This is a genomic window from Cellulosimicrobium sp. CUA-896 (assembly GCF_001942335.1).
Taxonomy (GTDB): Bacteria; Actinomycetota; Actinomycetes; order Actinomycetales; family Cellulomonadaceae; genus Cellulosimicrobium.
In genome coordinates this window covers 1-57,185 of sequence record NZ_MKKH01000055.1, presented here as the reverse complement: position 1 = coordinate 57,185, position 57,185 = coordinate 1, and the positions used below count along the sequence as shown (strand labels likewise).

The following is a 57,185-nucleotide window of genomic DNA, read 5'->3' as shown; positions in this document are numbered from 1 at the left end:
TGCACGTCCTCGTAGCCGACGAGCCGGGCCACCTGGAGAGCGGACAGGCCGGCGCACGCGGCCGTGACGCCGAGGACCAGCGGGCGAGGGGCGCGGCACCGCGCCGATCCCCGTCCGAGAGCGCGCGCGCCGCGCCGTCCAGGGCGGCGACGGCCGGGTGGCCGGCCCACAGCTGCCGCAGGAGGCGCACGTAGCCACGCCCGAGCCGCTGCGACGTGTCCCGCAGGGCGGGCGACGGCGTCCGGGCGGCCCAGGCGCGCCACGTGCGGACGAGCGCGTCGGTCCCGGGCGAGCCGTCCCCGGGAGCATCGATCGGCTCGTGGGCACCCCGCCCCGCGGCGAGGACCGCGTGGCGCGCGACGACCGCCGTCGCGGCCTCGACGCGCGTCACCGTGGCGAGACGCGCGGCCACGTAGTCGGGGACGCGCGCCGGGTCCATGCCGGAGCGCAGCGCCGGCTCGAGCCCCGCGGACTGCGTGTGCCCGCCCGTGGGCAGGCGCGCGTCCGCGAGGAGCGCGAGCATGAGCTCGGCCTTCCCGTCGTCCGCGGCCCCGTGGCGGTCGTCCATCGCCGTGCTCCTAGAACAGCGAGTAGAGCTGCGCGAGCGGCAGCCGGTCGGCGGGAGCGGGCACGACCAGCTCGCCGTCGACCTGGATCGCGAAGGACTCCGGGTCGATGTCGATGCGGGGGAGGTAGTCGTTGTTGCGCATCTGCGCCTTGCCCACCGCACGCGTGTCCGCGACGGCGACGAGCCGGCGGGCGAGCCCGAGCCGCTCGGCGAGCCCGTCCTCGAGCGCCGCGGGCGACACGAAGGACATCGACACCTCCGCGCCGATCGCGTCGGTGAACGCCGGCCGCATGAGCACCGGCTGCGGCGACGGGATGGACGCGTTCGGGTCGCCGAGCGCGCCCCAGACGAGGGCGCCGCCCTTCATGACGACGCTCGGCCGCACGCCGAACAGCTTGGGCTCCCACAGCACGAGGTCGGCCACCTTGCCCGGCTCGACCGAGCCGACGAACGCGTCGATGCCGTGCGCGATAGCGGGGTTGATCGTGTACTTCGCGACGTAGCGCCGTGCACGCAGGTTGTCCGCGGGGAGCGTCGGCCCGGTGGCGCCGCCGGGGTCCGCGCCGCGCTGCGCCTTCATGACGTGCGCGACCTGCCACGTGCGCGTGACGACCTCGCCGATGCGGCCCATCGCCTGCGCGTCGGACGACGTGATGGACACGGCCCCCAGGTCGTGGAGCACGTCCTCGGCGGCGATCGTCGTGCCGCGGATGCGCGACTCCGCGAACGCGAGGTCCTCGGGCACCGCGGGGTTGAGGTGGTGGCAGACCATGAGCATGTCGAGGTGCTCGGCGACGGTGTTCACGGTGTGCGGGAGGGTCGGGTTCGTCGAGCCGGGGATGACGTTCGGGTGGCTCGCGACCGTGAGGATGTCGGGCGCATGGCCGCCGCCGGCGCCCTCGGCGTGGAACGCGTGGATGGACCGTCCGCCGATGGCGCGCAGCGTCGACTCGACGAAGCCCGCCTCGTTGAGCGAGTCGGAGTGCAGCGCGACCTGCAGTCCCCAGTCCTCGGCCGCACGCAGGGCGGCGTCGATCGCGGCGGGCGTCGAGCCCCAGTCCTCGTGCACCTTGTAGCCGCCCGCGCCGGCCATGGCCTGCTCGCGCAGCGCCTCGGCGCTCACGGTGTTGCCCTTGCCGAGCAGCAGGACGTTGACGGGCAGGTGGTCGAGCGCGCGGTGCATCGTGCCGAGGTGCCACGCGCCGGGCGTGACGGTCGTGGCCTTGGACCCCTCGCTCGGCCCGGTGCCTCCGCCCGCGACCGTGGTGATCCCCGTGGCGAGCGCCTCGTGCACCTGCGACGGCGAGATGAGGTGCACGTGGGAGTCGATGCCGCCCGCCGTGAGGATCCTGCCCTCGCCCGAGACGACGTCGGTCGACGGCCCGATGAGCAGGTCGGGGTGGACGCCGTCGGCGACGTCGGGGTTGCCGGCACGCCCGAGCGCGACGATCCGCCCGTCGCGGATGCCGACGTCCGCCTTGACGATCCCCCACCAGTCGAGCACGACGGCGTTCGTGATGACCGTGTCGAGGGCGCCCTCCGCGCGCGTCGCCGTGCCCTGACCCATCGACTCGCGGATCGACTTGCCGCCGCCGAACACGACCTCCTCGCCGCCGACCGTGCGGTCCTCCTCGACCGCGATCCACAGGTCGGTGTCGCCGAGGCGCACCTGGTCGCCCGTCGTCGGCCCGTACAGCGCGACGTACCGCTCGCGCGAGATCTCCACCATCGCTCAGCCCTCCTCGCCGGTCGTGGTGCCGGTCGCCGTGCCCGGAGCGGGCCCGTCACCCGGGTCGAGCCGCCCGTCGTCGGGCTTCCCGGCCTGGATGCCCGGCACGCGCCGCCTGCCGCGCAGCGCGACCGCCTGGACCTCCGCCGACGCACCCGGCTCGAACCGCCGTGACGTGCCGGACGGGACGTCGAGCCGGAAGCCGTGCGCCGCCTCGCGGTCGAGGTCGAGCGCCGCGTTGGCGTCCGGCAGGTGCAGGTGCGAGCCGACCTGGACAGGCCGGTCTCCGGTGTTGGTCACGACGAGCGTGATCCGCTCGTCGTCCGTGCGGTCCCCGTTGAGGACCACGGGGACGTGCTGCGCCCGTGCCGCGAGCCGGATCGCTCCCGGCCCGCTCGTGCTGATTCCCGCCATCGGTCTCTCCGTCTGGTCGCGCGTCCGTGCCGCCGTCAGGCGATCGGGTGGTGGATGGTCACGAGCTTGCGCCCGTCGGGGAAGGTCGCCTCGACCTGCACGTCCGGCAGCATCTCGGCCACGCCGTCCATGACGTCGTCCCGGCCGAGGACGTCGCGGCCGGCGACCATGAGCTCCTCGACCCCCGCGCCCTCACGCGCCCGCTCCACCACCCACGTCGTGAGGAGTGCCACGGTCTCCGGGTAGTTGAGCCGGACGCCGCGCGCGTGCCGGTCGCGCGCGACCATCCCCGCGACCGCGAGGAGCAGCTTCTCGGTGTCAGCCGGAGTCAGGTGCATGGTGGCGATGGTGCCTTCCTCGTGTGTCCGGCATGTTGCGTGGTCGCCCGCGGCGCCCCGCACCGCGGGCGACCCGCGTCACGTCGTGACCGGCGCGACCCCGCCGAGGGCTGCCTCCGCACCGGCGCCGAACCCGGTGTCGTCGTCGTGCAGCGGGCGCAGGACGGCGCCGTCGGCGCGCGGGCGCAGCGCGAGCACGCGGTCGCACACGGCACGCAGGCCGCGACGTCGTGGCCGACGAGGAGCACGCCCGCGCCCGCGGTGGCCTCGTCCGCCACGACGTGGAGGACGTCCGTCGCCGTCCGGGCGTCGAGCATCGACGTCACCTCGTCGAGCACGAGGAACTCGGGCGCCAGGGCGAGCGCACGCGCGACGCACGCGCGCTGCAGCTCGCCGCCGGAGACCTCGTGCGGGCGTCGGTCGAGCAGCGCGGTGCCGAGCCCCAGGCGCTGGGCGAGGGCCGTGACACGCGCCGCGACGTCCGTGCCGGGTGCCGCGAGCCGCGTCGGCAGCTCGATCGTCCGCCGCAGCGTGAGTCGCGGGTCGACGGCGAGGTGCGGGTGCTGGGACACCCATCCCACCCGGCGGCGCTCGGTCGGCGGGAGGTCGAACCCGGCTCGCGGCGCCCCGGCGACGCCGGGGAGCGCGACCTGTCCCCCGTCGGGCGGGTCGAGCCGCGCGAGCAGCGCGGCGAGCGTGGACTTGCCGACGCCGGACGGGCCGGTGAGGCCGACCACCTCGCCCCGGCGCACCGCGAGGTCGGTCGGCGCGAGCACCGGGCGCCCGCCGCGCCGCGCGGTGATCGCGCTCGCGACGAGGGCCGGTGCGTCGGCCGCGACCGTGCGCACGGGCCGCAGTGCCGGAGCGGTGTCGACGAGGACGTCTTCCGGCGCGCCCTGCGCGACGACCCGGCCGCGCGCGACCCGCGTCACGACGTGGGCGATCTGGCGCGCGAACGCGTCGTCGTGGGTGATGACGAGCACGGTGTGCCCGGCCGCCGCGTAGGCCGCGAGCAGCGCGCCGACGGTGCGCGTCGCCTCGGCGTCGAGCCCCGCGGTCGGCTCGTCGGCGAGGAGGACCGGCGGGTGGTCGACCATCGCCGCGACGAGCCCGAGGCGCGAGAGCTGCCCGCCGGAGAGCTCGTGCGGGTGGCGCCGGAGCCAGGCGGGTTCGACACCGGCGGCGTGCGCGAGCTCGACGAGCTGCTGGCGAGGGCTCGTCCCGAGGTGCGGGTGGGCGACGCCGAGCCTCGGACGACCGCGCCCCGCGACGCGCTGCACCTCGCGCAGATGGGCGCCGACGGTCATCGTCGGTGTGAACGCCCCGCCCGCGCCCTGCGGCGCCGTCCCGACGACCCGGCCGGCGAGCCGGCGGCGCCGGACCCGCCGCGGCACGCGCAGCAGGTCGACGGCCGTGCCGTCGGTCTCGAGCACCGCGACGCCCTCGACGCGCGCACCCCGCGGCAGGGTGCCGGTGAGGGCGGCGACGACGGTGGACTTGCCTGCGCCGGACGCACCCAGCACGACGTGCGTCGTGCCCGGGACGAGGTCGAGGTCGAGACCGTCGAGCACGACGGCGTCCCCGTGGGCGACCGTCAGGCCCCGGACGCGGACGGATGCGGACGCGTGCGCGTGCGGGCCGGGGCCGGCGCCCGAGCCGTGGTGACGCAGGCCGGAGAGCGACCCGGTGGCCGTCGTGTCACCCACGGCGATCCCCCGTCCGCCCGGCGAGGCTCCCCGCCAGGCACAGCGTCACGGCGACGAGCAGCCCGGCGGGCGCGGCGAGCGTCCACCACGCGCCCGACAGCAGCGCCTGCTGCCCGAGGTCGAGGAGCGCGCCGAGCGACGGCTGGTGCGGCGGCAGCCCGAGGCCCAGGAACGTCAGCGTGGACTCGTGCCACACCGCGTGCGGCACGAGCAGCCCGAGCGCGACGGCGAGCTGCGCGGCGAGGCGGGGTGCGGCGTGGTGCCGCAGCACCTGGCGCCGCGTGAGCCCGAGCGACACGGCGGCGCGGTAGAAGTCACGGCTGCCGAGCGCGAGCAGCTCGGCGCGCACGAGCCGGGCCGTCTGCGTCCAGTGCGTCGCGGCGACGACGAGCACGATCGTCAGCAACGACCCGCGCAGCGCGGCCGCGACCACGATGCCGAGGAGCAGGTGGGGCACGGCGTTGACCCCGTCGACGAGACGCATCCCCCACCGGTCCGCGCGACCGCCGGCGAGCGCGCACGTCGCGCCGACGAGGCATCCCAGCACGACCGCTCCCGCCGCGCCCGCGAGCGCCGCGACGAGGGAGACCCGCAGCCCGTGGGCGCCGCGGACCAGCAGGTCGCGACCGGCGAGGTCGGTGCCGAACGGGTGCGCGAGCGAGGGCGGCGTGGGACCGGTCACGTAGTCCACGTGGTCGAGGTCGACCGGGACGAGCACGGGCACGAGCACCGCGTAGAGCACGAGCAGGACGAGGCCGCCGACGGCGACGACCCGGCCGAGAGGGAGGGTACGACCGCGCACCACGCCGAGCACGCGAGTCGGCCCCCGGGGTGCCGCGGCGGTCGGCCGGGACGCCGGTCTCGCGGCCGGGAGCAGGTCAGAGGGCATCGGGGTCGGTCCTCGGGTCGATCCGGACGAGGGCGAGGTCGGCGAGCAGACCGCCGAGCACGGCGACCGTCGTGAGGAGCACGGTGGCGCTCGCGAGCAGGGCGAAGTCCTGGGCGAGAGCGGCCTCCACGAGCCCCTGGCCAAGGCCAGGCCACCCGAACACCTGCTCCACGAGCACCGACCCCGCGACGACCTCGGGGAGTCGCGCCCCGGCGATCGCGAGGGTCGGCACGGCGGCTCCGGGCAGGACGTGCCGGGCCAGGACGCGCCCTTCCGGCACGCCGCGCAGTCGCGCGGCCTCCGTCGCCGTGGTGCGCAGCTGCGCCGTGGTCGCGCGGTGCAGGTGCAGCGTGATCCACGGCAGCTGGGACAGCGCGACCGCGACCACGGGCAGCACGAGGTGCCGCCCGACCTGCCCGGCGGTGAGGGAGGCCCCCGGATTGGTCAGGCCGCCGGCGGGCAGCCACCCGAGCCCGAGGGAGAGCACCGCCATGAGCGTCGTCGCGACGAGGAACGACGGCACTGCGGACAGCACCCACAGGCTCCCCGTGAGGACGCGGGCGACGAGTCCGCCGGGGCGCAGCGAGGAGACGAGAGCGAGCACCACGCCGGCGCAGGCTGCGAGCGCGAGACCGAGGACCATGAGCAGCAGCGTCCACGGCAGTCGCGCCGCGACGACGACGCCGACGTCGGTACGCGTCGTCGTCGACCACCCGAGGTCGCCGCCGAGCGCGCCGGACACCCAGTGCCACCACGACGCGAGCCAGTGCCGGTCGCCGAGCAGGTCCTGGACGCCCTGACGGGCCGCGGACCCGGCGAACTCGTCGCGCGCGCGAGGAACGACGCCGCGGCGTCCGTCGGGGAGACGGCGGCGAGCGCGAACACCGCGAGGCTGATGACGACCACGAGCGGGACGGCCCAGGCGAGCCGCCTGCCGGCGAGACGCAGGGCTGCGGACGCGCGCGATCCCGGCGCCCGCGCGAGCGCGTTCAACGCGCCGTCCACTCCTGGACGTTCCACCACGGCCCCCACGCAACACCGTGCTCGTGGGGCTCGACGACCGGGACGATCCCGTCCCAGGCGTCGAGCCCGCGCGCGACGTAGGTGTGCTCGAGCGCGAAGACCGTGACCATCGGCGGGTCAGCGACGAGGCGGTCCTGGAGCTCGCGGTACAGCCTGTCGCGCGCACCGGTGTCCTGCTCGCGCCGCGCGTCGTCCAGGAGTGCGTCGACCTCGCGGTCGGCGTACATCGACGGGTTGGAGTACGCGTCGTCGGGGTCGTACGCGGCGAAGGCCGAGTGCAGCACGCGGTAGACCTGCGCGTCGGGGTCGTAGGGCATGTCACCGCCGCCGAGGACGAACGCCTTGTCCCGCATGCCCGTGACGGCCTGCGGGCGGTCGACGCCCTCGAGGCGCACGTCGACGCCGATCTGCGACATGTCGGACGCGAAGGCCTGCGCGACGTCGCGGCGCAGCGTGTCGTCCGCGAAGTACATGAGGTCGAACGCGAGCGGCACCCCGTCCTTGGCACGCACCCCGTCCGGGCCGGGCCTCCAGCCGGCGTCGTCGAGCAGGGCGGCCGCGGCGTCCGGGTCGTGCTCGAAGGCGGCGTCGGGCGCGAAGGCGTCGCCCTGCGCGGGCGTGAAGGGCGTGGACACCGCGACGCCGTTCCCCTGCAGGACGCCCTCCACCATCGCGTCACGGTCGGTGGCGAGGTTGAGCGCGACGCGCACCCGGGAGTCCGCGAAGAACGGCAGCGTGGTCGGCAGCGAGATCGCCCGGAAGTCGGCGGACGGGTTCGTGACGACCTCGATCCCGCCGGTGCCGTCGAGCGAGCCCGCGGTCAGGGGCGACAGCTGCGCGCCGTCGACCTCGCCGGACCGCACCCGCTGGGCGCGCGCCGTCTCGTCCGGGACGAACACGAGGTGGATCGTCGTGACCTGCGCCGTCCCGCCCCACCAGTCGTCGCGCGCCTCGAGCGTGAGCGAGTCGCCGCGACGCCACTCGGCGACGTCGTAGGGGCCCGTCCCCACCGGCTGCGACACGAGCGACGAGTCGGCGACCGACGTCCCGAGGGCCTCGGCCGCCGGCACGCCGAGCGTGAGGCGGGCGGCCAGGCCCGCGTAGGGGTACGACAGCTCGAAGACGACGGTCGTCGGGTCCTGCGCCGTGACGGACTCGACCATCGCGTAGTCCGCGGCGAGCGGGGAGCCGTAGCCGGGGTCGCGCACCGCCGTGTACGCGGCGACGACGTCCTGCGCGTCGAAGACCGAGCCGTCCGAGAAGGTGACGTCCTCGCGCAGCGTCACCCTCCACGTCGTGAGGTCCGCGTCGGGCGAGGGCATCGCGCTCGCGAGTCCCGGCTCCAGCACCCCGTCCGCACCGACGCGGACCAGACCGTCGTACATCTTTCCGGTGATGCCGAGCGGCTGCTCGAGCGGGTTCAGCGTCGTGTACTCCGCGGACTCGGCGAGCGCGAGCGTCGACGACGCGTCCGAGGCTCTCGCCGGCGTGGCAGGGCCGGCCGTCGAGCACCCGGCGAGCACGACGGCCAGCGCGACAGCGGAGGCCGCCCCGACCGCACGGGTGGTCGACGCGGACGGTCCGGCGTCGGCGACGGCACGGGACGGGGCGGGACGGTGGGGCACGAGCAGCTCCGGCTCTCTCGGGGACCTCGGTCGTGACGAGCGTGGTGCGGCGGCGCCCCGGGGCCGTCACCATCGGCAGCCGTTCGTGATCGGCGTACGGACGCGTCCGGCCCGTCGAGGGTGACCGGTCGACGTCTCGGACATGCTTCGCGCACGTTTCCACGTCGTTACGCGGGCCCTTTACCCCCGGGCGCGTGGTCGCCGGCCGGGGACCGCGTACGACGAGGGCCGCCGGCCGGGAGTCCCGGCCGACGGCCCTGCGTGCTACCCCCGGCGGACCGGGCGGGTCAGGCGTGGATCAGAAGTCCACCTTCATGGTCCTCCTGCCGCTGCACCGGGCGGGACCGAGGCCTCGTACCTCACCCTGGCCCCACCCGGCTCCGCGTCAGAAGTCCATGCCGCCCATGCCCGGGTCGCCACCCGGAGCCGCCGGAGCCTTCTCCGGCTTGTCCGCGACGACGGCCTCGGTCGTGAGGAACAGCGCCGCGATGGAGGCGGCGTTCTGCAGCGCGGAGCGCGTGACCTTGACCGGGTCGTTCACGCCGGCGGCGAGGAGGTCCTCGTACTCACCGGTCGCGGCGTTGAGGCCCTGGCCGGACGGGAGGCCCTTGACCTTCTCCGCCACGACGCCGCCCTCGAGACCGGCGTTGATCGCGATCTGCTTGAGCGGGGCCGAGATCGACGCGTTGACGATCTGCGCACCGGTCGCCTCGTCGCCGTCCAGCTCGAGCTTCTCGAACGCGGCGGCACCGGCCTGGATGAGCGCGACGCCACCACCGGCGACGATGCCCTCCTCGACGGCGGCCTTCGCGTTGCGCACGGCGTCCTCGATGCGGTGCTTGCGCTCCTTGAGCTCGACCTCGGTCGCGGCACCGGCCTTGATGACCGCCACGCCGCCGGCGAGCTTCGCGAGACGCTCCTGGAGCTTCTCGCGGTCGTAGTCGGAGTCCGACTTCTCGATCTCGCCACGGATCTGGTTCACGCGACCCGCGATGAGGTCGGCGTCGCCCGCACCCTCGACGATCGTGGTCTCGTCCTTGGTGACGACGACCTTTCGCGCCTGGCCGAGCAGGTCGAGCGTCGCGTTCTCGAGCTTGAGGCCCACCGTCTCGGTGATGACCTGGCCGCCGGTGAGGATCGCGATGTCCTGGAGCATGGCCTTGCGGCGGTCGCCGAAGCCCGGGGCCTTGACGGCGACGGACTTGAACGTGCCGCGGATCTTGTTGAGCACCAGGGTGGCGAGCGCCTCGCCCTCGACGTCCTCGGCGATGATGAGGAGCGAGCGCCCTGCTTCATGACCTGGTCGAGCACCGGGAGCAGGTCCTTCACGTTCGAGATCTTCGACTCGACGATGAGGACGTACGGGTCCTCGAGCACGGCCTCCTGGCGCTCGGGGTCCGTCTCGAAGTAAGCGCGCGAGGAAGCCCTTGTCGAAGCGCATGCCCTCGGTGAGCTCGAGCTCGAGGCCGAAGGTGTTCGACTCCTCGACCGTGATCACGCCCTCCTTGCCGACCTTGTCCGAGGGCCTCGGCGATGAGCTCGCCGATCGCCGGGTCGCCGGCGGAGATCGCGGCCGTGGCGGCGATCTGCTCCTTGGTCTCGACGTCGACCGCAGCGTTGAGGAGCTGCTCGGTCACGGCGTCGACGGCCTTCTCGATGCCGCGCTTGACGGCGATCGGGTTGGCGCCGGCGGCGACGACGCGCAGGCCCTCGCGCACGAGCGCCTGGGCGAGCACGGTGGCGGTGGTGGTGCCGTCACCCGCGACGTCGTCCGTCTTCTTGGCGACCTCCTTGACGAGCTCCGCACCGATCTTCTCGTACGGGTCCTCGAGCTCGATCTCCTTGGCGATGGAGACGCCGTCGTTCGTGATGGTGGGGGCGCCCCACTTCTTGTCGAGCACGACGTTGCGGCCCTTCGGGCCGAGCGTGACCTTCACGGTGTCGGCGAGCTGGTTGAGCCCGCGCTCCATGCTCCGACGAGCGTCCTCGTCGAACGCGATGATCTTGGCCATGGGGAATGATCCTCCGCTGGTGGCGTGTGGCGGTCGGCCGGCGCCCGCGACGGACGACCCGCGCCGGGCGACGTTCATGTCACGCCGCCGGTGGGGCCTCACCTGTCGACCTGGTTCGTGCGCCGCGGCCGCGATGAGACGGCCGCCTGCGCTGGTCACTTCTGTCACTCTCGCACGGAGAGTGCTAACGCCATTATTGGCACTCGGGCCCGGCGAGTGCAAGGCATCCGGTGGTCCGCGATATCGCCCTGCGCGAACCGCGCCCTCCGCCGGGTCGCACGCGATCCCTTACGATGCGCGGTGTGATCCGCGCAACAACGACGTGGCGCCTCGGGGCCCTGGCCGGGTTCGTGCTCGTCCCCGCCCTCGGCCTGACGGCGGCGACGGCCACCGCCGTCCCGACCGGCGAGCACATCGACCTCTACCAGGACGGTATCGCCGTCACGGAGCACGCGCTCCTGCGGCTGCCTCCCGGTGCCGCCGCCGTCTACCTCGACGGCAGCCGGGTCCTCGACCCCGCGGGCCTCGACCCGGCGGGCCTCGTGGACGGCGTCGACCCGGCCGACGGCGAGGCGCACCGGCTCGCGCAGGTCGCCGGAGCGCCGATCGACGCCGCGCTCCTCCTCGACGACGCGGCCGCGCACGACGCCGCCGCGTCCTCGCGCGCCTGGCTCGCGTCCGGTGTCGTCCCCGGCGCGGGCGGGCGGTTCGAGGAGCTCGGCGAGGCGGCGCTGCTCGACCTGCGCTCCTTGGTGCTCGACAACGGCGCCTCGCTCGCCGCGCCCCGCCCAAGTGGCGCTACGTGTGGCCCGCGACGCGTCGTTCGCCGCGGCGGCGTTCGCGCGCACCGGTCACGTCGACGACGCGCTCGACGTCCTGCGCTTCCTCGCCCGGGTGCAGGAGGACGACGGGTCCTTCCACGCGCGCTACCTGCCCGACGGGTCCGGCGTGCCCGACGACCGCGGCCTCCAGTCGGACGGCGTGGGCTGGGTCCTGTGGGCGGCGGACGTCGTGCTCGCCGAGGCCCCCGCCGACGACCGCGCCGCCGTCGCGGCGGTGCTGCGCCCGCTCGTCGACGCCTGCGCCGACCACGCGCTGTCCCTCCTCGCGGAGGCGTCGCTGCCGCCCGCGTCGAGCGACTACTGGGAGGTCGAGCCGACGTCGCTCACGCTCGGCACGGCCGGTCCGCTGCTCGCCGGGCTCGAGGCCGCCGCCGACTTCTACCGGCTCGCGGGGGCGGACGCCCCGTCCGACCGTCCGGCCGTCGTCCCCGCGCTCGCCGTGGACCCCGGCAGCGCGACCGGCGAGGCGACGCGTGCTGCCGACGCGGCGCTCGCCGCGACCCGCGCGCGGCAGGGCGCGGCGGTCGGCGCGGCGGGCAGGCTGCGGGCCGCCGTCGAGGGCGCGTTCGGGGACCAGGGCTACCCGCGCCACGTGACGGGCGGCGCACGGGACGCCTCCACCGCGTTCGTCCTCCCGCCGTTCCAGCCGGAGCCGCTCGACGGCGCCCACGACGCGTGGCTCGCGTCCGTCCGGGAGATGCTGCGCCCCGCGGGCGGTCTCGCGCCCGGCGCCGGGTGGCGTGAGGACGGCATCTCGTGGACGCCGCAGACGGCGCTCTACGCGCTGGCCGCGGCGTCGTCGTCCGACCCCGACGACCGCGCGGACGCGCGCGAGTGGCTGCGCTGGCTCGACGAGCACCGGACCGCGTCGGGCGCGATCCCGGAGAAGGTGCTCGCGGACGGGTCGCCGGCGGCCGTCGCGCCCCTGTCGTGGAGCTCCGCGCTCGTCGTCCTCGCGCTCGTCGAGCTCGAGGACGCGCCGCGGTAGGACCGTCCCCCGGCCGTGGGACAGGGCTACCCCGGCGCCGGAACGGGTCCGCGGTCGGGGCCGAGGTCGGGGTCGTCGCGGACGTCGAACTCCCGGCGCAGCACCCGCCGCGCGGCGTACCAGCCGCCGAGCCCGTGCACGCCCGGCCCCGGCGGCGTGGAGGCGGAGCACAGGTAGACGCCCTCGAGCCCGACGGCGTACGGGTCCGCCCGCAATGCGGGCCGGGCCACCATCTGCCACATCGTCACCGCGCCGCCCGCGATGTCGCCGCCCACATAGCTCTCGTCGTGCTCGCTCATGCCGGCGGCGGGGATGCAGCGAGACGCCACGACGACGTCACGGAACCCCGGGGCGAACCGCTCGATCTGCGCCACGACGTCCTCCGTCACGTCGCGGCCGGACCCGGCGGGCACGTGCGCGTACGTCCACAGCGGTCGCAGGCCCCCGGCGGCACGGCCCGGGTCGGCGACCGTCGGGTCGCTGACGAGGACGACGGGGCGCTCCGCGTGCCGCCCGGCCGCGACGTCCGACTCCGCCTGCGCCATCTCGGCGCGCGTCCCGCCGACGTGCACCGTGGACGCGCGGCCGACCTCCGGGTCCGCCCACGGCACGGGACCGGACAGCACGAGGTCCACCTTCGCCGCGGCGTCGCCGTGGCGGAACCGGCGCAGGCCGGCCTCCGCACGTGCCGAGAGCCGGTCCGCGAACACGTCCGCGACGACACGCGGCGCCGTGTCGAACATGTAGGCGCGCGCGGGCGGCAGGTCCGCGCGCGAGGCCACACGGTGGCCGGTGACGACGTCGCCGCCGTGGGCGCGCAGGTCGTCGACGAGGGCGCGCACGATCTCGCCCGACCCGCCCCGCGGGATCGGCCACCCGCCGGGTGCGTGGCCGAGCGCGGCGAGGAGCAGCGCCGTGCCCGCACCGCCCAGCGAGGGCAAGGGGGTGATCGCGTGCGCCGCCACGCCGGTGAGCAGCGCCGCGGCCTCCTCCGTCGCGAAGCGGCGGCCCCAGGCGGCGGTGCCTTGCTCCAGGACGGCGGCCCCGAACCGCGCCGCGGTCGCCGCGCCCTCGGGTCGCAGCACCCGTCCCGGGACCGAGCGCTTGTCGCCGAGCGCGACGGCGACCGTGTCCCGCCACCGTTCCGCCAGCGGTCCCAGCAGGCCGCGCCACGCCGCGCCGTCGGGCGCCCCCAGCCGCTCCGCGGTGCGCGCGACGTCCTGGTACGCGACGCCCGCGCGCCCGCCGTCGAGCGGGTGCGCGTACGACACGTCGGGCGCGACGAGCTCCACGCCCCGCGCACGGAGGTCGAAGGCCTCGAAGAAGGGGGACGCCCACGCGAGCGGGTGCACCGCCGAGCAGACGTCCTGGACGATCCCCTCGGCGAGCCCGAGGTCGAGCGTGCGGGAGCCGCCCCCGACGGTCGGCTGCGCCTCGAGCACGCGCACGTCGAGGCCGGCGCGCGCGAGCGTCACCGCGGCGGCGAGGCCGTTCGGCCCCGACCCCACGACGACGGCGTCGAGGTGCTCCGTCACGGGTCAGAGCCCGTCGTGCGACGGGCTCAGAGCGGCCGCACCTGCTCGGCCTGCGGGCCCTTGGTGCCCTGGCCGAGCTCGAACTCGACCTCCTGCCCCTCCTCGAGCGTGCGGTAGCCGTCGGTCTGGATGGCGCTGAAGTGGACGAACAGGTCCTGCCCGCCGCTGACGGGCGTGATGAACCCGTACCCCTTCTCCGCGTTGAACCACTTCACGGTGCCCTGAGCCATCGAGGTCTCCTCGTGCGTCGTCGCCCGCGGGGCTCCCTCGGCCCCGCGGTACGCCGAGCCTAGCGGCGACCGTGCGCCCGGGGAAGGTCGGAGCGACGTCCGGACGGACGGGTGCGAGATGGACGAACGTCCTGGTCAGGGGGTCAGCCCGCGGGAGTGAGCTCCGACTTGATGATGACGACGACGTCGCCCGAGCGCAGCGGCTGCTGGCTGACGTTCTCCTCGGGGATGCCGAGGACGGCCGCGACGGCCGCCGCCGTCTCGGCACGGTTCTCGCCGTACCAGACGGTGGTGACGGCGACGTCGTCCGGGCTGCCCTCGTAGTCCGCCGCCTCGACCTGGGTGAAGCCGCGCGCGTCGAGCGCGTCCTTGCCCGTGCCCGCCATCCCGGTCAGCCCGCTCGCGTTCAGCACGCGGACGTAGGCGCTGGGGTCGGCGGCCGCGAGCAGCGCGTCGACGTCCGGTGCCTCCGGCGTCTCCTCGGCGGGCGGCTCCTCCTCGGCGGGAGGTGCGTCGGTCTCGGCCGGCGGCTCCGTCGTCTCCTCGGCGGGCGGCTCGGCCGACTCCTCCGCGGCGGGCTCCGTGGACTGCGCCTGCGGCGGCGCCTCGTCGGACCCGCCGGACAGCAGCGTGACGCTCCGTAGGCCAGGCCGGCGAAGACCACGGCGACCAGGAGGAACGGCCACGTCTTGCTCCACCCGCTGCGCGGCGTGCGGTGCACGCCGACGGGGGCGCCCTGCGGCGCGGGAGCGTCGAACTCGTCGGGCGCGTAGGGGTAGCGGCTCTTCGTCACGGCGACAGGGTAGCCCGGTGGGCGCCGTTGGCTAAACGCCCTGTTCGCCCGGCTTTCACGGAGCGCGACGGCCGGATCGTGGCCGGACGGGGGTCAGATCCCGCCGAGCCGACGTGCCGTGCGCGCGCGCTGCCGGGTCGAGCGCATGCGCCGCAGCCGCTTGACCAGCATCGGGTCGTGCGCGAGCGCGGCCGGGGAGTCGATGAGGGCGTTGAGCACCTGGTAGTAGCGCGTCGCCGACATGTCGAACAGCTCGCGGACTGCCTGCTCCTTGGCTCCCGCGTACTTCCACCACTGCCGCTCGAACGCGAGGATCTCGCGGTCCCGCTCGCTCAGCCCGGTCGCCGCGTCCGCGCGGTCCGGACCCTGCGTCGCGTCGGGGCCGTCGAGCACGTATGCCGCCTCGCCCATCGGTCGCCTCCTGCACGTCGTCCTCACCGGGCCTGCCGCCGCGGTCGCGGCGGCGACGCTCCGGCGCGTCGGGCACCAGGGTATACGGCGCGAACGACAGCGGTGTGATTCGCCCCGCCGGTGCGGGCTACGCTCGGTGACCGTGGAGAGCGCCGCCGGAACGACCCGACCCCCGCTCGCGGACGTCATGGCCCCGGACTGGGCGCAGGCGCTCGCGCCCGTCGAGCCGCAGATCCACGCGATGGGCGACTTCCTGCGCGCCGAGGTCGCCGCGGGACGGGAGTACCTTCCCGCGCCGTCCGCGATCCTCCACGCGTTCTCGCGGCCTCTCGCACAGGTGCGGGTGCTCGTCGTCGGGCAGGACCCCTACCCCACCCCCGGGCACCCGATGGGCCTGTCGTTCTCGGTGCAGCCCCACGTGCGCCCGGTGCCGCGCTCGCTCCAGAACATCTTCGCCGAGCTCGCCGACGACGTCGGCGCCCCCACGCCCGCGAACGGCGACCTGTCCGCGTGGGCCGACCAGGGCGTGATGCTGCTCAACAGGGTCCTCACCGTCCGGCCGGGCGAGCCGGGCTCGCACCGCGGTCAGGGTTGGGAGGCGGTCACGGAGGCCGCCATCCGCGCGCTCGTCGCGCGCGACGCCCCGCTCGTCGCGATCCTGTGGGGCCGCGACGCAGGCACGCTGCGCCGATGCTGGGCGGCACGCCCGTCGTCGCGAGCGCCCACCCGAGCCCGCTCAGCGCGCGTCGCGGGTTCTTCGGCTCGCGCCCGTTCTCGCGCGTCGACGCGCTGCTCGCGGAGCAGGGCGCACCCCCGGTCGACTGGCGGCTCCCGGCGGCACCTGCCCGCTGAGAGCACCGAGGAGCACAATGGCCCCGTGACGACGCAGAACCCCACGACCTCTCCGCACGCCGGCAACGCCTCGACCACCCCCGAGGGCCCGCCCCCGTGGACGAGCTACGTGGCGATCGGCGACTCGTTCACCGAGGGCCTGTGGGATCCGTACCCGGGCAAGGAGGACCACCAGCGCGGGTGGGCCGACCTCCTCGCCCAGCACCTCGCCGTCCGCCGGGTCGACGCCGGGGCGGAGCCGCTGCGGTACGCCAACCTCGCCATCCGCGGCCGCAAGCTGCCCGCCATCCTCGCCGACCAGGTCCCGGCCGCGATCGAGCTGCGCCCGGACCTCGTGAGCCTCGTCGGCGGCGGGAACGACATCCTGCGACCCAGCGCCGACGTCGACCGCCTCGCCCGCGACCTCGAGCGGCAGGTCGCACGCCTGCGTGCGGCGGGGATCGACGTGCTCCTGGCGACCGGGTTCGACTCGTCGCGCTCCCCCGTCGTGAGCCTGACGCGCCCGCGCGTCGGTGTGTTCAACGCGCACCTGTGGGCGATCGCCCGCCGGCACGGCGCCTACGTCCTCGACCTGTGGGGCATGCGCGCGCTCCAGGACTGGCGCATGTGGTCCGACGACCGCATCCACCTCACGCCCGACGGCCACCGCCGCGTCGCCCAGGCGGCCCTCGTGGGCCTTGGCCAGGAGCCCGACGACGCGGCGTGGGACGACCCGCTCGCTCCCCTGCCCCCGGCACCGGCCCTCGACCGTGCACGGCAGAACGCGCAGTGGGTCCGCACGCACCTGCTGCCGTGGGCGCAGCGACGGCTGCGGGGGACGTCGTCGGGCGACGGGCGGATGCCGAAGGCCCCGGAGCTGCTGCCCGTGCCGCTCGCCGAGGACTGACGCGGTTCGCGCACGACGACGCCGGCCGCCGCACGACGAAGCCCCCCGACCGGACGGGTCGGGGGGCTTCGTGCGGGAGCCGCCTGTCGGAATCGAACCGACGACCGTTCGCTTACAAGGCGAGTGCTCTACCAGCTGAGCTAAGGCGGCGGGCCGGGCTGCCGGACGAGAGAGCAGACTACCCGCTCGCCCGGCGCGCCCGTCCGGTGTCGTCCGGCGTCAGCCCTGCGCGGCCTGGACGGCGGACGTCAGCGCGGTCGGGTCGGACCAGTTGCCGTCCCAGCGCTCGCCGTCGATCGTGATCGTCGGCGTGCCGAGCCGCCGCCCGACTGCGGGTTCGCGAGCGCCTCGTCGTTCGTGGCGAGGCTCGTCGCCGTCGCGGCCCAGTCGCCGAAGGTCTCCGCGGCCGTCCCGTCGGCGATGCCCTCCGCGACGTCCGCCGGGACGCCGGCCTGCTCCGCGAGGTCGGCGATCTGGTCGTCCGTGAGTCCCTCGGTCTGCTCGGCGGGCTGGTTCTCGAACATGATCGTGTTGAACTCGGCCATCGCCTCCGGAGCCTGGTCGGCGACGTAGGCCGCGGCCGCCGCGGCCCGCGTCGAGTACTGCGTGCCCTGGGAGAAGCGGTCGAGGATGGAGACCGGGTGCAGCACGACGGTGGCGTCACCGGACTCGCGCAGCGCGTCGAGCGAGGCGCCGTTCGTCTCCTCGAAGTCGCCGCAGATGGGGCACATGTAGTCGAGGTACACGCCGACCTCGACGGCGTCGGCACCGTTGTCGGTGCCCGCGGCGCCGTCGGCGCCCATCGGGATGCCGCCCTCGTCGTTCGAGTTCGCCGGGCTCTCGACCTGGCTCAGGTCACCCTGCGCGACGGCGTCGAGGGTCTGCTCGCGGTCGTTCATCGCCGGGATCCAGATGGCGAGGAAGACGCCGATCAGGGCGAGGAGGCCGACGACGAGCGCGCCGATGGTGATGAGCCGGTTGCGGCGGTCGCGCTTGGCCTGCGCCTCGCGCACCGCGAGCGCCTCGGCGCGGGCGGCCTCGCGGCGCTGGGCCTTGGTCTGGGGTGCGTTGCTGGTCATGGTGGTCCTTCGGGTACGGGTACGGCGTCGCCGTCGGGGCGACAGGGGCGGGTGCGTCGTCGGCGTCGGGCTCCGGGCGAGCCGTCAGGCCAGGGCGAGCGGCGGCCCGCGCCGCGTGCGCACCACCGCGTCGGCGAGGTGGTGGAGCGGCGACGGCAGCGCGTCGCGACGCGGGAGGCGCAGCACGCGCGGGCCCGCGACGGGACCGTCGTGGCCGCGGAGGCCGCCGAGCACCCGGGCGACGACCGCACGCAGGACGCGCGCGGCGCCGTCGGACACCGCGCGGGCACGGGCGTGGGCTCGACGGGCGCGTGCGGACAGGCCCCACGCGACGAGACCGGCAGCGGCGTGCGCGACCAGCACCGGCAGCGCCAGGGCGCCGAGCACGGTGACCATCGCGGTGGGCTCGCCGCCCAGCGCCGTGCCGGACGGCAGTCGGGTGCGGCGTGGACGAGCGCGAGCCGCATGCCCGCGACGCCCCAGAGCCCCGGCAGGTCCACGCACTGGTGAACCACGGCGATCCCGCGCTCCGCGAGGTGCGTCACGACGGCCGCGGCGAGGGCGAGGACGAGGAGCACCGGCCCGAGCAGCCGGGTGGTCGCGGGCACGACGGACGCGCGGTTCACGCCGCGGGCCGTCCCGCGCTTGACCGTCCGGAGCACGCCGCCAGCGTACACAGGCCGGCTGGGACCCGGCTGACAGCGTCCGGGAGGCCGGCCGCCCGGGCCGCGCGGTGTCAGCCCAGGTCGGGAGGACCGGGGAAGGGCCACCACACGACGTCCGGACCGGACGCGAGCAGCACCACGCACACGACGGTCAGCACGACGCCGACGCCCCCGAGGACGAGCGTGCCCGTGCGGCCCGGTGCGGCCCGGGCCAGCGCGGTCCGGGTCCCGTAGCGCGTCAGGTACGTCAGCGGACCGACCCACGCGAGGACCACGGCCGCGAGCATGGCCAGGCACAGCAGGAGCGTCGTGACGACCGGTGAGTTGCCGCCGTCGGGCCCGGGGGCGACGACGACACGGTCCGCCTCGAGCAGCCACCACCCCGCCACGACGACCAGCACCCCGGCGCAGGCCGCGACGAGGAGCGACGGCAGCGCCCCCGCGAGCGCCCGCACGAGGTACCAGGCGACGCGGCGAGCGAGCGGGCCGTGTCGCTGCGCTGGACCCCGCGGCGCTCGCGCCGGGTGTGCAGCGACTCCGTCGTCACCCCGACGACCCGCGCCACGACGACGAAGACGGCGAGCACGGCGAAGGCGGCGCCCGGCGCCACCGCGGCGAGCAGCACGAGCGGGACGCCGAGCAGGGCGAGCGCCCCGCGACGCCGTGCCGGGACGGGACGCTCGTACAGCGGCTCCCCCGTCCCGAGGGGCACGGGCGCGCCGAGCTCGTCCAGCAGATCCTGGCCGTCCGTCGGCACCGCGACCGTGCGCCCGTCGTTGACCTGCGCCTGGGACGCGGGCAGGGGCGGCGGGACGACCTGCACCGGCGCGCCGTGCCCGGCCTCCCACGCCGCGGCGACCGCGGCCGGGTCCACCACCTGCGTCGCGCCCGTCGGCGGGCCGACCTGCTGGGTCGCCGCGTCGCCCGCGTCCGCGGCGTGCCGCAGCGCGGCGACGACCTCCGTCGGGCCGAGCCGCTCCGCGGGGTCGGCGTGCAGCGCACCCGCGAGCGCCCCGGCGGTGACGGGGCCGAGCCCGGCCAGGTCGGGGCTGCCGCTGCGGGCGCGCGCGAGGACGACGTCGGTCGGGCGGACCCCGAACGGCGCGCGCCCGGTCGCGGCGTACGCGAGCAGCGCGGCCCAGCCCCACCAGTCGGTGTCGGCGCTCGGGCTCGCGCCCTCGAGCAGCTCGGGGGCCAGGTATCCCGGGGTTCCCATGACGAGACCGGTGGACGTCACGCGCGCGTCCTCGAGCGCCTGCGCGATGCCGAAGTCGATGAGCACGGGCCCGCGTGCGGCGATGAGCACGTTGCTCGGCTTGAGGTCGCGGTGGACGACGCCCGCCCCGTGGACGGCCTCGAGCGCGGCGGCGAGCTGGTCCGCGAGCTCGTACAGGTCCCATGCGTCGAGCGGGCCGCGGTCGGCGATCTCGTCCTCGAGCGTCGGGCCGTCGACGAGCTCGGTGACGATGAACGCCTCCGGGCCGTCCAGCTCGACGTCGAGGATCTGCGCGACGGCGGGGTGGCGCAGCCGCCGCAGCGCGAGGGCCTCGCGGCGCAGCCGCTCCCTGCCCTGGGCCGCGGCGTCGCGGTCCACGTGCGCGTGCAGGAGCTTGATGGCGACGACGTTGCCGCCCCCGTCGTGCGCGCTGTGCACGGTGCCCATCGCGCCGGAGCCGAGCCGCGGCCCGATGAGGTAGCCCCCGACGTCGTCACCGGGGGCCGGTCCGCGGCTCCCGGGCGCCGCGACGCGCTGCGTGGACTCCTCCATGATGACAAGGTATCCGCAAGACGCGCGGCACGGCGGCCCGGGACGGTCGCCCCACCCCGGGCGCAGCCCCGGACGACCGACGAGCCGACTACCCTGGGACGACCCAGGCGTGATCCATCGAAGCTCAAGGAGAAGTCGATTGTCAGGCAAAGAAGGGTTCGATCTGGTCGTCGTGGCCAACCGCCTCCCGGTGGACTTCACGGTCGGGCCCGGGGGTGACGTCCAGTGGAACAGGTCCCCCGGCGGCCTGGTCACCGCGCTCGCGCCGGTCATGCAGGCGTCCGACGGCGCGTGGGTCGGCTGGTCCGGGGCGCCCGACCTCGCGAGCGACCCCTTCGACGCCGACGACATGCGCCTCGTCCCGGTCACGCTGAGCCAGGACGAGATCCAGCGGTACTACGAGGGCTTCTCGAACGACACGCTGTGGCCGCTGTACCACGACGTCATCTCCCCGCCGACGTACCACCGCGCCTGGTGGGACGCGTACCGGCGGGTGAACCAGCGCTTCGCCGACGCGGCCGTGGCGCAGGCGGCCGAGGGCGCCGTCGTGTGGGTGCACGACTACCAGCTCCAGCTCGTGCCGCAGATGATCCGCGAGCAGCGCCCCGACGTGCGGATCGGGTTCTTCAACCACATCCCCTTCCCGCCCCTGGAGCTGTTCCAGCAGCTCCCGTGGCGGCGGCAGGTGCTCGACGGACTCCTCGGCGCGGACCTCGTCGGCTTCCAGCGCGCGGGCGACGCGGCGAACTTCATCCGCGCCGTGCGCCGGCTGCGCGCCTACACCACGCGCGGCCCGATGATCACCGTCCCGGGGCCGGACGGCCACGACCGGCACGTGCGCGCCGCCGCGTTCCCCATCTCGATCGACTCCCGGCACTTCGACGAGCTCGCGCGCAGGCCCGAGGTGCAGCGCCGCGCGGAGGAGATCCGCGCCGATCTCGGCGACCCGGACGCATGATGCTCGGCGTCGACCGGCTCGACTACACCAAGGGCATCCGGCACCGCATCAAGGCCTACGGCGAGATCCTCCAGGACGGCCGGCTCGACGTCGAGCACGCGACGCTGGTCCAGGTGGCGAGCCCGAGCCGCGAGAACGTCGACGCCTACCAGGAGCTGCGCGAGCACGTCGAGGGGCTCGTCGGGCGCATCAACGGCGAGTACGCGGAGATCGGGCACGCGGCGATCCACTACCTGCACCACTCGTACCCGGCGGAGGAGATGGCCGCGCTGTACCTCGCGGCCGACGTCATGCTCGTCACGTCGCTGCGCGACGGCATGAACCTCGTCGCGAAGGAGTACGTCGCCGCCCGGTCGGACGACCGCGGGGTGCTCGTGCTCTCGGAGTTCACCGGGGCCGCCGACGAGCTCGCCTCGGGGGCGCTGCTCGTCAACCCGCACGACATCGACGGGATGAAGGACATCATCGTCGCGGCCTCGCACATGGACCACCGCGAGCAGCGCAAGCGCATGCGCCGGCTGCGGCGTCGCGTGCTCAACGACGACGTCGCCAAGTGGTCGGAGTCCTTCCTCGGGGTGCTCACGGCGATGCCGTCGCGCGTCCCGCGCCCGTACCGCCAGCTCGTCGAGGCACCGGTGGCCGGGCCGGCCCGCGACGCCGGGAGGGACGACGCGTGAGCACGGTGCCGACCCCGCCGCAGCACGACCTGGCCGACGAGCTCGCCGCCGCCGTCCGCGCGTTCGCCGCGCGCCCGGTGCGGCGCTCGTCGCGCTCGACTTCGACGGGACGCTGGCCCCGCTCGTCGACGACCCGACGGCCGCGCGGATGGCGTCGTCCGCCCGCGCCGCGGTCGACCGGCTCGCGGGGGCGCTCGAGGGCACGACGACGCGGCTCGCCCTGGTCTCCGGGCGCAACCTCGAGGACCTCGCGCGCTGCAGCGAGCCGCCGGCCGCGACGTACCTCGTCGGCAGCCACGGGGCGGAGACCGGGCACGTCGAGCCCCACGGGGTCGACGCGGTGCCGGTCGAGCTCACCGGCGACCAGGAGCGCCGGCTCGCCGAGCTGCGCGCGGGGTTCGCCGCCGCCGTCGCCGGCCGCGAGGGCGCGTGGGTGCAGGACAAGCCCAGCGCCGCCGTGCTCCACACGCGTCTCGCCTCGGCCGACGACACGGTCGCCGCGCAGGCGGCGGCGGACACGGTCGCGGAGCACCTGGGGCTGCACGCCATGCACGGCAAGGACGTGGTCGAGGTCGCGGTGCTCGAGACGTCCAAGGGCGAGGCGGTGGACCGGCTGCGCGACGTCGTCGGGCAGGACGCGGGGACCGGCGGCCGCGCGCGCGTGCTGTACGCGGGCGACGACACGACGGACGAGACCGCGTTCGCCGTCCTGGGCGACGGCGACCTGGGGGTCAAGGTCGGGCCCGGCGAGACGCGGGCGACGTACCGCGTCGCCGACGCGGACGGGCTGGCCGCGGCGCTGCACGCGCTCGCCGGAGCCTCGAGGAGGCCGGACGCCGATCGTGACCGGGGTGTGACCCAGCACTCACCCACGGGAGGTAGTATCGGCTCCACGATGACGTCGGGCCCCTCGGGGCCCGGCTTCTTCTGTGTCGTCGAAGACACGCTCGACCGCCATCGAGGCCTGAGCACCGTCGACAGGACACTCAACTGCACGTCACTGCACAACGGATCGTCCGGCACGTACCTGCCGGTGGAGGGATGTACCAGTCATGGCTACGGTCACCTACGACCACGCGAGCCGGATCTACCCCGGGACCGAGCGCCCCGCGGTCGACCAGCTCAACCTGCACATCGAGGACGGCGAGTTCCTCGTGCTCGTCGGCCCCTCGGGCTGCGGCAAGTCGACGTCCCTGCGCATGCTCGCGGGTCTCGAGGACGTCAACCAGGGCCACATCTACATCGGCGACCGCGACGTCACGGACGTCCAGCCGAAGGACCGCGACATCGCGATGGTCTTCCAGAACTACGCGCTGTACCCGCACATGTCCGTCGCGGACAACATGGGCTTCGCGCTGAAGATCGCCGGCACGCCGAAGGCGGAGATCCGCCAGCGCGTCGAGGAGGCCGCGAAGATCCTCGACCTCACCGAGTACCTCGACCGCAAGCCGAAGGCCCTCTCGGGTGGCCAGCGCCAGCGCGTCGCCATGGGCCGCGCGATCGTGCGCCAGCCGCAGGTGTTCCTCATGGACGAGCCGCTGTCGAACCTCGACGCGAAGCTCCGCGTGCAGACCCGAACGCAGATCGCGTCGCTCCAGCGTCGTCTCGGCGTCACCACGGTCTACGTCACGCACGACCAGACCGAGGCCCTCACGATGGGCGACCGCATCGCGGTCCTCAAGGACGGCCTGCTCCAGCAGGTCGGCACGCCGCGCGAGATGTACGACACCCCCGCCAACGTGTTCGTCGCCGGCTTCATCGGCTCCCCGGCCATGAACCTCGCCCAGTTCGAGGTCGAGGGCGGGTACGCGAAGATCGGTGACGCGCGCGTCCCGCTCGAGCGCGACGTCGCGGGCCAGCTCACCGAGGCCGACAAGAACCACGTCACGCTGGGCTTCCGTCCCGAGTCGCTCGACGTCGTCTCGCAGGCCTCGGAGTCGTCGTTCCCGGTCGAGGTCAACATCGTCGAGGAGCTCGGCTCCGACGCGTTCGTCTACGGCACGCTCGTCGGCCCCCGTGCCCTCGAGGCGCACGTCACCTCCGGTGCCGGCGAGAACCAGGTCATCGTCCGCGTCGACCCGCGCAACGTCCCGGCCAAGGGCGAGCGCATCTACGTGACGATCCGTCCGGGTCAGTCGCACGTCTTCTCCTACGCGTCCGGCAAGCGTCTCGGCTGACGTCGGCCGCTGACACCTGCACCGCCGACAAGGGCGGGTCCGACCTCCGGGTCGGGCCCGCCCTTCGTCGTCCCGGGCCGACGCCCTTCGGGCGCGCCGTCACCGGGGGTCGCCTCTCGCTCTTCCGCCGACCCCCGAGACACGCCCCGCTCGTCCCGTCGAACCCCGGCCTACGCCCCGCTCCGACCTCCGATCGGTGGGCGACCCGGGGTTCGCCGAGCACGGGGACGTGGCCGGACGAACAGATGCCGGAGCGAGGGTGGGGCGGGTCGTGGCGGGTCTGGCGGGAGCCGCGAGGCACGAGCGGCGGATGGTCGACCCGCCCCGCCCTCGCGCAGGCGTCGGCGGAGGGCGACCACGACAGGCCGACGAGCCGACGAGCCGACGACGGCGAGCGAGGCGCACCGACCATGGACAATGGAGTCGTGACCGTGCACTCCCTGCAGATCACCGCGTCTGCACCCGACCCGGCCCTGCTCGACCTCCCGTGGGCGTCCCGCTGGAGCACTGGCCCGCCGAGACGCTCGCCGCGCTGCCACGAGGCATCTCCCGCCACATCGTGCGGTTCGTGCGTCTCTCGGGCCGCGTGATCGCGATCAAGGAGATCGGCGAGTCCGTCGCGTACCGCGAGTACGAGCTGCTGCGGCAGCTGCGGCGCCTGGAGGTGCCGAGCGTCGTGCCGGTCGGCGTCATCACGGGCCGCAAGGCGCCCGACGGCGAGCCCCTCGAGGCCGTGCTCATCACGGAGCACCTGCAGTTCTCGCTGCCGTACCGGGCGCTCTTCAGCCAGGCGCTGCGCCCGGACACGGCGACGCGGCTCATCGACGCGCTGGCGGTGCTGCTCGTGCGGCTCCACCTCGCCGGCTTCTACTGGGGCGACGTCTCGTTGTCGAACACCCTGTTCCGCCGCGACGCGGAGACGTTCGCCGCCTATCTCGTCGACGCGGAGACGGGCGACCTGCACCGCGAGCTCTCCCCCGGCCAGCGCTCGTACGACGTCGACCTCGCCCGCACCAACATCATCGGCGAGCTCATGGACCTCGCGGCGGGCGAGCTGCTCGACGAGGACGTCGACGAGGTGGCGATCGGCGACGCGCTCGTGGAGCGCTACACCGAGCTGTGGGACGCGCTGACGACGTCCGAGTCGTTCGACACCGCCGACCGGTGGCGCGTCGCCGCGCGCATCGAGCGGCTCAACGACCTCGGGTTCGACGTCGGCGAGCTGGCGATCACGACGGACATCGACGGCACGTCGGTGCAGATCCAGCCCAAGGTGGTCGACGCGGGGCACCACTCGCGACGGCTCCTGCGCCTCACCGGCCTCGACGTCCAGGAGAACCAGGCGCGCCGGCTCCTCAACGACCTCGACTCGTTCCGGGCGGCGACGGACCGGCAGAACGACGACGAGGAGTTCGTCGCGCACGACTGGCTGAGCGGCGTGTTCGAGCCGACGATCCAGGCGGTCCCGCGGCACCTGCGGCGCAAGCTCGAGCCGGCGCAGCTGTTCCACGAGATCCTCGACCACCGGTGGTACGTCTCGGAGCGCGCCCGCCGCGACGTGCCGATGTCCGAGGCGACCCGGTCGTACGTCGAGGACGTGCTGCAGCACCGCCCGGACGAGAAGTCGGTGCTCGGCCTCGCGCCGGGCGAGAAGGACCCCGAGTACTACGGCTGAGGCGCCGCCTGCGCGCCGTCAGGCCTCCGCGGCACGCAGGCGGGCGACCTCGTACAGCGAGATGGCGGTCGCGACGGCGGCGTTGAGGGACTCGGTGTCGGAGTCGATGGGGATGGAGGCGACGACGTCGCACGCCTCGCGCACGAGGCGCGAGAGCCCCTTGCCCTCGGACCCGGCGACGACGACGAGCGGCTCGGTCGCGAGCGCAAGGTCCCCGATCGCCGTCGTGCCGCCGGCGTCGAGCCCGACGACGAAGCAGCCGGCCTTCTTCAGCTCGCCGAGCGCACGCACGAGGTTCGTCGCCCGCGCGACGGGGACGCGTGCGGCGGCACCCGCGGACACCTTCCACGCCGACGCCGTGACGCCCGCGGCGCGGCGCTCGGGCACGAGGACGCCGTGCGCGCCGAACGCGCCCGCGGAGCGCAGCACGGCGCCGAGGTTGCGGGGGTCGGTGACGCCGTCGAGGGCGACGACGAGCGGCGGACGGCCCGTCGCCGCGGCGGCGTCGAGCAGGTCGTCGACGTCGGCGTAGTCGTAGGGCGGCACGCGCAGCGCGACCCCCTGGTGCACGGCGCCGTCGGTCAGCCGATCGAGCTCGGGCTTGCCGACCTCGAGCAGCTCGTAGCCGCGGCCGGAGACGATGTCGAGGATCTCGCGCGTGCGGTCGTCGGCGTCGAGGCGCGAGAACAGGTAGACGGCCTCGACCGGGATCCCGGCCCGCAGCGCCTCGAGCACGGAGTTGCGTCCGGCGACCACCTCCTCGGCCGCGCCGCGCCCCTTCGGCCCCGGTCCCCCGCGCCGCCGCGCGCCGCACCGGGACGCTGCCCGGCGGCCTTCTTCTCCGCCGCGACCTTGCGCTTGTGGGCCGCGTGGTAGACGCGGTCCTCGGCCTTCGGCGTGGGCCCGCGGCCCTCGAGCGCCTTGCGCCGCTGCCCGCCGGAGCCGACGGTCGCGCCCTTCTTGCTGCCGGGCTTGCGCGTCGCGCCGCGTCGTTGTGAGTTGCCAGCCATGGGTCTACCCGTCGTGTCGTCGGTCGGTCAGGTCGGTGGTGGTGCGGGAGCCGCGCTCAGGCGAGGCTCCACCGCGCGCCGTCGGCGGAGTCCTCGACGACCACCCCCGCCGCGGCGAGCCGGTCGCGGATGGCGTCCGCGGTGGCGAAGTCGCGGCCGGCGCGCGCCTCGGCGCGGGCGGCGAGCTCGGCGCCGACCACGGCGTCGAGCGCGGCCGCGTACCGGGAGTCGCCGGCGTCCGCCCACCGCGGGTCGCCGGGGTCGAGCCCGAGCACGTCGAGCATCGCGCGCAGGGCGACGAGGTGGTGCCGCGCGACCGCGTCGGCGGCCGCCGTGCGGTCGGCGAGCGCGGAGTTCCCCGCGCGCAGGTGCTCGTGCACGACCGCGAGCGCGGCGGGCACGTTGAGGTCGTCGTCCATCGCGGCCGTGAACGCGGCGGGCAGCTCGGCGTCGCGCACGTCGCCCACGTCGCCCACGCGCTCGGTCGCGCGCTGCACGAAGCCGGCGAGCCGCTCCCACGTGGCCTCCGCCTCGGCGACCGTCGCGGGCGTCCACTCGAGCATCGAGCGGTACTGCACCGACGCGAGGGCGTACCGCACGACGACCGGGCTCGTGCTCTCCAGGACCTCGCGCACGAGGAGGCCGTTGCCGAGCGACTTGCTCATCTTCGCGCCGCCCTGCGTGACCCAGGCGCTGTGCAGCCAGTGCCGCGCGAACGCGTCACCGGCGGCGCGGGACTGCGCGAGCTCGTTCTCGTGGTGCGGGAAGCGCAGGTCGAGGCCCCCGCCGTGGATGTCGAACGTGTCGCCGAGGTACCGCCGGGCCATGGCCGAGCACTCGAGGTGCCAGCCGGGCCGGCCGCGGCCGAACGGCGTGTCCCACGACGCGGTCGCGGGCTCGCCCTCCTTCGGCGCCTTCCACAGGGCGAAGTCGCGCGGGTCGTGCTTGGCGGCCGCCTCCTCGGCGTCGGCAGGGACGTCGCCGGGGACCGGCTGGAGGTCCTCGAGGCGCTGGTTCGTCAGCGCGCCGTACTCGGGCCACGACCGCACGTCGAACCAGACGTCGCCGGGCGCGGTGACGTACGCGTGCCCGCGGTCCACGAGCCGCCGGACGAGCTCCACCATGTCGGGCACGTGGCCGGTGGCACGCGGCTCGTAGGTCGGCGGGAGGACGCCGAGGGCGTCGTACGCGGCGGTGAACGCGCGCTCGTAGGTCGCGGCCCAGGCCCACCAGGGCTCGCCGGCCGCGGCGGACTTGGCGAGGATCTTGTCGTCGATGTCGGTGACGTTGCGGATCAGCGTCACGCGGGACCCGGTGCGCCGCAGCCAGCGCACGAGCACGTCGAACGCGACGGCCGAGCGCATGTGGCCGACGTGGGGCGCCGCCTGCACCGTCGCGCCGCACAGGTAGATGCCGACCTCGCCGGGTGTCCGGGGCACGAAGTCGCGCACGTCCCGCGTGGCGGTGTCGAACAGGCGAAGGGTCACGAGCGCAAGGCTACCGGGGACGGCCGTCGGGGGCGGAACCGCGACCCCCCGCCCCGCCCGGGCGGCCGGGTACCGGCCGGTACCGGCCCTGTCAGCCGAAGGACCGGCCCTCGCCCCGGTACGTCGGGACGACGTCGACGACCTCGTCGCCCCGGACGAGGTGCACGACGTCGAAGCGCTCCATGACCTCGCCCGCCTTGGCGTGGCGGAACCACACCCGGTCCCCCACGTCGAGCGCGTCCCCCCGTCGCCCGGTGCGGTGCAGGGGCGTCTGCACCTCGCCGGCGCCCTCGCGGGGGGACAGCCCCCACCCGGGCGTCGCGACCCGCGGCAGCCGGGTGCGCGACGCGGGTCCGGACGCGACGTAGCCGCCGCCGAACGCCGTCGCCCACCCGCCGGCCGGCACGCGGACCACGTCGAGGCCGACGAAGGCCGCCGGGCGCGGCCGGAACGCGCGGTAGCCGTCGAACAGGCCCGGCACGTAGAGGCCCGAGCCGGCCGTCACCTCCGTGACCACCGGGTCGGCCGACGACGTCTCGAGGGACCCGGTGCCTCCCGAGTTGACGAGCTCCACGTCGTGCCCGACGACGTCCCGCACCGCCGCGAGGACCGCGCCGCGCCGGGTGGCGAGGTCGGCCACGGAGGCACGCTTGACGAGGCGCACCACCGGGTCCGTGTCCGGGAGGCCCGCCACCTGCGCCTCGTAGAACATCAGCCCGCGCAGGCTCGTCCCGGGCTCGGCGGCCACGCGCACGGCGAGCGCGGCGGCCGCCTCCGGGGTGCGCACGGGCGAGCGTCGCGTCCCGAGGTGGAGCGCGAACGGCCCCAGCCGAACCCGCAGCGACGCGTCGACGTCGAGGCACAGCCGCACGGGCGGCGCGTCGTCGCCGAGGTCGGCCGCGACCAGCGCGCGACGGACGAGGGCGAGGTGGGCGGGCTCGTCCACCATGAGCGTGATCTCGCGCCGCGCCACCTCGTCGTGCGCCAGATCGGCGAGCGCGCCGCGGTCGGCGCTGGGGTAGCCGACGAGCACGTCGCGCGTGCCGTGGCGCACGAGCCACAGCGCCTCGCGCAGGGAGTAGGCCATGACGCCCGTGAACCCGCGCTGTCCGGCTCGCTCGACGAGGGTGCGCACGCGGACCGACTTGGACGCGACGCGGACCGGCGTCCCGACCGCCCGGGCGAGGAGGTCGGCGGCGTTGGCGTCGAACCGGTCGAGGTCCACCACGGCCAGCGGCCCGTCCAGGCCCGCGGTGGCGCGCCGCAGCCGCGAGAGCAGCGTCGTCAGGTTCTCCGGCACGTCGACCGCACCGTGCCCGTCCTGGTCCCCGGCCCCCGCCGCGCGGCCCCCCGGCACGCGGGCGCTCCTGGCGTCGCCCATGCGAGAAAGGTACGCCAACCGCCTCTGACAGCGGTGCCACGGCGCGGCGCCGTGAGAACCTTCGTGCTGTGACGCCTGCACCGACGCCGGCGGCGCCCGCCGACGGGCCCCGCACCACGGACGACGCCGTCCGCCCCTGGACCAACTGGGCCGGGACGGCGCGCGCCCAGCCGCAGCGCCGGGCGTCCCCGCAGGACGAGGCCGAGCTCGCCGCGCACGTGGCGCGCGCCGCCGCCGACGGCCTGCACGTGCGCGCCGTCGCGCCGGGCACTCCTTCACGCCCGCGGCGGTCACCGACGGGCTGCTGCTCGACCTGGACCGGCTCGACGTCGTGGAGCGCGTCGCGCGCGTCGGGGACGCGATGCACGTCACGGTGGGCGCGGGCATGCGGTTGCACCGGCTCAACGCCGCGCTCGCCGCCGCGGGCCTCGCGATGCCCAACCTCGGCGACATCGACCGGCAGTCGGTCGCGGGCGCGATCTCGACCGGCACGCACGGCACGGGTGCGCGCCTCGGCGGGCTCGCGACGCGCGTGCGCGGCGTGCGCGTCGTCGGCGCGGACGGCGAGGTGCGCGAGGCGACGCCCGCGCAGGACCCGGGGCTCTTCGAGGCGAGCCGGCTCGGGCTCGGGGCGACCGGCGTCCTCTCTGCGGTCACGCTCGACGTCGTGCCGGCGTTCCTGCTCCGCGCCCAGGAGGAGCCGTGGCCCCTCGACCGCGTGCTCGACGGTCTCGCGGCCGCGGACGACGACCCGGACGGCCTCGTCGGCGGCAACGACCACTTCGAGTTCTACTGGTTCCCGCACACGCGGCGTGCGCTCACCAAGCGCAACAACCGCCTGGCGCCCGACGACGAGGCCGCGGAGCTCGAGCGCCTGCGCTCGTCGGGGCCCGGAGCCGTCGCGCGCGCCCGCACGTGGCTCGACGAGGAGCTGTTGTCGAACGGCGCGTTCGAGCTCGTCAACCGGCTCGCGGCCGCCGTGCCGCGCGCGACCCCTCGCCTCAACGCGGTGTCCGCGCGGGCGCTCGCCCCGCGCACCTACGTCGCACCGTCGCACCAGGTGTTCGTCACCGCGCGGCGGGTCCGGTTCCGCGAGATGGAGTACGCCGTGCCGCGCGCGCACCTCGTCGACGTCCTCACGGAGGTCGACCGCTGGCTCGACCGCTCGGGCGAGCGCGTGCCGTTCCCGGTGGAGGTGCGGTTCGCCGCACCCGACGACGTCTGGCTGTCGACCGCGCACGGGCGCGCCACCGCCTACGTCGCCGTGCACCAGTACGCCGGCCTGCCGCACGAGCGCTACTTCGACGCCGTGGAGCGCGTCGTGGCCGAGGTGGGCGGCCGCCCGCACTGGGGCAAGCTGCACGGCCTCGACGCCGCGCGCTGCGCGCCCTGTACCCCCGGTTCGAGGACTTCGTGGCCGTGCGCGACGCCGCGGACCCGGACGGCGTGTTCGTGAACGTCTACACCGACAGGGTGCTCGGCCCCGTCCGCGGGTGAGCGTTCACGACGCGTCCGCGCCCGCCCCGGCCGGCGGAACGACCTGAGTGAGCACGTAGTCCGCGAGCGCGTGGAAGCTCGCGATCGCCGCGTCGTCGTCCTGCTCGACGAGCCACGCGATCTCGATGCCGTCGATGTATCCCGCCACGAGGCGCGCCAGGAAGCGGATCTCGAGCTTGTACGTCACGCCCGCGCGGCGCGCGACCTCCTGGAGCACTCCCTCGGTCATGTTCCAGGTCTGCTCGAGGTGCGCGTGCGCGACGGACCGCAGCGCCCGGCTGCGCACGCCCGCCGTCGCGAACTCGAAGGTCAGCAGCCGCATGTGGCGCCGGGGCGTGAGCCCCTCCCAGAGCGCGTCGGCGGCGGCGTGCGCGAGCACCTCGATGTCGGTGCTCGCCTCGAGCGACGCACGGACGGGCTCGGAGGCGACGAGGGCGAGACTGTTCCCCATCGCCTGGAGCAGCTCGTCCTTGTCCTCGAAGCAGTAGTGGACGACGCCCAGCGAGACGCCCGCCTCAGCGGCGACGCCGCGGATCGTGACCGCTTCCACCCCCTCGCGGACCGCGATGGTCATCGCGGCGTCCACGAGCTGGGCCCGGCGTTCTTCGACGGACATTCGGTTCATGTGCAAATCGTTCCATATGTCGTGCTTCTCAGGGTCCAGCACCTCTATGCACTGGCGTCGAGCTAGTATTTCTGCGGGCACCTGGCACTTTCGGCGTGTCGCGATCGAAAGGTCGTCGGCTCCAAGGTCCCGGCGCGCGCGAGAATGGCGACGCGTCCCGGTGAGCGACACGCCGGGCGACCCGAGCCGACCGAACGGAGCCCCGTGCGCCGCGCCACCACCCACCGCCTCCTGACCGTCCCGGCGACGGCGGCCGTCCTGGCCGTGACGGCGGCCTGCGGACCCGCCGACGCCCCCGCGCCCGAGGGCCCGGTGACGTACGACGTCCCCGGCGTCCCGGCCACGCTCACCGCGCCCGCCGGCTGGGAGCGGTCCACGCAGGACGGGGCGTTCCTCGTCCGGTCGGACGAGGCCGGCGGCTCGCCCGCGGCCCGGGCGAACGTCGTCGTCACCGCCGAGACCGCGACGCAGTCGCTCGAGGAGGCCGGGGACGACACGGTCGGGTACGTCGAGGACCTCGCCGGGTGGCAGCAGGACGCCGACGGGCAGGGGCCCACGACGCTCGGCGAGGCACCCGCGTACCGCGTGTCGGGCACCTTCGAGGACGAGGGGGCTCTCGTCGCCCAGGAGATCCTGCTCGTCGAGGCACCCGCCGACGGCGCGACGTGGGTCGTGCAGATCACGGCGTCGTACGCGCGGGACGACGCCGAGGGTGCCGCGCAGGCGCGCGAGGCCGTCGAGAGCGTCCGGGTGGGCCCGGCGGGCTGACGTCGGCTCACGACTCGCCGCCGACGGCGACCACGAGCGCCGTCGCCACCGCGGCCACGCCCTCGCCGCGCCCGGTGAGCCCCAGGCCGTCGGTGGTCGTCGCGGTGAGCGTCACGGGCGCTCCCGCCGCGGCGCTCAGCGCCGCCTCGGCCTCCGCCCGTCGCGGCCCGACCCGCGGGCGGTTCCCGATGACCTGGACGGCGACGTTCCCGATCTCGAACCCGCCGGCGCGCACGCGTCGCGCCGCCTCGGCGAGCAGGCTCACCCCGCTCGCCCCGGCCCACTCCGGCGCGCTCGTCCCGAAGTTCGAGCCGAGGTCCCCGAGACCCGACGCGGAGAACAGCGCGTCCGCAGCGGCGTGGGCCGCGACGTCCGCGTCCGAGTGACCGGACAGGCCGCGCTCGCCGGGCCAGCGCAGACCGCCGAGCATGAGCGGCCGGTCCTGGCCGTCGGGCGCGAACGCGTGGACGTCGACGCCGACGCCGGTGCGGGGCAGTCCGGGGACCGTCATCGTGCCTCCTGGAGCGTGAGCGCGGCGACCCGCAGGTCGTGCGCGGTGGTGATCTTGGCCGCCACGCCCTCCCCGGGCACCACGTGCACGGCGACGCCGAGGTCCTCCACGAGCCCGGCGTCGTCGGTCGCGGACAGCGACTCGTCGCCGTCGCGGTGCGCGGCCGCCGCGTGGGCGCGCTCGAGCAGTGCGCGGTCGAAGCCCTGCGGGGTCTGCACGGCGCGCAGCACTGTCCGGTCGACGGTCTGCACCACGCGCTCCACGCCCCCGGCGTCCGGCAGGACCCGCTTGATCGTGTCGGTCACGGGCACGCCGGGGACGACGGCGCCGTGGCCCGCGCGCACGGCGGCGACCACGCGGCGCACGAGCTCCGGCGACGCGAGGGGGCGCGCGGCGTCGTGCACGAGGACGACGTCGACGGCCGCGCCCTCCACGGCGTCGTCCAGACCCGCGCGCAGCCCGGCGGCGACGGACGCCTGCCGGGTGCCGGCGCCCTCGACGGCGCGGACGGGCCGGTCCACCCCCGGGTCGTCGGCCAGCATCGCGGCGACGTGCTCGGCGAGGCCCGCCGGCGTCGTCACGACGAGGGAGTCCACCGCGCCCGAGGCGCACAGCCGGCGCGCCGCGTGGAGGACCAGCGGCAGGCCCTCGAGCTCGACGAGAGCCTTGGGCAGGTCCATCCCGAGGCGGGACCCGGAGCCCGCGGCGGTCAGGACGGCGAGAGTCGGCACGGCCACACGCTATCCCGGACGCTCGCCGACGACGGCCACCCGGCCGCACGACGACGGGAGGGCGACCGTCCGTGCGGACGGTCGCCCTCCCGTGGGGTCGATCCGGGCGGGGCCCGGTGCGTCAGGACGCGAGCACCTCGTCGAGGATGGCCTCGGCCTTCTCCTCCTCGGTGTGCTCGGCGAGCGCGAGCTCCGAGACGAGGATCTGGCGCGCCTTCGAGAGCATCCGCTTCTCGCCGGCGGACAGGCCCCGGTCGGCGTCCCGGCGCGAGAGGTCGCGGACGACCTCCGCCACCTTGATCACGTCGCCCGACGCGAGCTTCTCGAGGTTGGCCTTGTACCGCCGCGACCAGTTGGTCGGCTCCTCCGTGTAAGGTGCACGCAGCACCTCGAAGACGCGGTCGAGACCCTCCTGGCCGACGACGTCACGCACGCCGACGAGGTCGACGTTCTCGGCTGGGACTTCGATGGTCAGGTCGCCCTGGGCGACCTTGAGCTTGAGGTAGATCTTGTCCTCTCCGCGGATCGTGCGCGTCTTGATCTCCTCGATCAGTGCGGCACCGTGGTGCGGGTAGACAACGGTCTCGCCTACTGTGAACGTCATCTTCAGATGTCCCCTTTCGCGGAGGCCCACCTTACCACGCGGAACTGTGGACATCCGAGCCCGCCCGCGGGTGGGAGTGCCCCCGCGAGGCCCGTCCCCGCAGGTCAGCCAGCGTGTCCTCCCCCGTCGCGAACCGACCCCGCGCGCCCGCCCGACGAGCTCCCGACGGCCTCCCGACGGCCTCGCGACGGCCTGCCCAGGTCCTCGCGGCACCACCCGTTCGGCGCACGGCGTGACGCCGCTCACGGCACCGGCCCGCGCGCGGCGGCGAGCCGCCCACGAGCCCCCGACGCACTAGGCTGGGGCCGACAAGATCGCCCCTCGCGCCCCTGGAGAGCACGTGACCCGCACCACGACCACCCGAGCAGCCCGGACCCTGCGGTTCTGGGCGGTCCCCGTCGTCGTCGCGGGAGTGGCCGTCACGGCCGCGTGCGCCCCGATCGAGACCACGCGGCCGTACTCGCCCTCCGACGGCCTGCGCGTCGACCTCACGGACGACCTGCGTGCGGTCAACCTGCTCATGATCACCGCCGCCGAGGGCAAGCCGGGCACGCTCGTGGGCGCGTTCGCGAACGACTCGCGCGAGGACGTGGAGTTCGAGATCGCTCCGGAGGGCGGGGCCGCGCTCTCGATCCCGGTCGACGCCGGCGACGCCGTGTACCTCGGCGCGGACGACGGCTTCGACGCCCAGCTCGGCAGCGTGCCGGAGCCTCCCGGCGGCGTCCTGCCGATGACCGTCCGGGTCAGCACCGGGGAGGAGAAGACGGTGCCCGTCCCCGTCGTCGACGGCACGCTCGAGGAGTACGCCCCCTACGTCCCCTGACGTCCCCGCCACGCACGACGGCGCCGCACCCCGTCGGGGGGCGCGCGTCGTCGTCCGTGCGGCCCGTGCGAGGCCGGCCGCCGGCGGTCAGCCGAAGCGACCGGAGATGTAGTCCTCGGTCGCCTGCTCCGACGGCGAGGAGAACATCGTCGCGGTGTCGTCCATCTCGATCAGGCGGCCGGGCTTGCCCGTGCCCGCGATGTTGAAGAACGCCGTGCGGTCGCTCACGCGCGCCGCCTGCTGCATGTTGTGGGTGACGATGACGATCGTGTACTGGTCCTTGAGGTCCGCGATGAGGTCCTCGATGGCCAGGGTGGAGATCGGGTCGAGGGCGGAGCAGGGCTCGTCCATGAGGAGGACCTGCGGCTTCACCGCGATCGCGCGCGCGATGCACAGACGCTGCTGCTGACCGCCCGAGAGGCCCGAGCCGGGCCGGTCGAGGCGGTCCTTGACCTCGTTCCACAGGTTCGCGCCGTGCAGCGAGGACTCGACGAGCTCGTCGGCGTCCTTGCGCGACATGCGCTTGTTGTTGAGCTTCACGCCCGCCAGCACGTTCTCCCGGATCGACATGGTGGGGAACGGGTTGGGCCGCTGGAAGACCATGCCCACCTGACGGCGCACGGCGACCGGGTCGACGTCGTTGCCGTACAGGTCGACGCCCTCCATGGCCACGGTGCCCTCGACCCGCGCGCCGGGGATGACCTCGTGCATGCGGTTCAGCGTCCGCAGGAACGTCGACTTGCCGCAGCCCGACGGGCCGATGAAGGCCGTCACCGACTTCGCCTCGATCGTCATGCTGACGTCCTGCACGGCGAGGAAGTCGCCGTAGTAGATGTTGAGGTCCTTGACGTCGATGCGGTTGCTCATGGCGTGGGGTCCTTCCGGGGTCCCGGCGGCCGGTCCGGCCGACCGTCGAGGGGTCGAGGGGTCGCCGCCGGTGCGGGCGGCTGCCGACGTGCTCATCGGGTCTTCCTGGGCGAGAACCAGCGGCTGACCAGGCGTGCCGCCAGGTTGAGGAGCATGACGATGATGATGAGGGTGAGCGCGGCCGCCCAGGCGCGGTCGACGCCCGTGCCGCCCTGCGCCCACTGGCGGTAGGCGAACACGGGCAGCGTGGCCATGCGGCCGTCGAACAGGTCCCAGTTGACCGAGTTGACGAGGCCGATGGTCAGCAGCAGCGGTGCGGTCTCGCCGATGACCCGCGCGACGGCGAGCATGACGCCGGTGACGATGCCGGCCATGGACGTGGGCAGGACGACCTTGACGATGGTCAGCCACTTCGGCACGCCCAGCGGCGAGGGACGCCTCGCGCAGCTCGTTCGGCACCAGGCGCAGCATCTCCTCGACGGAGCGGATGACGACCGGCGTCATGAGCACGGCGAGCGCGACGGCGCCCATGATCCCCGCGCGGTACGCCGGGCCGAAGATCAGCGTGAACAGCGCGAAGGCGAACAGGCCGGCGACGATCGAGGGGATGCCCGTCATGACGTCGACGAGGAACGTGATGCCGCGGGCGAGGTGGCCGCGCCCGTACTCGACGAGGTAGATCGCCGTGAGGATGCCCAGCGGGACGGCGATGACCGCGCACGCCAGGGTGACGAGCAGCGTCCCGATGATCGCGTGGTAGACCCCGCCGCTCGTCATCGAGCCGTAGACGCCCATCATGTCCGTGCTGAGGAAGTCCCAGCCGAACCGGGTCGCCCCGTAGGACACCACGGTCCACACGAGCGAGACGAGCGGGATCATGGCGAGGAGGAACGCGAAGGTGACGAGCGTGGTGGCGAGGCGGTCGGCGGCGTAGCGCCCGCCCTCGACCACGCGCGACGTGATCGTCAGGCCGACCGCGTAGACCGCGGCGCCGAGCCCCAGGACGCCGGCGATCGTCGGCCCGCCGAGGACGAGCAGGACGAGGTAGGCGACGACGAGCGAGCCGCCGACGAACGCGTACGGCACCCAGCGCGGCAGCCGCGTGCCGCCCGCGGTGAGCCGCAGGGGTGTCTCCTGCACGGGGGTGGTGGCGGTCATCAGTTGGCTCCCGAGAAGTCCTTGCGGCGCGCGACGATCGCGCGGGCGGCGAAGTTGACGGCGAAGGTGATGACGAACAGGGCCAGGCCGGTGGCGATGAGGACGCTCACCGACATGCCCGACGCCTCGGGGAACTGCGCCGCGATGTTGGCCGCGATGGTCTGGTGCTGGCCCGGCTTCAGGAGGAAGAACGAGTAGAGCAGCCCGGGCGAGATGACCATGAGGACGGCCATCGTCTCGCCGAGCGCGCGCCCCAGGCCGAGCATCGCGGCGCTGATGACGCCGGAGCGGCCGAACGGGATGACGGCCTGGCGGATCATCTCCCACCGCGTCGCGCCGAGGGCGAGCGAGGCCTCCTCGTGCAGCGTCGGCGTCTGGAGGAACACCTCGCGCGAGACCGCCGTGACGATCGGCAGGAGCATGACCGCGAGCACGACGCCCGCCGTCATGATGTTGCGCGCGGGCGCTGGTACCCCTCGAACAGCGGGATGAAGCCCAGCGTCGTCGTCAGCCACTCGAAGAACGGGTCGAGGACCGGCGCCAGCCAGAGCGCGCCCCACAGGCCGAACACGACGGACGGCACGGCGGCGAGCAGGTCGACGAGGTAGCCGAGGCCCTGCGCGAGCCGGCGCGGCGCGTAGTGCGAGATGAACAGCGCGATGCCGACCGAGACGGGGACCGCGAGCAGGAGCGCGAGGATCGACGCCAGGACCGTCCCGAAGACCAGCGGGCCGATGTAGGCGAGCAGGGACCCGCCGGAGAACCACGAGATCTCCGCGAGCTCCTCGGGGCTGGCCGTTAGCGCGGGCCACGCCTCGACGACGAGGAACGCCGCGACGGCGGCGAGCGTGACGAGGATGAGGATGCCCGCGCCGTGCGCGAGCCCGGAGAAGATCTTTCCGCCGAGGCCGGACGTGCGCGTGCCGATGCGTCGCGCGGGGGCGGGCTCCGTGCGCTGCCGGGGTGGGCTGGTGACGCTCACTGGTGCTCCGTCGGGTGTGGGGATGGGTGTGCGGGGGAACCGCCACGAGCGGGCAGAGGACCTCGACGGCCCCCTGCCCGCTCGTGCGCGTGTCAGCCCTGGACGGTGATGCTGTCCAGCGCGGCCTCGACCTCGGCGCGCAGCTCCTCCGAGATCGGGGCGGAGCCGGCGACGTCGGGCTCGGAGCGCGCGCCTGGCCCTCCTCGCTGGCCACGTACCCGAGGTACGCCTTGACGTTGTCCACGTCGGCCTGCTCCTCGTACGTGCCGCACGCGATGGAGTAGGAGATGAGGACGATCGGGTAGCGCCCGACTCGGTCGTCGTGCGGTCGAGCTCGACGACGAGCTGGGTGTCGGTCGCGCTCTCGGCACGGGGCGAGGCGTCGACGACGGCCGCGGCGGCCTCGGGCGAGTACGGCACGTACTCCTCGCCGACCTTGACCGCGACGGTCCCGAGGTCACCGGCGCGCGAGGCGTCGGCGTAGCCGATCGCGCCCTCGGCACCCGTCACCGTGTCGATGAGGCCCTGCGTCTGGGCGCCGGACTGGCCGCCCTCGACCGGCCAGTCGCCGCTCGCCTCGTGCGGCCAGGCGCCGTTCGACGCGGCCGCGAGGTACTCGGTGAAGTTCTCCGTCGTGCCGGACTCGTCGGAGCGGTGCACCGGGATGATGTCGATCGAGGGCAGCTCGACGCCCTCGTTCTCCGCGGCGATCGCCGGGTCGTCCCACGTCGTGATGTCGCCGTTGAAGACCTGGGCGAGCGTCTCGGCGGACATGTTGATGTTCTCGCGTCGACGTCCGGGAGGTTGTAGACGACCGCGATGGGGCTGATGTAGAGCGGGAGCTCGAGGACGTCGCCGCCGTAGCAGCGCTCCTGCGCGTCGGCCAGCTCCTCCTCGTCGAGCGCCGCGTCGGAGCCGGCGAACTGCGTCGCGCCGGCGATGAACTGCTCGCGGCCACCGCCGGAGCCGACGGCGTCGTACGTCACCGTCACGCCGGGGGCCATGTCGTTGAAGCCGGCGATCCAGCCGGCGACGGCGTTCTCCTGCGAGCTGGCGCCCGCACCGGCGAGCTCGCCGCTGAGGTTCTCGAGGTCGGACCCCGACGAGCTCTCGGTGCCACCGGGCTCGGTGTCGGAGCCGTCGGCGCCGTCGGAGCTGCAGGCGGCCAGCGTGAGGGCGAGGGCGCCCGCCACGACCGCGGTACCGGCGCGGGAGATTCGGCTGAGCTTCACGAGTCGATCCATCCTGTTCGAAGCTGTGCGAGGCACCGGCGAGTGCCGGCGACAGCCAGGACGCTAGGAGCGCCGGGTGACGCGCGCGCCGAGTCAGGATGAACGCAGGATGAACAGTGCACAGACGTTGTCCGCGCGCCGCCGAGGGCCCGGCGGGACGCCCCGCGGGGGCTAGGCGGAGCTGTCGCCGTCCGCGATCTTGTAGCCGAGGCCGCGCACGGTGAGCAGGAAGCGCGGGGTCGCGGGCTCGGGCTCGATCTTGGAGCGGATGCGCTTGACGTGCACGTCGAGCGTCTTCGTGTCGCCGACGTAGTCCGTGCCCCACACCCGGTCGATGAGCTGCCCGCGGGTGAGCACGCGCCCCGCGTTGCGCAGCAGCAGCTCGAGCAGCTCGAACTCCTTGAGCGGGAACGCGACGGCGGCCCCGTCCACCGTGACCGTGTGGCGTTCGACGTCCATGCGGACGGGCCCGACCTCGAGCGTGCCGTCCTCCTCCGCCTCCCCCCGTGGCCTCCCCGCCCTTGCGCCGCAGGACGGCGCGCACGCGGGCGAGGAGCTCGCGGAACGAGTACGGCTTCGTCACGTAGTCGTCGGCGCCGAGCTCGAGGCCCACGACCTTGTCGATCTCCGAGTCCTTCGCGGTGAGCATGATGACCGGGACGTCCCCGCGCTGGCGCAGCTCGCGGCACACCTCGGTGCCGCTGAGCCCGGGCAGCATGAGGTCGAGCAGGACCAGGTCCGCCCCCATGGCGTCGAAGTGCTCGAGCGCCTCGGTCCCCGTGGCCGCCTCCACCACGTCGAACCCCTCGCGCCGCAGCTGGTACGTCAGCGGGTCCCGGTACGACTCCTCGTCCTCCACCACCAGGATGCGCGTCACGCGTCCACCTCCTTGCTCCGTGCCTCGTCCGTGCTCTGGTCCCGCTGGTCCTGGTCCTGGTCGCGCTCCGGGCCGTCCCGGCCCGTCGCGACCGGTGCGCCGTCGGCCGGCGGGCGGCCCTGCCCGCCCCCGGGCTCGGGGCGGCGCTCCGCGGCGGGGACGCGGATGGTGAAGGTCGACCCTCGTCCGGGCTCCGACCACATCGTCACCTCGCCGCCGTGGTCGGCCGCGACGTGCTTGACGATGCTCAGCCCGAGCCCCGTGCCCCCGGTGTCGCGCGACCGCGCCGGGTCGACGCGGTAGAAGCGCTCGAAGACGCGCGCCTGCTCGTCGGCCGCGATCCCGATGCCCTGGTCGACGACGGCGATCTCGACGAGCTCCCCGGCGCGGCTCACGCCGACGCCGACGCGCGTGTTCTCCCCGGAGTAGGCGACCGCGTTGTCGAGGAGGTTGCGCACCGCCGTGACGAGCAGGGCGTGGTCGCCGTACACCGCGGCGTCGAGGTCGCCACCCGTGGTGAGCGTGATGCCCTTGCCCTGCGCCGTCGTGCGGGCGCGGTCGACGGCCTCGTCGACCACGCCCCGCACGGGCACGACGGTGACCTCCTGGAGCGCGCCCGCGACCTGCAGGCGCGAGAGCTCGATGATCTCGTGCACGAGCGCCGACAGCCGGGTCGCCTCGGCGTGCATGCGCGAGGCGAACCTGCGCACGGCGACCGGGTCGTCGGCGGCGTCCTGCACGGTCTCGGCGAGCAGCGCGAGCGCACCGACCGGCGTCTTGAGCTCGTGGGAGACGTTGACGACGAAGTCGCGCCGGATCGCCTCGACGCGGCGGGCCTCGGTGCGGTCCTCGGCGAGGACCAGCACGTGCTCGGGCCCCACCTGGGCGACGCGGACCTGGAGCATCACCGTGCCGCGCCCCACGGGCCCGCGCGGGAGCTCGAGCTCCTCGTCGCGGATCACGCCGTCGCGGCGCACGTCGTCGATCATGTCGCGGATCGCGGCGTGCGCGACCATGTCGCCGCGGACGACGCCCAGCGCGTACGCGGGCGGGCTCGCGCGCACGACGTCGCCCTCGTCGTCCAGCACGACGGCCGCCGAGCGGAGCACCGCGAGGACGCGCACGAGACCCTCGTCGAGCTCGCGCGCGGCTCGGCGGGGGCGCGCTTCTGCTCGCGCTCGCTCAGGCGGAACGCGACCGCCGCGACGACACCCACGACCACGCCCACGATGCCCGCGAGCAGCACGGTCGCGCCTCCGATGAGGCTCTCGGCTTCCACGTGCCCAGCCTACGGTCGGCGCGGGCGCGTCCCGGCCGGACGGACCGCCGCCCCGGGACGCGGCGCCAAGAGTTCACCTCGCGGCGCACTGCCGTTCACCGCGCGGACCACCACGTTTGCGAGGCTGGCGCGAGCCGACGACGCACCCGCCCGCCCGGGCGGCCAGGTGCGCGACGGGCGGGCCCGCCGGGTGCCGCCCGGTCATGACGAGAGGGATGCGATGCGGGAGATCTTCGAGGCCGAGCTGAAGCAGGTCGGGGACGACCTGACCGAGATGAGCCGGCTGGTGGAGTCCGCGATCAGCCGCGCGGGCCAGGCGCTGCTCACGGCGGACCTGCAGCTCGCGCAGCAGGTCATCGCGGCGGACCACGCCATCGACACGCTCGAGCGCGCGCTCGACGAGCGGTGCGTGCTGCTCCTCGCGCAGCAGCAGCCGGTCGCGACCGACCTCCGCGTCGTCGTCAGCGCGCTCCGGATGAGCGCGACCCTCGAGCGCATGGGCGACCTCGCCCGGCACATCGCCCAGGTCGCCCGCGGGCGCTACCCCGCGCGGGCGATCGCGCCGTCCGTGCACCGCACGTTCGAGCAGATGAACGAGGCCGCCGACCGCGTCGCGCGACGCACGACGACGCTGCTCACGACCCGCGACCTCACCGTCGCGGCCAACATCGAGCGCGACGACGACCTGCTGGACCACCTCCACCAGGACACGTTCACGGCGCTCCTCGACAGCTCCTGGTCGGGGACCGCGCAGGAGACGATCGACGTCACGCTCGTGGGCCGCTACTACGAGCGGTTCGGCGACCACGGCGTCTCGATCGCCAAGCGCGTGACGTACCTCGTCACGGGCGACTTCGCCGACGACCGCGGCGCGCCCACGGGTCAGGCGCGCGCCAGCGTCTGACCACCCCGACGACGAAGGAGGCGCGGATGGTCGATCCGCGCCTCCTTCGTGCTGTCACGCCCTGGTGACCAGAGTCAGCGGCCCTGCGCCGCGACCGCGGCGGCGGCCTCCTTCGCGGCCTCGGGGTCGAGGTAGCGACCGCCGCGCGTGACGGGCTTCAGGTCCTCGTCGAGCTCGTAGAGCAGCGGGATGCCCGTGGGGATGTTCAGGCCCGCGATGTCGTCGTCCGAGATGCCGTCGAGGTGCTTGACGAGCGCGCGCAGCGAGTTGCCGTGCGCCGCGACGAGCACGGTCTTGCCGGCCCGCAGGTCGGGGACGATCTCGCCCTCCCAGTACGGCAGCGCGCGCTCGAGGACGTCCTTGAGGCACTCCGTGCGCACGACGGGCGCGTCCGCGTAGCGGGGGTCGGCGTCCTGCGAGAACTCGGAGCCGAGCTCGATCTCGGGCGGCGGCACGTCGTAGGAGCGGCGCCAGAGCATGAACTGCTCCTCGCCGAACTCCTCGAGCGTCTGCTTCTTGTTCTTGCCCTGCAGCGCGCCGTAGTGGCGCTCGTTGAGACGCCACGAGCGCTTGACCGGGATCCAGTGGCGGTCGGCCACGTCGAGCGCGAGGTTCGCGGTCGAGATCGCGCGGCGCAGCAGCGACGTGTGGACGACGTCGGGCGCGATCTGCGACTCGCCGAGGAGCACGCCGCCGCGCTTCGCCTCCTCGACGCCCTTCTCCGACAGCGCCACGTCCACCCAGCCGGTGAACAGGTTCTTCGCGTTCCAGTCGCTCTCGCCGTGGCGGAGCAGCACGAGGGTGTAGGTCATGCCTCCATCCTGCCGCACCCCTCGTGCCCGCGGCACGCGCGTCCCACGTCGTGGTGGCCGTCCCGGGCAGGACGGCGGAGGCCCGGCCCGCGGACGACGGGAATCACCGCGCCCGGCCGGTGGTTCCCCCGGCATGCCGATCCACGGAGAGTACGCACCCAGCACGAGCGACTGGGCCCGCCGGCAGGCCGAGCGGTACGAGGAGTCCGGGGGCACCGAGGCGACGACGCTGCGCGGCATGCCCGTCGTCGTCCTGACGACGCTCGGCCGCCGCACCGGCAAGGTCCGCAAGACGCCCCTGATGCGCGTCGAGCACGACGGCGCCTACGCGGTCGTGGCGTCGCTCGGCGGCGCGCCGCAGCACCCGGTCTGGTACCACAACGTCGTCGCCCACCCGCGCGTCGAGCTCCAGGACGGCCCGGAGCGGCACGAGTACGTCGCCCGCGAGGTCGACGGCGCCGAGCGCGAGACGTGGTGGGAGCGCGCCGTCGCGGCCTACCCGCCGTACGCGGACTACCAGGAGAAGACGTCGCGCCGGATCCCCGTCCTCGTCCTCGAGCGCGCGGGCTGACGCCGCTCAGCGCGCGGCGCGCACCTTCTTCGCCTGCGCGTAGACGTCGAGCATCCGCAGCGCGGCCTCGTCCCAGCCGAGCCGCTGGCTGACGCGCCGCGCGCCGACGCCGAGCGCGTCCCGGCGTGCGTCGTCGGCGAGGAGGTCGCCGAGCTCACGCGCCCACGTCGCCGGGTCGTGGCCGGGCACGAGGACACCGGAGACGCCGTCCTCGACCACCGAGAGCAGCCCGCCGACGGCGGCCGCGACGACGGGCGTCCCGCTCGCCTGGGCCTCGGCGGCCACGAGCCCGAACGACTCGTTGTGCGACGGGACCGCCACCACGTCGGCCGCCCGGTAGTAGCGCACGAGCTCCTCCCGCGGGACCGGCGGACGCGTGACCACGCGGTCCGCGACCCCGGCCTGGTACGCGAGCGCCTCGAGCTCGCGCACGGCCGTCGGGCGGCCGCTGGGGCCGCCGAGCACGACCAGCGTGGGGACGGGCCCGCCGCGCTCGGCGAGCGCACCGAGCGCGCGCACCAGCAGGTCCGGCGCCTTGAGGGGCTGCACGCGACCCGCGAAGAGGACGACCCCGCCGTCGAGCGGCAGGTCGAGCTCCGCGCGCACGGCGCGGCGTCGCGCCGCCCGCGCGGCCGGGTCACCGGACGGCGCGGGGCCCGGCGAGAACAGGTCCAGGTCGACCCCCGGTGGCACCACGTGCACGCGCGCGGGGTCGGCCGCGTAGTCGCGCACGAGGTCCTGGGCCTCGGCGTCGGTGCTCGCGACGAGCGCGTCGGACTCCGCGACCACCTGCTCCTCGCCGATGATCCTGCCCAGCGGCTCGGGCGCGTCGCCGGGCGCGAGCGCCGCGTTCTTCACGCGCGCGAGCGTGTGCATCGTGTGCACGAGGGGCACGTCCCAGCGGTCGGCGGCGAGCCAGCCGACCTGCCCCGACAACCAGTAGTGGGTGTGCACGACGTCGTACCAGCCCACGTGCCGGTGCGCCTCAGCCCGCAGCACGCCGGCGGTGAACGCGCAGAGCTGCCCCGGCAGGTCGTTCTTGTCGAGGCCCTCGAACGGACCCGCGACGACGTGGCGCACCGTCACGCCCTCCGCCACCTCGACGCACGCCTCCTGCGCGGACGACGTGGCGCGGGTGAAGATCTCGACCTGCGCCCCGTGCCGGGCGAGCGCGCGGGAGAGCTCGGTCACGTAGACGTTCATGCCACCCGCGTCCCCCGTGCCCGGCTGGTCGAGCGGCGAGGTGTGGACGGACAGCATGGCCACGCGCAGGTCGGCCGCCGGCGACGGCGTGCGGTCGTCCCTCACGCGCGGGGCACTTCCACGACGCAGGCCGGGGCCGGCAGGGCGAGGACGTCCAGCACCTCGCCCGCGCCGTCGGCGCGTGCGACACGCAGCAGCGCGAGGTTCGACGTCGGTCCGTCGCCGTCGCGGGCGCCCGGGTCGTCGTGCTGGTTCGCGACGACGACGAGGTCGTGGGTGCGTGCCCCGTGGTCTCCACCGGCCACGCCCCCCGCGGCGGCGGCGGCGTCGGCGGCGTCGGCGGCGTCGGTGGCGTCGGTGGGGGTCAGCACCGCGAAGTGCCGCGGCCAGGCGCCGCCGACGGGCGTGTCGGCGAGGTGCTCGAGCGTGGGCGCGCCTCCGTCGGGCGCGGGCACGACGGCGTGGACCGCGAGCACGTCCGACCCGCGCACGGCGGCGAGGACGCGGTCGCCGTCGGGCGTGACCTCGACGTGCGAGGGCTGGTGTCGCACACCCTGCGGCGCGACGGCGCGCGTGACGTCGTAGCGCGCCACGACGTCGTACGAGCCGTCAGGCCCCGGTGCGAGGACGAACAGGGCCGGGTCGAGCTCGCCGACGACGACGAGGTACCCGCCGGGAAGCACGCCCACGTGGCGCGGGCCCGTGCCCGGCGGCAGCGTCGCGGCGACGCGCGCCATACCGCTCGTGGGCGTCCGCGCGTCCCTCCGGGACCGTCGGCCGCGACGTCGTGCCGGCGCAGCTCGTCCGTACCGAGGTCCGACACGAGCACACCGCCGCGGCCGTCGTCGAGGACGAAGTGGGCGTGCGGGCCCTCCTGACGCTCGGGGTCCGGTCCGGTGCCGGAGTGCCCCTGCGGACGGACCGGCCCGGCGAGGGCACCGGAGTCGTCGGTGGGGACGACGCCCAGGACGCCGTCGCCGTAGTTCGCGACGAGCACGTCGTGGGTGCGCGCGAGCACGTGACACGGGAGCGCACCCCCGCTGGGGACGGCGCTGCCGCGAGGTGCGAGCCCGCCGTCCGCGTCGACGTCGAACGCGGTCACGCTCCCGTCCTCCGTCTCGTCGACGGCGTACAGCACGCTGCCCGGCGCGCGCCCCGGTGTCGACGGCGCGAGGGCGAGGAACGAGGGCGAGGACGTCGCGACGGCGAGACGTCCTGCGGTGAACGTCCCGCCCGTGCCGCCGTCGGTGACCTCGAGCTCGACGCGCCACACGCCCTCGCCGCCGTCCGCCGCGGGGTGCGGGTAGGTGCCGATCCACAGGGAGCGCGTCGCGACGGTCATGGCACGAGCCTAAGTCTCGCGCGCCCGCCCGCCGGACGACGCGGGGCGCCCGCGCGACGGTCGTCGGACCGTCGTGCGAGCGCCCCGCGTCGTGGAAGGTGCTCCTGGGAGAGGTCGTGCTCCGGGAAGCCCGGGTCAGTGCGCCGCGTCGTACGCGGTCTGGATCTCCTGCGAGATGCGGCCCCGGTCGTTCACCTGGTAGCCGTTCTCGCGCGCCCACTCACGGATCTCCGTGGCGCGCGCCGCGCCGGCGCTCCGCCCGCGGCGGGTCGGCTTGGAGGACGGCCGCGAGGACACCTTTCGCGCGTTCCCGACCCACGTCGCCATCGCGTCGCGCAGGTCCTGCGCGTTCTTCGTGCTGAGGTCGATCTCGTAGGAGACACCGTCGAGCGCGAAGGTCACGGTCTCGTCGGCCGCTCCCCCGTCGATGTCGTCCACGAGAATTACCTGGACTTTCTGGGCCACTGTGGTTTCCTCACGCTTCACCGGAATGAGATTGCCCTGTCAGGATGCCAGCGGTCAACAACCGCGTCAATTGACACGACGGGTGGCGGTGGAAAATTCGGGAAGCGGCGCCGCAGTTATGCGTCGGCTTTTCGCTCCCGGTCGTCGCGCGGCGCGTCCGCGGGCGATTCCTCGGAACGGTCCGGGCGCCGTTCCTCGGCGTCCAGGCGCGCGAGCGCGGCGCGCTCGTTGCGGTCCGCGCGGACGATGTAGCGCATCGCGACCCAGAACAGCAGGCCGACGCCGACCGACGGGACCAGGGCGGCGAGGACGGGCAGCACGTCGTTCACGCGTCCTCCCCCCGGTCCGTCGCCTGGGCGGGCTTCACCAGCGGGAAGAGGATCGTCTCCCGGATGCCGTGGCCCGTCAGGGCCATGAGCAGCCGGTCCAGGCCCATGCCCATGCCGCCCGACGGCGGCATCGCGTGCTCCATCGCGGTGAGGAAGTCCTCGTCGAGACGCATCGCCTCGTCGTCCCCCGCCGCGGCGAGCAGCGCCTGCGCCTCGAACCGCTGCCGCTGGACCACCGGGTCGACGAGCTCGGAGTACGCCGTCGCGAGCTCGAAGCCGCGCACGTACAGGTCCCACTTCTCCACGACGCCCGGGATGCTGCGGTGGTCGCGCGTGAGCGGCGACGTCTCCACCGGGAAGTCGCGCACGAACGTGGGCGCGACGAGGCCGTCGCCGACCTGGTGCTCCCACAGCTCCTCGACGAGCTTGCCGTGGCTCGCGCGCTTCGGGTCGTACGCGACCTCGAGCCGGTCGGCGAGCGCCACGAGGTCGGCCACGGGCGTCTCCGGCGTGATCTCCTCGCCGAGCGCCTGCGAGAGCGACCCGTACATCGTGATCGAGTCCCACGTGCCGCCGAGCTCGTACTCCGAGCCGTCCGGCAGCGCGACCGTCGTCGTGCCGAGCGCGTCCTGCGCGGCCGTCTGCACGAGGTCCTGCGTGAGGGACGCCATCGTGTCGTAGTCGCCGTACGCCTCGTACGCCTCGAGCATCGCGAACTCCGGCGAGTGCGTGGAGTCGGCGCCTTCGTTGCGGAAGTTCCGGTTGATCTCGAACACGCGCTCGACACCGCCGACGACGGCCTTCTTGAGAAAGATCTCCGGCGCGATGCGCAGGAACAGGTCCAGGTCATACGCGTTCATGTGCGTCGTGAATGGCCGCGCCGCCGCGCCGGAGGCGACGGTCTGCAGCATCGGCGTCTCCACCTCGAGGTATCCACGGCGGTGGAAGTTGTCGCGCAGGGAGCGCACGACCGCGGCGCGAAAACGCACCATGTCGCGCGCCTCGGGACGCACGATGAGGTCCACGTAACGCTGTCGGACGCGCGATTCCTCGGACAGGTCCTTGTGCAGCACGGGAAGAGGACGCAGCGCCTTCGCGGCGACCTTCCAGGAATCCGCGAAGACGCTCAGCTCACCGCGGCGGGAGCTGATGACGCGGCCGTGCGCGAAGAGGTGGTCGCCGAGGTCGACGTCGGCCTTGAAGTCGGCCAGCGACTCCTCGCCGACCACGGCCTGGCTGAGCATCACCTGCAGCCGTGCACCCTCGCCGTCCTGCAGCGTGACGAAGCACAGCCTGCCCGTGTTGCGCAGGAAGACGACGCGCCCCGCCACGCCGACCTCGTCCTGGGTCTCCTCGCCCGCCTCGAGGTGGGCATAGGAGCCGCGGACCTCGGCGATGGTGTGCGTGCGAGGGACGGAGACGGGGTAGGCCTGCTCGCCCCGCGCGAGGATCCGCTCGCGCTTCTCACGGCGCACCCGCATCTGCTCGGGGACGTCGTCCGCGGCGGGCACGTCGACGACGGGACGCCCGGTCTCGGGCACGGCGGGGTCAGGGGCACCGGCGGGGGAGGTCACACGGGCGATTCTACCGACGACGGCTGGAGGTCCAGCGCGAGGTCGAGGATCGGCGCGGAGTGCGTGAGCGCCCCGACCGAGAGGTAGTCCACGCCGGTCGCGGCGACCTCGCGGGCGCGGTCGAGCGTGAGGTTGCCCGTCGCCTCGAGCTCGACCCGCGCCGGGACGCCGTCGACGCCCTCGCGCGCGCGGACGGCGGCGACCGTCTCGGCGAGCACCGGGGTCGGCATGTTGTCGAGCAGCAGGAAGTCGGCCCCGGCGTCGAGCGCCTCGAGCGCCTGCGCGGTCGTGTCGGCCTCGACCTGCACGAGCACGTCGGGGAAGGTCCGGCGGACCGCGGCGATCGCCGCGCTCACCGACCCGGCCGCGACGACGTGGTTGTCCTTCACCATCGCGACGTCGTACAGGCCCAGGCGCTTGTTCGTCCCGCCACCGGCGCGCACGGCGTACTTCTCCAGCGCGCGCAGGCCCGGCGTCGTCTTGCGCGTGTCGAGCACCTGAGCGCCCGTGCCGTCGAGCGCGCGCGCCCAGGCGCGCGTCGCCGTGGCGACGCCCGACGCTCGGCTCGCGAGGTTGAGCAGCGTGCGCTCGGCGACGAGGATCACCTGCACGGGACCGCTGAGCGCCGCGAGCACGCGGCCGGGGGCGACCGCCTCGCCGTCGCGCGCCGTGAACGTCACCGCGACGCCCGGGAGCCCGAGCCGGTCCGCGACCTGGCGCACGACCTCCTCCACCACGACGAGACCGGCGACGACCCCGTCCGCGCGTGCCACGAGGTGCGCCGTCCCGGTGTCGGACGCCGGGACCGTCGCCTGGGTCGTGACGTCGCGACCGGGTGCGGGCCCGAGGTCCTCGTCGAGCGCGCGGGCGACGGTCGCGGCGACCCACGCGGGGTCGAGGCCGGGCTCGACGTGCGACGGTGCGCCGGGCGCCGCGGTGCCGTGCGCGCCGCCGGGCGCGTCCGCGGGCGTGCCGGCCGTCTCGGGAGTGCTCACGGTCGCCCACGGTATCCCCTGCGCGGGGCGAGCGGTCAGCGCACGACGAGGGCGCCGTCGTCGTCGAGCGACACGACCACGCGGCGCTCCCAGGCGAGCTCCGTCGTCGGGTGGTCGGTGCGGAAGTGCCCGCCGCGGCTCTCCGTCCGGAACGTCGCCGCCGCGGTGAGGGCCGTCGCGACCTGGTGGATGTTCGTCGTCTCCCACTCCGCCGCCTGCGGCTGCGCGACGACGTCGCTCGCCTCGTGCGCGTCGGTGCGGACGGCGGCGAGCCGGGCCGCGGCCCGGGCGAGACCCTCGCCGTCGCGGATGACGCCCGGGCCGGCGGACGCGACCGACTGGATGCGCGAGCGCGCGGCCGCGGCGACCAGCGCGGAGGGGCCCGGTCGCGCGGCGGGCTCGCCGAGCTCCAGGTCGCCGGTCGCGACGCGCTCCGTGATCTCGTGGGCCGCCCGGTGCGCGAACACGAGCCCTTCGAGCAGGGAGTTGGACGCGAGCCGGTTCGCCCCGTGCACACCGGTGCACGCGACCTCGCCGACGGCGTAGAGGCCGTCGAGCGAGGAGCGCCCGTGCAGGTCCGTCACGACGCCACCCGAGTGGTAGTGCTGCGCCGGCGCGACGGGCACGGGCTCCTCGGTCCAGTCGATGCCGTGGTCGGCGAGCCGCTCGGTGATCGTCGGGAAACGGGCGCGCAGGAAGTCCGCGCCGAGGTGCCGGGCGTCGAGCAGCACGTGGTCGGACGCGGTCGCGGCCATCTGCCGCACGATCGCGTGCGCGACGACGTCCCGGGGCGCGAGCTCCGCCATGGGGTGCCGGGCGGGCATGAAGCGGTGGCCCTCGGTGTCGAGGAGGACCGCCCCCTCGCCGCGCACCGCCTCCGAGATGAGCGGGAGCTGGCCCTTCGCGCCGACCCCGAGCCACAGCACGGTGGGGTGGAACTGGACGAACTCGAGGTCGCCGAGCGTCGCCCCCGCGCGCAGCGCCGCGGCGATGCCGTCACCCGTGGCCTGCGGCGGGTTCGTCGACGAGCGGAAGATCTGCCCCACTCCCCCGGTCGCGAGCACGACGGCGCGCGCGAGCGCGGCGCCCACGCCGTCGCGCGTGCCCTCGCCCTTGACGTGCAGCGTCACGCCGCACGCCCGCGGCCGCTCCCCGTCCGGACCGGGCGCGGTCGTGAGCACGTCGAGGACGAGGGCGTTCTCGATCACCTCGATCCCCGGGTCTCCGAGGACCGCGTCGAGCTGCGCGACGAGCGCGCGCGAGATCTCCGCGCCCGTGGCGTCGCCGCCCGCGTGCGCGATCCGGTCGGCGTGGTGGCCGCCCTCGCGCGTGAGCGCGATGTCACCGTTCGCCGCGCGGTCGAAGTTCGCGCCGCGTGCGACGAGCTCGCGGACGCGCTCCGGCCCCTCCGTGACGAGCACCTCGACCGCGACCGGGTCGCACAGGCCGACGCCCGCGACGAGCGTGTCGGCCAGGTGCGCCTCGGGCGAGTCCTCCGGGTGCAGCGCCGCGGCGATGCCGCCCTGCGCCCACACCGTCGACCCCGACGACAGCTCGCCCTTCGTGACGAGCAGGACGCGCGGCACGCGGGTGCGCAGCTCGAGCGCGGCGGTGAGGCCGGCGATCCCGGACCCGACGACGATCGCGTCCGCCGTCGTCGTCCAGCCGGGCTCCGGCGCCGCGAGCGAGCGCGCGAGGGTGCTCACCCGCGGGCGGGCGTCGCGTCGTCCCGGAACGGGGCGAACGGCAGGCCGCTCGCCTCGAGCCCGTGGCCCGCGGGCACCAGGCCGGGCTCGTCGGAGAGCTCGACGATGCGGTTGTCCTCGTCGACGAACACGACGTGCGGCAGGTACGTGCGCGCGTCGGCGTCCGACAGCATGCCGTAGGCGATGAGGATGACGACGTCGCCCGGGCCCACCAGGTGGGCCGCGGCGCCGTTGATGCACACCTGGCCGGAGCCGCGCTCGCCCGGGATGACGTACGTCGTCAGGCGTGCGCCGTTGGTGACGTCGACGACGTCGACCTGCTGGCCCGGGTAGAGGTCCGCGGCGTCGAGCAGGTCGGCGTCCACGGTGATCGAGCCGACGTAGTGCAGGTCGGCCTGCGTCACCGTGGCGCGGTGGATCTTGCCGATCATCATGGGGCGCTGCAGCGACGCCGGGCGGCGCTCGGCGGCAGGACGGGGGCTCGGCGCGGTCACGCGGTTCCTCCAGAAGGGCGTCGTGCGGTCAGGGCTCGACGGACGGCGCCCGGGAGGCGCGTCCCGACGAGCCGATCTCGACGACCGTGTTGTCGATGAGGCGGGTGGTGCCCACGCGTGCCGCCACGAGGAGGAGACCCGGACCGACGGCGTCGGGCGCCAGGTCCTCCACGGTAGTCGGATCCACGAGCACCAGGTAATCCACGTCAACACCGGGAGCCCGCCCGAGGATTCCCCGGGCCGCGGCGAGCACCTCGTCGGCGGGCGCGCCCGCGGACGCGGCGTCGGCGCCCGCGCGCAGGGCCCGGCCGAGCGCCAGGGCGTGCTCGTGCTCCTCCGCCGTCAGGTAGGCGTTGCGTGACGAGCGCGCGAGGCCGTCGGCCTCGCGGACCGTGGGGACGCGAGGACCTCGACGTCGACGTCGAGGTCCGCCACCAGGCGTCGCACCGCGAGCAGCTGCTGGGCGTCCTTGGCACCGAACACCGCGACGTCCGGGCGCACGAGGTGCAGGAGCTTGAGCACGACCGTGAGCACGCCGTCGAAGTGCCCGGGCCGGGACGCGCCCTCGAGCACCGTGCCGATGCGCCCCGACGTCACGCGCACGATCGGGCCGCCGCCCGTCCCGGCCGCCGCGAGGTCCGGGTACATCTCGGCGACCGACGGCGCGAACACGAGGTCCACGCGGGCGTCGGGACCTGCCGCGGCGAGGAGCGCGACGTCGGCCGCGACGTCGCGGGGGTAGCGCTCGAAGTCCTCGCCCGGGCCGAACTGGAGCGGGTTGACGAAGTCCGTGACGACGACCTCGCCGCCCGGGCCGACCTCCTCGCGCGCGCGGCGCACGAGCTCGAGGTGCCCCGCGTGCAGCGCGCCCATCGTCATGACGACGGCGCGGCGGCCGCGGTCGACGGGTGCCCCGTCACGGTCGCGCCCGCCGAGCGCGTCGCGCAGGTCGGCGCGCGTGGTGACGACCCGCGGTGTCGTCGGGGCGGGGTGCTCGGCGGGGCTGGCGGTCATGCAGGGTCCTCCGGCGTCGTGTCGTCGCGGGTGGTGTCGTCACCGAGCGCGCCGTGCACGGCGCGCTCGGCGTCGGCGTCGATGCGGCCGCCCGCGCGGGCACGCCGTGCGGCGGCGCGGCTCAGCGCCGCGTACGACGGCAGGACGTCGTCGCGTCGCTCGTCGCCGCGAGCGCCCGCAGCGCCGCGAGGTGCTCGGCGACGGTGCCGACGTCGCCCCGCGAGACGGGACCGGTGAGCGCGGCGATCGCGCCCGGTCCCCCGCCGGAGCCGGCGTCGGCCGCGCGGGTCGCGCCGTCGAGCGCCGCCGACAGCAGGGGCGCGAGCACCCGGCCGGGCTGCTCGATCCCGGCCGCCTCGAGCGCGTGCGCCGCCTGGGCCACGAGCACGACCAGATGGTTCGCGCCGTGCGCGAGCGCCGCGTGGTACAGCCCGCGCGACTCCTCGGCGACGACGACGGGCTCGCCCCCGACCTCGACCACGAGCGCCTGGCCGATCGGCAGCACCGGCGCGGGCGCCGTGACGGCGAAGGTCGTGCCCTCGAGCCGCGAGAGGTCCAGCGACGTGCCCGTGAACGTCATCGCGGGATGGATCGCCAACGGGATCGCGCCCGCGGCACGGGCCGGGTCGAGCACGCCGGCGCCGTAGCGGCCCGAGGTGTGCACGACGATCTGGCCGGGCTGCCACGCCCCGACGTCGGCGAGGCCGCGCACGAGACCGGGCAGGACGTCGTCGGGCACGGCCAGCAGCGCGAGCTCGGAGCGCTCGACGACGTCCGGCACCTCGAGCACCGGTACGCCGGGCAGGAGCGCCTCGATGCGGTCGCGCGACGCCTCCGAGATGCCGCTCGCGCCGACGACCGCGTGACCCGTCGCGCGCAGCGCGCTGCCGAGGACCGCGCCGACGCGCCCGGCGCCGACGACGCCGACGCCCAGGCGTCCGGGACGGCTGCCCCCGCCGGTCGCGCTCACGCGGTCGCCTCCTCGGGGCGGGCGTCGTCGAGGGGCACCTCGTCCCGTCGCATCCACAGCTCGGGCCCCTGGTGGGCGCGCGCCTCGCGGGCCCGCACGGACTGGGTGTCCAGCAGGCGGGCGGCGTCGTGCGCGTCGAGGTGCCCGGCCTTCGGTGCGATCGGCCCGGGCGTCGAGTGCACCGCGAAGGTCGCGACGTCCAGCCGGCGCTGGAGCGGCCCCTGCTCGAGGCCGAGCGACTGCGTGCGCTCGTGCGGCACGACGACGAGGCTGCGGAAGACGCGGCCCGAGCGGAGCAGGAGCGCACGGTCGGTGACGCTGAAGCCGTTGCGTCGCCAGGAGACGGGGTCGAGCAGTCGCGCGCGTCGCGGGCTCACGACGAAGTGCTCCCCCGCGTCGCGACCGGACAGGCCCTCGTCGAGCAGGGCGCGCGGCTCCGGCGTGCCGAGGTCCGGCAGCACCAGCCAGAGCGCGGCGAGGGCCTCGTCGCGCGTCCCGACCGGCAGCAGCACGCTCTTGGTGTCCGTGCCGTCGCCGCTCACGCCGTACCCGGCGACATTGACGTCGACGCGCCACCAGTCCGGGCCGCGCCAGAACGGACCCTGCTGCAGCCGCACCGCCTGCACGCGGCCGGGCGGGATCGTCTGCGAGCGCGTCTCGAGCAGGCCGTGCCGCAGCCGGACGCCGTCGGGCGAGATGGCGGAGCGGAAGCCGAACTCGCCCGTGAAGCGCTGGAAGAGGTACCCGCCGAACCCGAGCACGGCGGGCAGGGCGCTGAACAGGATGCCGATCTCGCGGGTGCCGACCACCACGCCGACGATCGCGAGGATGCCGAGCGCGAGACCGAGCGTCGCGCCCGACCGCACGAGGGACGCGATCAGGCGGCCGGGCTGGACGGCGGTGACGGGCTGCTCCGGCGCCTCCAGGGGCGCGGCCGGCGTGGGCCCCTCGCCCGCGGCGCCGGAGCCGTGGTCCCGGGGGTCGCCGCCCCGGGCACCGACCCGGGTGCCGCGGCTCCGGGTGCCGCGGCTCCTGACATCCCGGGGCCCTGTGGTGCGGGCCCCTGCGCCCCGGGACCCGACGCGGACGCCCCGCCGGTGGACGAGCCCACCCGGAGCCCGGCCGCGAGCGCGAGCAGCTCGCCCCGGAGCCGGTCGGCGTCGGCCTCCCGGAGGAAGCCCAGCTTCACCCCCGAGTCGCCACCGCCGGCGACCTCGAGCTTGAGCTCGGCGAGCCCGAAGAAGCGGGCCACGAGCGGCTGCACGACGTCGACGGCCTGCAGGCGGTCGAGGCGCGCGCGCCGCTGCTGCCGGAACAGGACCCCGGTGCGCAGGTGCACGGACTCCTCGTCCACGGCGTAGCTCGTCATCCGCCACGCGAGCACGGAGTAGCCGAGGCCGAGCAGACCGATGACGAGGATGCCGAGCAGCACCTGCCACCAGCGGTCGCCCTCGAGGAGGTTCTGCCCCTCGGGCAGCCCGTTGAGCGTCTGCTGCCCGACGACGACGAGCAGGACCGCGATGACCGTCCACCCGCGCACGAGCGGCGTCACGGGGTGGACCCGGTGCCACTGGAGCCCGACGGGCGCGGGCGCCGTCCCGCTCACAGCCCGGCCAGCCGTGCCTCGCCGCGCGACGCGAGCCGGTCGCGCAGGCGCTCCGCCTCGGCGGGCTCGAGGCCGTCGATCGTCGCGTCCGTGGAGGCCGAGGCGGTGTGGAGCTGGATCTGCGCGATGCGCAGGCGCCGGGCGAGCGGGCCGGCCTGGACGTCGACGTACTGCATGCGGCCGTAGGGGACGACGACGAGCGTCCGGAAGAGGATGCCCTTGCGGATGAGCAGGTCGTCGTCGCGCTCCGCGTAGCCGATCGCCCGCACCTGCCGCGGCACGACGAGCGCGGTCCACACGGCGTCGACGACGAGCAGCCCCAGGACGATCCACGGCCACCAGTGGCCGACCAGCACGAGCAGCACGACCGCCGCGACGGCGAGCACCGCGAGCACGATGCCGTTGGACAGCAGCCGGGCCGTCGCCAGACGCGGCGACACCCGCGACCACACGACCCCGGGCGGGTCGAAGGGTCCCGACTGCGGGGCGGGCGAGCCGGGGTGCGGCGCGGTGGGCCGGTCAGCGTCCGTCATGGGTCGATCCTCCCATCCGCACCACGTGACCGGCGCGTCGCGGCGGGTGATCCCCTCAGGCCGTCGTGCTCGCCCCGGGCGTCTCCGGGTCCTCCCGGGTGGCACCGTCCCGCTCGTCGTTCCCGTCCCGTGGCGGCAGCTGGCAGAAGCGCTCCGCGACGAGGCCCGCCACGGCGAGCACGACGGCGCACGCGACCGCCACGCCGGCGGCGACGGCCCGCTCGCGCCGCGGCTCGATCGCGAGGTCCGGCAGCGTGACGAGCACCTGCGCGCCGTACCAGCCGGCGAGCAGCGCGCCCGTGAGCGCCGCGGCCTTCGCGAGCACGAAGGTCCGCGCGGCGCGGATGGCGTCGAGCCCCGGCCGCCGGCCCTTCTGGTAGGCCCGCACCGTCCAGCCGGCCCACAGCACCGCGAGGGCCAGCGCGACGATCGCCACGTCGACGACCCAGGACACCGGAGGCAGGTACGTCCCCGTGCCCTCGAGCGCGCGCACGACGAGCCAACCCGCCACCGCCGTGACGACGGCGACCAGCAGCAGGTTCCGGACCGGGGTGCGTCGCATCACCGCTGCGCGTCGGGGGCCGAGCCGGACACCGGAGGGAAGGGCGGCCACAGCTCCTGCCGCGCCTCGCCCTCCTCGTCCCGTCCCGGGTGCGACGCGCGGTCGTCCTGGGCCGGCTCGTGCGCCACCGGACGCGGGGCGGGGGCACGTCGTGCCCAGCGGGCGCCCGGCGTGCGGCGCCGGCGGCGGGGCGGTGCGTCCGCCACGTGGACGACCTGGTGCAGCGCGGGGTCGGCGAGCGGACCCGGCGCGACCGGCTGCGGGGCGGTCAGCCGGGGAGAACGGCACGCCCCGGACGATGCCGTCGCCGTCGGCGGCCGGGGGCGGCGGGTGCGGGTGCGGGTGGCGGCCGGCGACAGGCCAGGGTCGTCCGGGGCCGGCGGCGTGCACCGGGCTGAACACCGGTGCGGGGACCGGGTGCTCGGACGGCGGC

The 57,185-nt window shown here is 75.1% G+C and carries 44 protein-coding genes, 1 tRNA gene and 17 pseudogenes (1 of these 62 running past the window's edge); 12 read left to right on the top strand and 50 right to left on the bottom strand.

What is annotated here, in order from left to right; genetic code table 11:
• The 10 genes and pseudogenes from BJF88_RS14815 to BJF88_RS14770 all read right to left on the bottom strand — a co-directional run.
• Positions 1-568, bottom strand: the 5' portion of a protein-coding gene (locus tag BJF88_RS14815; protein ID WP_255372062.1) for an urease accessory UreF family protein. The gene continues 65 nt to the left of window position 1, outside the view; 568 of the gene's 633 nt are visible here — the first part of the coding sequence; its start codon is at positions 566-568; its stop codon lies off the left edge, out of view.
• Positions 569-578: 10 nt separating this feature from the next.
• Entirely contained in the window at positions 579-2,297 is a 1,719-nt protein-coding gene (locus tag BJF88_RS14810) for an urease subunit alpha (protein WP_187346233.1), read from the bottom strand.
• 3 nt (positions 2,298-2,300) lie between these two features.
• Complete coding sequence (ureB, locus tag BJF88_RS14805) at positions 2,301-2,711, bottom strand: urease subunit beta (RefSeq protein ID WP_083649168.1); 411 nt, start codon at positions 2,709-2,711, stop codon at positions 2,301-2,303.
• Between the two features lie 35 nt (positions 2,712-2,746).
• Positions 2,747-3,049: an urease subunit gamma gene (locus BJF88_RS14800; RefSeq protein WP_075829358.1), complete on the bottom strand. Its 303-nt coding sequence runs from the start codon at positions 3,047-3,049 to the stop codon at positions 2,747-2,749.
• Positions 3,040-4,755 carry an ABC transporter ATP-binding protein gene (locus BJF88_RS14795; RefSeq protein ID WP_075829357.1) on the bottom strand — a complete coding sequence of 572 codons (1,716 nt, stop codon included), beginning with the start codon at positions 4,753-4,755 and terminating at the stop codon, positions 3,040-3,042. Before BJF88_RS14795 ends, BJF88_RS14800 begins: the two co-directional genes overlap by 10 nt.
• Positions 4,748-5,557 (bottom strand): ABC transporter permease, encoded by an 810-nt coding sequence (locus BJF88_RS14790; RefSeq protein WP_075829412.1) that lies wholly within the window; start codon positions 5,555-5,557, stop codon positions 4,748-4,750. The genes BJF88_RS14795 and BJF88_RS14790 overlap by 8 nt, the downstream gene beginning before the upstream one ends.
• A 76-nt stretch (positions 5,558-5,633) precedes the next feature.
• Positions 5,634-6,386 (bottom strand): ABC transporter permease, encoded by a 753-nt coding sequence (locus BJF88_RS14785; protein ID WP_222844018.1) that lies wholly within the window; start codon positions 6,384-6,386, stop codon positions 5,634-5,636.
• 247 nt (positions 6,387-6,633) lie between these two features.
• On the bottom strand, positions 6,634-8,292 hold the full coding sequence (locus tag BJF88_RS14780) for an ABC transporter substrate-binding protein (protein WP_255372061.1): 1,659 nt from the start codon (positions 8,290-8,292) through the stop codon (positions 6,634-6,636).
• Between the two features lie 385 nt (positions 8,293-8,677).
• Positions 8,678-10,304 (bottom strand): annotated as a pseudogene (gene groL / locus BJF88_RS14775) (chaperonin GroEL).
• 164 nt (positions 10,305-10,468) lie between these two features.
• Positions 10,469-11,152, bottom strand: coding sequence for a hypothetical protein (locus BJF88_RS14770; protein WP_139316097.1), 684 nt, complete (start codon positions 11,150-11,152; stop codon positions 10,469-10,471).
• Here BJF88_RS14770 and BJF88_RS14765 point away from each other — a divergent pair.
• Complete coding sequence (locus BJF88_RS14765; RefSeq protein WP_139316096.1) at positions 11,109-12,134, top strand: glycoside hydrolase family 15; 1,026 nt, start codon at positions 11,109-11,111, stop codon at positions 12,132-12,134. The genes BJF88_RS14770 and BJF88_RS14765 overlap by 44 nt on opposite strands.
• 26 nt (positions 12,135-12,160) lie before the next feature.
• Here BJF88_RS14765 and BJF88_RS14760 read toward each other — a convergent pair whose 3' ends face one another.
• The 4 genes from BJF88_RS14760 to BJF88_RS14745 all read right to left on the bottom strand — a co-directional run bounded on the left by BJF88_RS14760 (position 12,161) and on the right by BJF88_RS14745 (position 15,103).
• On the bottom strand, positions 12,161-13,669 hold the full coding sequence (locus BJF88_RS14760) for an NAD(P)/FAD-dependent oxidoreductase (RefSeq protein ID WP_075829354.1): 1,509 nt from the start codon (positions 13,667-13,669) through the stop codon (positions 12,161-12,163).
• A gap of 26 nt (positions 13,670-13,695) precedes the next feature.
• Positions 13,696-13,899, bottom strand: coding sequence for a cold-shock protein (locus tag BJF88_RS14755; RefSeq protein WP_069387810.1), 204 nt, complete (start codon positions 13,897-13,899; stop codon positions 13,696-13,698).
• Between the two features lie 143 nt (positions 13,900-14,042).
• Entirely contained in the window at positions 14,043-14,585 is a 543-nt protein-coding gene (locus BJF88_RS14750) for a LytR C-terminal domain-containing protein (RefSeq protein ID WP_075829353.1), read from the bottom strand.
• Between the two features lie 200 nt (positions 14,586-14,785).
• Positions 14,786-15,103 carry a DUF3263 domain-containing protein gene (locus BJF88_RS14745; protein WP_083649181.1) on the bottom strand — a complete coding sequence of 106 codons (318 nt, stop codon included), beginning with the start codon at positions 15,101-15,103 and terminating at the stop codon, positions 14,786-14,788.
• A 187-nt stretch (positions 15,104-15,290) separates the two neighbouring features.
• Here BJF88_RS14745 and BJF88_RS14740 point away from each other — a divergent pair.
• Both BJF88_RS14740 and BJF88_RS14735 read left to right on the top strand, forming a co-directional pair.
• Positions 15,291-15,955, top strand: a pseudogene (locus tag BJF88_RS14740) (uracil-DNA glycosylase).
• Between the two features lie 25 nt (positions 15,956-15,980).
• On the top strand, positions 15,981-16,841 hold the full coding sequence (locus tag BJF88_RS14735; RefSeq protein ID WP_369824633.1) for an SGNH/GDSL hydrolase family protein: 861 nt from the start codon (positions 15,981-15,983) through the stop codon (positions 16,839-16,841).
• Between the two features lie 77 nt (positions 16,842-16,918).
• On the opposite strand, the gene BJF88_RS14730 is transcribed toward BJF88_RS14735, so the two are convergent.
• The 5 genes from BJF88_RS14730 to BJF88_RS14715 all read right to left on the bottom strand — a co-directional run bounded on the left by BJF88_RS14730 (position 16,919) and on the right by BJF88_RS14715 (position 20,353).
• Positions 16,919-16,991: transfer RNA gene (locus BJF88_RS14730), tRNA-Thr, on the bottom strand.
• A gap of 98 nt (positions 16,992-17,089) precedes the next feature.
• On the bottom strand, positions 17,090-17,920 hold the full coding sequence (locus BJF88_RS14725) for a DsbA family protein (protein WP_255372060.1): 831 nt from the start codon (positions 17,918-17,920) through the stop codon (positions 17,090-17,092).
• Positions 17,921-18,004: 84 nt separating this feature from the next.
• Positions 18,005-18,316, bottom strand: a complete 312-nt coding sequence (locus BJF88_RS14720; RefSeq protein WP_075829351.1) for a hypothetical protein — start codon at positions 18,314-18,316, stop codon at positions 18,005-18,007.
• A 340-nt stretch (positions 18,317-18,656) separates the two neighbouring features.
• On the bottom strand, positions 18,657-18,860 hold the full coding sequence (locus BJF88_RS22410) for a hypothetical protein (RefSeq protein WP_255372059.1): 204 nt from the start codon (positions 18,858-18,860) through the stop codon (positions 18,657-18,659).
• Positions 18,833-20,353 (bottom strand): serine/threonine-protein kinase, encoded by a 1,521-nt coding sequence (locus BJF88_RS14715; RefSeq protein WP_255372058.1) that lies wholly within the window; start codon positions 20,351-20,353, stop codon positions 18,833-18,835. The genes BJF88_RS22410 and BJF88_RS14715 overlap by 28 nt, the downstream gene beginning before the upstream one ends.
• A 139-nt stretch (positions 20,354-20,492) precedes the next feature.
• Between BJF88_RS14715 and BJF88_RS14710 the strand changes: the two are divergent.
• The 4 genes and pseudogenes from BJF88_RS14710 (at position 20,493) to BJF88_RS14695 (ending at position 25,840) form a co-directional block, all read left to right on the top strand.
• A pseudogene (locus tag BJF88_RS14710) lies at positions 20,493-21,988 on the top strand (trehalose-6-phosphate synthase).
• A 112-nt stretch (positions 21,989-22,100) separates the two neighbouring features.
• A pseudogene (otsB, locus tag BJF88_RS14705) lies at positions 22,101-22,739 on the top strand (trehalose-phosphatase); the annotation flags it as partial.
• A 301-nt stretch (positions 22,740-23,040) separates the two neighbouring features.
• The gene (locus tag BJF88_RS14700) at positions 23,041-24,165 is read left to right on the top strand and encodes an ABC transporter ATP-binding protein (protein WP_075829350.1); all 1,125 of its coding nucleotides are present in this window, start codon (positions 23,041-23,043) and stop codon (positions 24,163-24,165) included.
• 410 nt (positions 24,166-24,575) lie between these two features.
• Positions 24,576-25,840: pseudogene (locus BJF88_RS14695) on the top strand (DUF4032 domain-containing protein).
• 18 nt (positions 25,841-25,858) lie between these two features.
• Here BJF88_RS14695 and rlmB read toward each other — a convergent pair.
• The 3 genes and pseudogenes from rlmB to BJF88_RS14680 form a co-directional block, all read right to left on the bottom strand.
• Positions 25,859-26,850 (bottom strand): annotated as a pseudogene (gene rlmB / locus BJF88_RS14690) (23S rRNA (guanosine(2251)-2'-O)-methyltransferase RlmB).
• 56 nt (positions 26,851-26,906) lie between these two features.
• Positions 26,907-28,337, bottom strand: a complete 1,431-nt coding sequence (gene cysS, locus BJF88_RS14685) for a cysteine--tRNA ligase (RefSeq protein WP_075829349.1) — start codon at positions 28,335-28,337, stop codon at positions 26,907-26,909.
• A 91-nt stretch (positions 28,338-28,428) separates the two neighbouring features.
• A complete protein-coding gene (locus tag BJF88_RS14680) occupies positions 28,429-29,718 on the bottom strand; it encodes an alanine racemase (RefSeq protein WP_187346232.1) in 1,290 nt (429 codons plus the stop codon).
• A 68-nt stretch (positions 29,719-29,786) separates the two neighbouring features.
• Here BJF88_RS14680 and BJF88_RS14675 point away from each other — a divergent pair.
• A pseudogene (locus tag BJF88_RS14675) lies at positions 29,787-31,215 on the top strand (D-arabinono-1,4-lactone oxidase).
• Positions 31,216-31,219: 4 nt separating this feature from the next.
• On the opposite strand, the gene BJF88_RS14670 reads toward BJF88_RS14675, so the two are convergent.
• Positions 31,220-31,840, bottom strand: coding sequence for a TetR/AcrR family transcriptional regulator (locus BJF88_RS14670; RefSeq protein ID WP_083649166.1), 621 nt, complete (start codon positions 31,838-31,840; stop codon positions 31,220-31,222).
• 204 nt (positions 31,841-32,044) lie between these two features.
• On the opposite strand from BJF88_RS14670, the gene BJF88_RS14665 reads away from it, so the two are divergent.
• Positions 32,045-32,608, top strand: a complete 564-nt coding sequence (locus BJF88_RS14665) for an LpqN/LpqT family lipoprotein (RefSeq protein WP_158068953.1) — start codon at positions 32,045-32,047, stop codon at positions 32,606-32,608.
• A 7-nt stretch (positions 32,609-32,615) separates the two neighbouring features.
• On the opposite strand, the gene ispF is transcribed toward BJF88_RS14665, so the two are convergent.
• The 3 genes from ispF to BJF88_RS14650 form a co-directional block, all read right to left on the bottom strand.
• Positions 32,616-33,119: a 2-C-methyl-D-erythritol 2,4-cyclodiphosphate synthase gene (gene ispF / locus BJF88_RS14660; protein WP_075829346.1), complete on the bottom strand. Its 504-nt coding sequence runs from the start codon at positions 33,117-33,119 to the stop codon at positions 32,616-32,618.
• Positions 33,116-33,850: a 2-C-methyl-D-erythritol 4-phosphate cytidylyltransferase gene (gene ispD / locus BJF88_RS14655; RefSeq protein ID WP_075829408.1), complete on the bottom strand. Its 735-nt coding sequence runs from the start codon at positions 33,848-33,850 to the stop codon at positions 33,116-33,118. The genes ispF and ispD overlap by 4 nt, the downstream gene beginning before the upstream one ends.
• 121 nt (positions 33,851-33,971) lie before the next feature.
• Positions 33,972-34,454 (bottom strand): CarD family transcriptional regulator, encoded by a 483-nt coding sequence (locus BJF88_RS14650; protein ID WP_024841917.1) that lies wholly within the window; start codon positions 34,452-34,454, stop codon positions 33,972-33,974.
• 340 nt (positions 34,455-34,794) lie between these two features.
• Here BJF88_RS14650 and BJF88_RS14645 point away from each other — a divergent pair, with 340 nt between their 5' ends.
• Entirely contained in the window at positions 34,795-35,277 is a 483-nt protein-coding gene (locus tag BJF88_RS14645; protein ID WP_075829345.1) for a hypothetical protein, read from the top strand.
• 87 nt (positions 35,278-35,364) lie between these two features.
• Here the strand turns inward: BJF88_RS14645 and pstB are convergent, their stop codons facing one another.
• The 7 genes and pseudogenes from pstB to BJF88_RS14615 form a co-directional block, all read right to left on the bottom strand.
• Positions 35,365-36,144, bottom strand: a complete 780-nt coding sequence (gene pstB, locus BJF88_RS14640) for a phosphate ABC transporter ATP-binding protein PstB (protein WP_075829344.1) — start codon at positions 36,142-36,144, stop codon at positions 35,365-35,367.
• A 92-nt stretch (positions 36,145-36,236) separates the two neighbouring features.
• Positions 36,237-37,302 (bottom strand): annotated as a pseudogene (gene pstA / locus BJF88_RS14635) (phosphate ABC transporter permease PstA).
• Positions 37,302-38,284: pseudogene (pstC, locus tag BJF88_RS14630) on the bottom strand (phosphate ABC transporter permease subunit PstC). Before pstC ends, pstA begins: the two co-directional pseudogenes overlap by 1 nt.
• Positions 38,285-38,746: 462 nt before the next feature.
• A pseudogene (locus BJF88_RS23830) lies at positions 38,747-39,007 on the bottom strand (substrate-binding domain-containing protein); the annotation flags it as partial.
• 83 nt (positions 39,008-39,090) lie between these two features.
• Positions 39,091-39,528 (bottom strand): annotated as a pseudogene (locus tag BJF88_RS23825) (PstS family phosphate ABC transporter substrate-binding protein); the annotation flags it as partial.
• Positions 39,529-39,687: 159 nt separating this feature from the next.
• Positions 39,688-40,393: pseudogene (locus tag BJF88_RS14620) on the bottom strand (response regulator transcription factor).
• Positions 40,390-41,654: pseudogene (locus tag BJF88_RS14615) on the bottom strand (sensor histidine kinase). The pseudogenes BJF88_RS14620 and BJF88_RS14615 overlap by 4 nt, the downstream one beginning before the upstream one ends.
• 238 nt (positions 41,655-41,892) lie before the next feature.
• Between BJF88_RS14615 and phoU the strand changes: the two are divergent.
• Positions 41,893-42,576 carry a phosphate signaling complex protein PhoU gene (gene phoU / locus BJF88_RS14610; protein ID WP_075829343.1) on the top strand — a complete coding sequence of 228 codons (684 nt, stop codon included), beginning with the start codon at positions 41,893-41,895 and terminating at the stop codon, positions 42,574-42,576.
• A gap of 74 nt (positions 42,577-42,650) precedes the next feature.
• On the opposite strand, the gene BJF88_RS14605 is transcribed toward phoU, so the two are convergent.
• The gene (locus tag BJF88_RS14605) at positions 42,651-43,388 is read right to left on the bottom strand and encodes a phosphoglyceromutase (protein ID WP_075829342.1); all 738 of its coding nucleotides are present in this window, start codon (positions 43,386-43,388) and stop codon (positions 42,651-42,653) included.
• A 133-nt stretch (positions 43,389-43,521) separates the two neighbouring features.
• Between BJF88_RS14605 and BJF88_RS14600 the strand changes: the two genes are divergently transcribed.
• Positions 43,522-43,959 carry a nitroreductase family deazaflavin-dependent oxidoreductase gene (locus tag BJF88_RS14600; protein ID WP_075829341.1) on the top strand — a complete coding sequence of 146 codons (438 nt, stop codon included), beginning with the start codon at positions 43,522-43,524 and terminating at the stop codon, positions 43,957-43,959.
• A gap of 6 nt (positions 43,960-43,965) precedes the next feature.
• Here the strand turns inward: BJF88_RS14600 and mshA are convergent, their stop codons facing one another.
• From mshA to BJF88_RS20570, 16 genes and pseudogenes are all read right to left on the bottom strand, one after another.
• Positions 43,966-45,219: a D-inositol-3-phosphate glycosyltransferase gene (mshA, locus tag BJF88_RS14595; RefSeq protein ID WP_075829407.1), complete on the bottom strand. Its 1,254-nt coding sequence runs from the start codon at positions 45,217-45,219 to the stop codon at positions 43,966-43,968.
• A gap of 44 nt (positions 45,220-45,263) precedes the next feature.
• Positions 45,264-45,899, bottom strand: a complete 636-nt coding sequence (locus BJF88_RS22405; RefSeq protein WP_075829340.1) for a beta-propeller fold lactonase family protein — start codon at positions 45,897-45,899, stop codon at positions 45,264-45,266.
• Between the two features lie 92 nt (positions 45,900-45,991).
• A pseudogene (locus tag BJF88_RS23820) lies at positions 45,992-46,504 on the bottom strand (lactonase family protein); the annotation flags it as partial.
• Between the two features lie 135 nt (positions 46,505-46,639).
• On the bottom strand, positions 46,640-46,969 hold the full coding sequence (locus BJF88_RS14580; RefSeq protein WP_075829406.1) for an Lsr2 family protein: 330 nt from the start codon (positions 46,967-46,969) through the stop codon (positions 46,640-46,642).
• 116 nt (positions 46,970-47,085) lie between these two features.
• Entirely contained in the window at positions 47,086-47,298 is a 213-nt protein-coding gene (locus tag BJF88_RS14575) for a hypothetical protein (RefSeq protein WP_075829339.1), read from the bottom strand.
• Positions 47,295-48,779, bottom strand: coding sequence for a lysine--tRNA ligase (lysS, locus tag BJF88_RS14570; protein ID WP_075829405.1), 1,485 nt, complete (start codon positions 48,777-48,779; stop codon positions 47,295-47,297). Before lysS ends, BJF88_RS14575 begins: the two co-directional genes overlap by 4 nt.
• Positions 48,780-48,868: 89 nt before the next feature.
• Positions 48,869-49,867 (bottom strand): carboxylating nicotinate-nucleotide diphosphorylase, encoded by a 999-nt coding sequence (nadC, locus tag BJF88_RS14565; protein WP_075829338.1) that lies wholly within the window; start codon positions 49,865-49,867, stop codon positions 48,869-48,871.
• Positions 49,868-49,902: 35 nt separating this feature from the next.
• Positions 49,903-51,573, bottom strand: coding sequence for an L-aspartate oxidase (locus BJF88_RS14560; protein ID WP_075829337.1), 1,671 nt, complete (start codon positions 51,571-51,573; stop codon positions 49,903-49,905).
• Positions 51,570-52,007, bottom strand: a complete 438-nt coding sequence (gene panD, locus BJF88_RS14555) for an aspartate 1-decarboxylase (protein WP_075829404.1) — start codon at positions 52,005-52,007, stop codon at positions 51,570-51,572. The genes BJF88_RS14560 and panD overlap by 4 nt, the downstream gene beginning before the upstream one ends.
• 88 nt (positions 52,008-52,095) lie before the next feature.
• Positions 52,096-53,081 (bottom strand): annotated as a pseudogene (gene panC / locus BJF88_RS14550) (pantoate--beta-alanine ligase).
• Positions 53,078-54,051 (bottom strand): annotated as a pseudogene (locus BJF88_RS14545) (Rossmann-like and DUF2520 domain-containing protein). Before BJF88_RS14545 ends, panC begins: the two co-directional pseudogenes overlap by 4 nt.
• Positions 54,048-54,917, bottom strand: coding sequence for a PH domain-containing protein (locus BJF88_RS22400; protein ID WP_075829336.1), 870 nt, complete (start codon positions 54,915-54,917; stop codon positions 54,048-54,050). The pseudogene BJF88_RS14545 and the gene BJF88_RS22400 overlap by 4 nt, the downstream one beginning before the upstream one ends.
• 11 nt (positions 54,918-54,928) lie before the next feature.
• Positions 54,929-55,657 (bottom strand): PH domain-containing protein, encoded by a 729-nt coding sequence (locus BJF88_RS22395; RefSeq protein WP_075829335.1) that lies wholly within the window; start codon positions 55,655-55,657, stop codon positions 54,929-54,931.
• Complete coding sequence (locus BJF88_RS14530) at positions 55,654-56,190, bottom strand: PH domain-containing protein (protein ID WP_075829334.1); 537 nt, start codon at positions 56,188-56,190, stop codon at positions 55,654-55,656. The genes BJF88_RS22395 and BJF88_RS14530 overlap by 4 nt, the downstream gene beginning before the upstream one ends.
• A 55-nt stretch (positions 56,191-56,245) precedes the next feature.
• The gene (locus tag BJF88_RS14525; protein WP_075829403.1) at positions 56,246-56,752 is read right to left on the bottom strand and encodes a DUF3180 domain-containing protein; all 507 of its coding nucleotides are present in this window, start codon (positions 56,750-56,752) and stop codon (positions 56,246-56,248) included.
• Positions 56,752-57,185: pseudogene (locus BJF88_RS20570) on the bottom strand (hypothetical protein); the annotation flags it as partial. The pseudogene BJF88_RS20570 and the gene BJF88_RS14525, both read right to left, overlap by 1 nt.

Coding starts and splice junctions, on each gene's coding strand:
- panD (WP_075829404.1), bottom strand. CDS start 52,007: ATGATGATCGGCAAGATCCACCGCGCCACGGTGACGCAGGCCGACCTG.
- BJF88_RS14670 (WP_083649166.1), bottom strand. CDS start 31,840: ATGAACCGAATGTCCGTCGAAGAACGCCGGGCCCAGCTCGTGGACGCC.
- BJF88_RS14530 (WP_075829334.1), bottom strand. CDS start 56,190: ATGACGGACGCTGACCGGCCCACCGCGCCGCACCCCGGCTCGCCCGCC.
- BJF88_RS14650 (WP_024841917.1), bottom strand. CDS start 34,454: ATGACGTTCACAGTAGGCGAGACCGTTGTCTACCCGCACCACGGTGCC.
- lysS (WP_075829405.1), bottom strand. CDS start 48,779: ATGCGGGTGCGCCGTGAGAAGCGCGAGCGGATCCTCGCGCGGGGCGAG.
- ureB (WP_083649168.1), bottom strand. CDS start 2,711: ATGGCGGGAATCAGCACGAGCGGGCCGGGAGCGATCCGGCTCGCGGCA.
- pstB (WP_075829344.1), bottom strand. CDS start 36,144: ATGAGCAACCGCATCGACGTCAAGGACCTCAACATCTACTACGGCGAC.
- ispF (WP_075829346.1), bottom strand. CDS start 33,119: ATGACGGTCCCCGGACTGCCCCGCACCGGCGTCGGCGTCGACGTCCAC.
- BJF88_RS14525 (WP_075829403.1), bottom strand. CDS start 56,752: ATGCGACGCACCCCGGTCCGGAACCTGCTGCTGGTCGCCGTCGTCACG.
- mshA (WP_075829407.1), bottom strand. CDS start 45,219: ATGCTGTCCGTCCACACCTCGCCGCTCGACCAGCCGGGCACGGGGGAC.
- phoU (WP_075829343.1), top strand. CDS start 41,893: ATGCGGGAGATCTTCGAGGCCGAGCTGAAGCAGGTCGGGGACGACCTG.
- BJF88_RS22405 (WP_075829340.1), bottom strand. CDS start 45,899: ATGGCGCGCGTCGCCGCGACGCTGCCGCCGGGCACGGGCCCGCGCCAC.
- BJF88_RS14700 (WP_075829350.1), top strand. CDS start 23,041: ATGGCTACGGTCACCTACGACCACGCGAGCCGGATCTACCCCGGGACC.
- BJF88_RS14725 (WP_255372060.1), bottom strand. CDS start 17,920: ATGACCAGCAACGCACCCCAGACCAAGGCCCAGCGCCGCGAGGCCGCC.
- BJF88_RS14720 (WP_075829351.1), bottom strand. CDS start 18,316: ATGGTCACCGTGCTCGGCGCCCTGGCGCTGCCGGTGCTGGTCGCGCAC.
- BJF88_RS14745 (WP_083649181.1), bottom strand. CDS start 15,103: ATGGGCGAGGCGGCATACGTGCTCGACGGCCCCGACGCGACGCAGGGT.
- BJF88_RS14605 (WP_075829342.1), bottom strand. CDS start 43,388: ATGACCTACACCCTCGTGCTGCTCCGCCACGGCGAGAGCGACTGGAAC.
- BJF88_RS14680 (WP_187346232.1), bottom strand. CDS start 29,718: ATGGGCGACGCCAGGAGCGCCCGCGTGCCGGGGGGCCGCGCGGCGGGG.
- BJF88_RS14800 (WP_075829358.1), bottom strand. CDS start 3,049: ATGCACCTGACTCCGGCTGACACCGAGAAGCTGCTCCTCGCGGTCGCG.
- BJF88_RS14600 (WP_075829341.1), top strand. CDS start 43,522: ATGCCGATCCACGGAGAGTACGCACCCAGCACGAGCGACTGGGCCCGC.
- BJF88_RS14755 (WP_069387810.1), bottom strand. CDS start 13,899: ATGGCTCAGGGCACCGTGAAGTGGTTCAACGCGGAGAAGGGGTACGGG.
- BJF88_RS14715 (WP_255372058.1), bottom strand. CDS start 20,353: ATGGAGGAGTCCACGCAGCGCGTCGCGGCGCCCGGGAGCCGCGGACCG.
- BJF88_RS14810 (WP_187346233.1), bottom strand. CDS start 2,297: ATGGTGGAGATCTCGCGCGAGCGGTACGTCGCGCTGTACGGGCCGACG.